The sequence below is a fragment of the Pusillimonas sp. genome, assembly GCF_035515275.1.
In the GTDB taxonomy this organism is placed as follows: Bacteria; Pseudomonadota; Gammaproteobacteria; order Burkholderiales; family Burkholderiaceae_B; genus Pusillimonas.
The window spans coordinates 1-41,304 of the sequence record NZ_DATJBQ010000104.1 but is presented as its reverse complement, the minus strand read 5'-3'; the positions used below and the strand labels follow the sequence as shown (position 1 = coordinate 41,304).

41 protein-coding genes are annotated in these 41,304 nt (G+C 59.6%); 20 read left to right on the top strand and 21 right to left on the bottom strand.

The window, feature by feature from the left end; translation table 11 throughout:
- Positions 1-707, bottom strand: a 707-nt coding sequence (gene phnC, locus VL003_RS07920) for a phosphonate ABC transporter ATP-binding protein (RefSeq protein ID WP_325441291.1), incomplete at its 3' end; no start/stop codon positions are given.
- Between the two features lie 154 nt (positions 708-861).
- Here phnC and VL003_RS07915 point away from each other — a divergent pair.
- Positions 862-1,755, top strand: coding sequence for a LysR substrate-binding domain-containing protein (locus VL003_RS07915; RefSeq protein ID WP_325441289.1), 894 nt, complete (start codon positions 862-864; stop codon positions 1,753-1,755).
- Between the two features lie 27 nt (positions 1,756-1,782).
- On the opposite strand, the gene VL003_RS07910 is transcribed toward VL003_RS07915, so the two are convergent.
- The 6 genes from VL003_RS07910 to VL003_RS07885 form a co-directional block, all read right to left on the bottom strand.
- Positions 1,783-2,850, bottom strand: a complete 1,068-nt coding sequence (locus VL003_RS07910; protein ID WP_325441287.1) for a maleylacetate reductase — start codon at positions 2,848-2,850, stop codon at positions 1,783-1,785.
- Between the two features lie 14 nt (positions 2,851-2,864).
- Positions 2,865-3,719: an intradiol ring-cleavage dioxygenase gene (locus tag VL003_RS07905; protein WP_325441285.1), complete on the bottom strand. Its 855-nt coding sequence runs from the start codon at positions 3,717-3,719 to the stop codon at positions 2,865-2,867.
- Positions 3,720-3,733: 14 nt separating this feature from the next.
- Complete coding sequence (locus VL003_RS07900) at positions 3,734-5,410, bottom strand: FAD-dependent oxidoreductase (RefSeq protein ID WP_325441283.1); 1,677 nt, start codon at positions 5,408-5,410, stop codon at positions 3,734-3,736.
- 103 nt (positions 5,411-5,513) lie between these two features.
- Positions 5,514-6,002 (bottom strand): MarR family winged helix-turn-helix transcriptional regulator, encoded by a 489-nt coding sequence (locus tag VL003_RS07895; protein ID WP_325441281.1) that lies wholly within the window; start codon positions 6,000-6,002, stop codon positions 5,514-5,516.
- A gap of 169 nt (positions 6,003-6,171) precedes the next feature.
- Positions 6,172-7,338, bottom strand: coding sequence for an ABC transporter substrate-binding protein (locus tag VL003_RS07890; protein WP_325441279.1), 1,167 nt, complete (start codon positions 7,336-7,338; stop codon positions 6,172-6,174).
- Positions 7,339-7,641: 303 nt separating this feature from the next.
- Positions 7,642-7,983 carry a hypothetical protein gene (locus VL003_RS07885; RefSeq protein WP_325441277.1) on the bottom strand — a complete coding sequence of 114 codons (342 nt, stop codon included), beginning with the start codon at positions 7,981-7,983 and terminating at the stop codon, positions 7,642-7,644.
- A gap of 367 nt (positions 7,984-8,350) precedes the next feature.
- On the opposite strand from VL003_RS07885, the gene ggt reads away from it, so the two are divergent.
- The 4 genes from ggt to VL003_RS07865 are packed head-to-tail and all read left to right on the top strand — an operon-like array spanning position 8,351 to position 12,269.
- The gene (gene ggt, locus VL003_RS07880; RefSeq protein WP_325441295.1) at positions 8,351-10,072 is read left to right on the top strand and encodes a gamma-glutamyltransferase; all 1,722 of its coding nucleotides are present in this window, start codon (positions 8,351-8,353) and stop codon (positions 10,070-10,072) included.
- A gap of 8 nt (positions 10,073-10,080) precedes the next feature.
- Positions 10,081-10,821 carry an amino acid ABC transporter permease gene (locus tag VL003_RS07875; RefSeq protein WP_325441275.1) on the top strand — a complete coding sequence of 247 codons (741 nt, stop codon included), beginning with the start codon at positions 10,081-10,083 and terminating at the stop codon, positions 10,819-10,821.
- An 8-nt stretch (positions 10,822-10,829) separates the two neighbouring features.
- Positions 10,830-11,519 carry an amino acid ABC transporter permease gene (locus tag VL003_RS07870; RefSeq protein ID WP_325441273.1) on the top strand — a complete coding sequence of 230 codons (690 nt, stop codon included), beginning with the start codon at positions 10,830-10,832 and terminating at the stop codon, positions 11,517-11,519.
- Between the two features lie 12 nt (positions 11,520-11,531).
- Positions 11,532-12,269, top strand: a complete 738-nt coding sequence (locus VL003_RS07865; protein ID WP_325441271.1) for an amino acid ABC transporter ATP-binding protein — start codon at positions 11,532-11,534, stop codon at positions 12,267-12,269.
- Positions 12,270-12,282: 13 nt separating this feature from the next.
- Here VL003_RS07865 and VL003_RS07860 read toward each other — a convergent pair whose 3' ends face one another.
- Both VL003_RS07860 and VL003_RS07855 read right to left on the bottom strand, forming a co-directional pair.
- On the bottom strand, positions 12,283-13,281 hold the full coding sequence (locus VL003_RS07860) for an SDR family oxidoreductase (RefSeq protein ID WP_325441293.1): 999 nt from the start codon (positions 13,279-13,281) through the stop codon (positions 12,283-12,285).
- Positions 13,282-13,434: 153 nt separating this feature from the next.
- Positions 13,435-14,601, bottom strand: a complete 1,167-nt coding sequence (locus tag VL003_RS07855; protein WP_325441269.1) for an FUSC family protein — start codon at positions 14,599-14,601, stop codon at positions 13,435-13,437.
- 172 nt (positions 14,602-14,773) lie between these two features.
- Between VL003_RS07855 and VL003_RS07850 the strand changes: the two genes are divergently transcribed.
- Positions 14,774-15,928: an ABC transporter substrate-binding protein gene (locus tag VL003_RS07850; protein ID WP_325441267.1), complete on the top strand. Its 1,155-nt coding sequence runs from the start codon at positions 14,774-14,776 to the stop codon at positions 15,926-15,928.
- On the opposite strand, the gene VL003_RS07845 is transcribed toward VL003_RS07850, so the two are convergent.
- Complete coding sequence (locus VL003_RS07845) at positions 15,925-16,872, bottom strand: LysR family transcriptional regulator (protein ID WP_325441265.1); 948 nt, start codon at positions 16,870-16,872, stop codon at positions 15,925-15,927. The two genes, VL003_RS07850 and VL003_RS07845, sit on opposite strands and share 4 nt — an antisense overlap.
- Before the next feature lie 30 nt (positions 16,873-16,902).
- Here VL003_RS07845 and VL003_RS07840 point away from each other — a divergent pair, with 30 nt between their 5' ends.
- Genes VL003_RS07840 through VL003_RS07830 form a run of 3 tightly spaced genes read left to right on the top strand, consistent with a single transcriptional unit; the run spans position 16,903 to position 20,313 of the window.
- The gene (locus VL003_RS07840; protein ID WP_325441263.1) at positions 16,903-17,751 is read left to right on the top strand and encodes an alpha/beta fold hydrolase; all 849 of its coding nucleotides are present in this window, start codon (positions 16,903-16,905) and stop codon (positions 17,749-17,751) included.
- Positions 17,744-19,390, top strand: coding sequence for an FAD-dependent monooxygenase (locus tag VL003_RS07835; RefSeq protein ID WP_325441261.1), 1,647 nt, complete (start codon positions 17,744-17,746; stop codon positions 19,388-19,390). The genes VL003_RS07840 and VL003_RS07835 overlap by 8 nt, the downstream gene beginning before the upstream one ends.
- Positions 19,391-19,437: 47 nt before the next feature.
- A complete protein-coding gene (locus tag VL003_RS07830) occupies positions 19,438-20,313 on the top strand; it encodes an EamA family transporter (protein WP_325441259.1) in 876 nt (291 codons plus the stop codon).
- 77 nt (positions 20,314-20,390) lie between these two features.
- Here VL003_RS07830 and VL003_RS07825 read toward each other — a convergent pair whose 3' ends face one another.
- Both VL003_RS07825 and VL003_RS07820 read right to left on the bottom strand, forming a co-directional pair.
- Positions 20,391-20,744, bottom strand: coding sequence for a DUF1428 domain-containing protein (locus tag VL003_RS07825; protein WP_325441257.1), 354 nt, complete (start codon positions 20,742-20,744; stop codon positions 20,391-20,393).
- A 198-nt stretch (positions 20,745-20,942) separates the two neighbouring features.
- Positions 20,943-22,010, bottom strand: coding sequence for a ligand-gated ion channel (locus VL003_RS07820; protein ID WP_325441255.1), 1,068 nt, complete (start codon positions 22,008-22,010; stop codon positions 20,943-20,945).
- Between the two features lie 292 nt (positions 22,011-22,302).
- Between VL003_RS07820 and VL003_RS07815 the strand changes: the two genes are divergently transcribed.
- The 4 genes from VL003_RS07815 to VL003_RS07800 all read left to right on the top strand — a co-directional run bounded on the left by VL003_RS07815 (position 22,303) and on the right by VL003_RS07800 (position 26,694).
- On the top strand, positions 22,303-23,346 hold the full coding sequence (locus VL003_RS07815; RefSeq protein ID WP_325441253.1) for a 3-hydroxyacyl-CoA dehydrogenase NAD-binding domain-containing protein: 1,044 nt from the start codon (positions 22,303-22,305) through the stop codon (positions 23,344-23,346).
- Complete coding sequence (locus VL003_RS07810; protein WP_325441251.1) at positions 23,339-24,154, top strand: crotonase/enoyl-CoA hydratase family protein; 816 nt, start codon at positions 23,339-23,341, stop codon at positions 24,152-24,154. Before VL003_RS07815 ends, VL003_RS07810 begins: the two co-directional genes overlap by 8 nt.
- Positions 24,155-24,213: 59 nt before the next feature.
- Positions 24,214-25,380 (top strand): acyl-CoA dehydrogenase family protein, encoded by a 1,167-nt coding sequence (locus VL003_RS07805; protein ID WP_325441249.1) that lies wholly within the window; start codon positions 24,214-24,216, stop codon positions 25,378-25,380.
- A gap of 183 nt (positions 25,381-25,563) precedes the next feature.
- Positions 25,564-26,694 carry an ABC transporter substrate-binding protein gene (locus VL003_RS07800; RefSeq protein ID WP_325441247.1) on the top strand — a complete coding sequence of 377 codons (1,131 nt, stop codon included), beginning with the start codon at positions 25,564-25,566 and terminating at the stop codon, positions 26,692-26,694.
- 136 nt (positions 26,695-26,830) lie between these two features.
- Here VL003_RS07800 and ppk2 read toward each other — a convergent pair whose 3' ends face one another.
- The gene (gene ppk2 / locus VL003_RS07795) at positions 26,831-27,766 is read right to left on the bottom strand and encodes a polyphosphate kinase 2 (protein WP_325441246.1); all 936 of its coding nucleotides are present in this window, start codon (positions 27,764-27,766) and stop codon (positions 26,831-26,833) included.
- Between the two features lie 253 nt (positions 27,767-28,019).
- Between ppk2 and VL003_RS07790 the strand changes: the two genes are divergently transcribed.
- From VL003_RS07790 to ssuE, 7 genes are read left to right on the top strand one after another with little or no spacing between them, the layout of a single operon-like run.
- Positions 28,020-29,354 (top strand): LLM class flavin-dependent oxidoreductase, encoded by a 1,335-nt coding sequence (locus VL003_RS07790; RefSeq protein WP_325441245.1) that lies wholly within the window; start codon positions 28,020-28,022, stop codon positions 29,352-29,354.
- 37 nt (positions 29,355-29,391) lie between these two features.
- The gene (locus tag VL003_RS07785) at positions 29,392-30,435 is read left to right on the top strand and encodes an ABC transporter substrate-binding protein (RefSeq protein ID WP_325441244.1); all 1,044 of its coding nucleotides are present in this window, start codon (positions 29,392-29,394) and stop codon (positions 30,433-30,435) included.
- Positions 30,432-31,235, top strand: coding sequence for an ABC transporter ATP-binding protein (locus tag VL003_RS07780; RefSeq protein ID WP_325441243.1), 804 nt, complete (start codon positions 30,432-30,434; stop codon positions 31,233-31,235). Before VL003_RS07785 ends, VL003_RS07780 begins: the two co-directional genes overlap by 4 nt.
- Positions 31,232-32,023, top strand: coding sequence for an ABC transporter permease (locus tag VL003_RS07775; RefSeq protein WP_325441242.1), 792 nt, complete (start codon positions 31,232-31,234; stop codon positions 32,021-32,023). Before VL003_RS07780 ends, VL003_RS07775 begins: the two co-directional genes overlap by 4 nt.
- Positions 31,998-32,795: an ABC transporter permease gene (locus VL003_RS07770; protein ID WP_325441240.1), complete on the top strand. Its 798-nt coding sequence runs from the start codon at positions 31,998-32,000 to the stop codon at positions 32,793-32,795. Before VL003_RS07775 ends, VL003_RS07770 begins: the two co-directional genes overlap by 26 nt.
- Positions 32,796-32,828: 33 nt before the next feature.
- Positions 32,829-33,740 carry a sulfurtransferase gene (locus VL003_RS07765; protein WP_325441238.1) on the top strand — a complete coding sequence of 304 codons (912 nt, stop codon included), beginning with the start codon at positions 32,829-32,831 and terminating at the stop codon, positions 33,738-33,740.
- Between the two features lie 27 nt (positions 33,741-33,767).
- Positions 33,768-34,328, top strand: coding sequence for an NADPH-dependent FMN reductase (gene ssuE / locus VL003_RS07760; RefSeq protein WP_325441236.1), 561 nt, complete (start codon positions 33,768-33,770; stop codon positions 34,326-34,328).
- Positions 34,329-34,379: 51 nt separating this feature from the next.
- On the opposite strand, the gene VL003_RS07755 is transcribed toward ssuE, so the two are convergent.
- The 8 genes from VL003_RS07755 to VL003_RS07720 all read right to left on the bottom strand — a co-directional run.
- Entirely contained in the window at positions 34,380-35,855 is a 1,476-nt protein-coding gene (locus tag VL003_RS07755) for a SulP family inorganic anion transporter (RefSeq protein WP_325441234.1), read from the bottom strand.
- Between the two features lie 153 nt (positions 35,856-36,008).
- Entirely contained in the window at positions 36,009-37,343 is a 1,335-nt protein-coding gene (locus tag VL003_RS07750; protein ID WP_325441232.1) for an MATE family efflux transporter, read from the bottom strand.
- A 43-nt stretch (positions 37,344-37,386) separates the two neighbouring features.
- Positions 37,387-37,818: an acyl-CoA thioesterase gene (locus VL003_RS07745; RefSeq protein ID WP_325441230.1), complete on the bottom strand. Its 432-nt coding sequence runs from the start codon at positions 37,816-37,818 to the stop codon at positions 37,387-37,389.
- A 67-nt stretch (positions 37,819-37,885) separates the two neighbouring features.
- Positions 37,886-38,044, bottom strand: a complete 159-nt coding sequence (locus VL003_RS07740; protein WP_325441228.1) for a hypothetical protein — start codon at positions 38,042-38,044, stop codon at positions 37,886-37,888.
- Positions 38,045-38,074: 30 nt separating this feature from the next.
- On the bottom strand, positions 38,075-38,869 hold the full coding sequence (locus VL003_RS07735; protein WP_325441226.1) for an ABC transporter permease: 795 nt from the start codon (positions 38,867-38,869) through the stop codon (positions 38,075-38,077).
- Complete coding sequence (locus tag VL003_RS07730; RefSeq protein WP_325441224.1) at positions 38,866-39,522, bottom strand: ABC transporter ATP-binding protein; 657 nt, start codon at positions 39,520-39,522, stop codon at positions 38,866-38,868. The genes VL003_RS07735 and VL003_RS07730 overlap by 4 nt, the downstream gene beginning before the upstream one ends.
- A 63-nt stretch (positions 39,523-39,585) precedes the next feature.
- Positions 39,586-40,803 carry an MFS transporter gene (locus tag VL003_RS07725; protein ID WP_325441222.1) on the bottom strand — a complete coding sequence of 406 codons (1,218 nt, stop codon included), beginning with the start codon at positions 40,801-40,803 and terminating at the stop codon, positions 39,586-39,588.
- 148 nt (positions 40,804-40,951) lie between these two features.
- Positions 40,952-41,304: substrate-binding domain-containing protein (locus VL003_RS07720; RefSeq protein ID WP_325441220.1), on the bottom strand; the 353-nt coding region annotated here is incomplete at its 5' end.

Below are 41,304 nucleotides of genomic sequence, written 5' to 3'. Positions count from 1 at the left end.
CCATCGAACTCCACCCGGCCGTGGCTCGGGCCCACGATGCGGTCGGCGAAGCGCTTGGCGAAGTCGATCTGATGCAGGCTGACCACAGCAGTAAGGCGATCAGATTTGCAGATGCCGTGAAGCAGATTCAGCACGCCCTCGGCGGTAACCGGGTCCAGGCTGGCCACGGGTTCGTCGGCCAGCAACAGCCGTGGCTCTTGAATCAAGGCGCGCGCAATGCCTACGCGCTGCTGCTGCCCGCCCGACAGGGCATCGGCGCGCGTCAGCGCCTTGTCGATCAGCCCGACACGGTCCAGGGCGCCCAGGGCCGCCATTTTGTCGTCCCTGGACCAGGGCAGCAGTGCACGCAGGCCGTTGCGGGTGGCCAGCCTGCCCATCAACACATTGGCCAGCACTGTCTGGCGCCCAATAAGATGATGCTGCTGAAACACCATGCCGGTTCTGCGGCGATGCTCGCGCATGGTTCGCGAGTGGTTCAGCGGACGCCCCACATCATTCAGCAAGACGTCGCCCTGGGTGGGTCGAACAAGGCCGTTAAGGCTGCGCAGCAAGGTGGATTTGCCCGCGCCCGACGCACCCAGCAGAACCAGGAACTCGCCGGGGCGCACGGTCAATGAGGTAGGCTGCAGCGCCTGATATCCGTTCGAATACGTGACAGCCAGGTTCTCTGTCTGCACGAGCCATGATGGCGTAATGACGTAGCCCATTGGATTCACTCCTATACGTCGTGTTGGTCACTTGATCGAAAAAGGCCGTTAACGCCTGGCCCTGCGATCACCATGAACGACAGTATGATTAAATGGTGTGTCAGTCGTATGTAGGTTTCCCTCTAATAAATTGCCCATTCCATAGACGCCACCTATGTCAGGAGTTTCTCTTCTGGCCGCGCTCAAGGCATTTGATGCTGCGGCGCGTGCTGGTTCGATCACCACCGCCGCCGCTCAACTGGGGCTACGCCAGCCCACGGTGTCGGCCCATATCTTGAAGCTGGAGTCTGATTACGGCGTCGAACTTTTCTTCCGACAGGGCAGACGCCTGACGCTGACGGCGTTCGGCGAGGTGCTGCTTGAGCACACGCGGCGACTGTTCAGCGCCGAACACGATGCGCGTTCCCTGCTGATCGCCGCACGAACCCACTACACCGGCGCGCTGAATCTGCACGCCATTGGCCCTCACAACATCACACCGATCATCAAGGCTTATCGTTCGCATTACCCGGGCGTACAGATTTCGGTCACCGTGGGCGATTCGCAAACCATTACCGAGCGCATCCTGAATTACGAGGGAGACATCGGGCTGGTACTCAATGAAATTACTGACCCGCAGATTCATTGCCTGCTTTATCGGGAGCAGAATCTGGTTGTCTTCGCTGCGGCGTCTCATCCACTGGCGCAAGGGCGGGCGCTTGGTATCGGCGATCTGGCCGACGAAGAGTTTGTGATGCGGGAGCAGGGGTCAGGAACGCGCAAGGCCTTCGAAGAAGCACTGAAGGCTCATGGCGTCAGTATTAGAACGAGTGTGGAAATGCGTAGCCGCGAGGCGGTACGCGAGGCGGTCGCCCAAGGGTTGGGCCTGGGCGTGGTGGCCGATACCGCCTATTTGCCCGGACCGGGGCTGGTAAAACTGCAGGTAAATGGTTTTACGGCCAAAACCGTGACCCGGCTGATCTGCCGGGCCGAACGCCGGAATTCACCGCTTATTGCCAAGTTCCTGCAAACCGCACAGCAACTGAGCCTGGAACCGCCCCGCAACTGAGCCTGGGGTGATTCCCGGTCGTTTGCACTAAACGGCCGGCGGCGCTTCGCCGGCCCAGGCGCGGCGGATCAAGGCCCGAATGTCGTCTTCAACCAGTGGGCGCGGGTTCCAATAGGGGTTTTTCAGGGCCAGTTCCACGGCCTTTTCAATACCCGATTCGGGCATGCCAATGTCTTTTAGCGCACGCGGTGCCTTGATGCGCTCGGCCAGTTGCCACAGGCCGTCGGCGACATTGCCTGCACCCAGGGCACGTGCTGCGCGCCCCATGGCCTCTTGCGCATGCGGGGCGTTGTAGGCGGCGGTGTGCGGCAGCATAATGGCGTGAGTTTCGGCATGGGGCAGGTCAAAGGTGCCGCCCAATACATGGCACAACTTGTGGTGCAGCGCCATGCCGGCCGAGCCCAGGCAAATGCCGCAAAGCCAGGCGCCGTACTGTGCTTGCAGGCGGGCCTCGCGGTTTTGGGGGTCGGCCACAACGCCGGGCAAGGCCTGCGCCAATGCGCGAATGCCTTCTTCAGCCATCAGCGACACGATGGGGTTGCGATCTTGGGCGTACAGGGCTTCTACCGCGTGCGCCATCGCGTTCAGGCCGCTGGTGGCCGACAGCGCGGCGGGCAGCGAAAGGGTCAGCGACACGTCGTAGATAACGGCTTTGGGCAGTACCACGGCGTCGCGCAGGGTGGTCTTGACGCCGTTTTCAGTCTGCCCAAGTATGGGTGTCATTTCGGAGCCGGCGTAGGTGGTGGGCACGGCAATTTGCGGCAGGCCTGTGCGCAAGGCAATGGCCTTGCCCAGGCCGATGGTCGAGCCGCCGCCCAGGCCGATGACACAGTCGGCCTTTAGCGCCTGAACCTGCTGCATTGCGCGCAGGGTGACATCGACCGGCGTGTGCATGGCGGCCTCGCTGAATATGCCTGCGCATTGGTCGCCCAGCACATCGGCCACTTGCTGCGCCCATTCTGCCTGCGCCGGCGTGCTTAACACCAGGGCGCGGCCGGCCCCCAGGCGTTTGATTTCGTCGGGCAGGGCAGCCAGTTTGCCGTTGCCGAACACCACCCGTGTGGGCAGTGCCTCGTAGATGAATTCGTGGTTCATGAGTGCCCCGTCGCCTACAGCTGTTTAAGGCGGAAGTCGTAATTCAGGTAGGCATAGGGTTCGGTCATTTCGCGACCGTCCGGTGCCCTGCCGGGTTCGTGCATTTCGAATTCGCGGATCAGCGAGTTCTTGACGCCAAACACCACATCGCTGTCCAGGTACTGGTCGCCGTCGGCGAATACGTGGGTGACCAGCTTCTGGAAGCCGGGCGCTTCGATCATGAAGTGCACGTGCGCCGGGCGATAGGGATGGCGGCCTTGTGCTTCAAGCATCTGGCCCACCGGGCCGTCGTCAGGAATGGGATAGGCCACGGCGCGGACGGTCCAGCAACTGAACTGGCCCTGGTCATTGGTGTGCAGCACCCCGCGCAGTGCCAGGGAATCCAGGCGCTGCACGTCGTAAAAGCCTTCGGTGTCAGACTGCCACAGGTTGACCTTGGCATTGGCAAGGGGCCGGCCGTTCTGGTCGGACACGCTGCCTGTGATCAGCATGGGCGTGCCGGGCACCCCCTCGGTAATGTCGGCGCCCAGTTCGTATTGCTTGGCGCCCTCGACGTAGAAGGGGCCGAACACGGTGGTTTCGGTTACCCCTTCGGGCATGCGATGGTTGATGGCGTCGACCAGCATGGAAACGCCCAGGGCGTCAGACAACAGAATGAACTCCTGGCGCTTGTCGTCGCACATGTGGCCGGTGCGGGTGAGGAAGTCGATGGCGAATTCCCATTCTTCCTGGGTGGGCTCGATCTCGCGGACAAAGGCATGCAGGTGGCGGACCAGCGCCTCGCTGACCTGCCTGATGCGGGGTGTTTTACTGCCCTCAAAGCGTGAGATTACTACGTCGGTAAGTGTGTCTTCGTTCAGATCGCGCATGGGTTTCTCCTTAGTTATTTTTGTGTGTTCAAAGCGGGGGAGCCGGCAGAGAAGCCCAGTAAAATATCGAATACCTGGCTTGCATTGTCGCCGTTGCTGCCGCGCCAGCCAACGATCTGGTCGGGCCGAATCAAGGCATGGTCGGCTTCGTACAAATCGCGTGCTTGCGGCACCTGAAGCACGGTAAGGTCAAGGCCCCTGGCCTTTGCCGCGTCTTCAAATGCAGCCGCGTCATTATGGGCGCCCATGCACATCAAAGTCCAATTAAATCCAAATACATCGTATAAGGAACGGGCTTCGTCCAGCCACATATGAGGGGGGCGACCGCCCGGGCAAGCGGTGGCGGTGTACTCGTTGGCGCTGTCGGGCGGGGGCGTGGTTCCATCCGAAACAATCACCGGCGAGCCATCGTAACGGCCGCCAAAGGTGATGCCTGGAATATTGAACTCGGCACGACCGTGGGCGGCCATGTGCTGGCCCGCCACCTCGCGTGCGGCTTCGCCGGCGGGGCTGTCTTCTTCGATCTCGGGGGCGGGTTTGAACAGGCCCAGTGAGTCGGCAAACTTGCGGGCGTAACCCGTATTGCGCACGGCCAGCGGCCTGCGCTCGGCCTGATACGAATCCAGCAGGGCAGGGTGGGCCTGGCCTTTCAGTACGGCCGCCAGCTTCCAGCCCAGGTTCACGGCGTCTTCGACAGCCGTGTTGTAGCCCAGCCCGCCGGTGGGGGTGAACAGATGCGCAGCGTCGCCGCCCAAGAACACCCGGCCCTTTTGCATGCCGTCGGAAACCAGCGAGTGGCCTGCCGTCCAGGTGCCGTGCGACAGGATCTCGACCGGAATATCTTTGCCTACGCCGGCCTGGAACATGCGGCGGGCGTCGTCTTCGGTCAGCATGTTCTCGTCTTCGTCGTCTTTAAGCTGGGTATGAAAGGCAAACTCGCCCTTGCCGTCGACCGTGGCCATGAAGGCGCGGCGTTCGGGGTTGACGCAAACGTTCATCCAGGCGCGTGCGTGGGGCACAACGTTATAGAACTCGGGCGCGCGGGCGTACACGGCGTACATGCGTCCGCCCATGAAGTCGCGTTTTATGCCGGTTTCACCGGTGTAGCGAAAGCCAAGCTGTTCGCGGGTCTGGCTGCGCGGGCCGTCGGCGCCGACCATATAGGCGGCTTCGATTCGATGTTTGCGGCCGTCTTCTATCGACTCCACGTCAATAACGACCTTGTCGCCCTTGTCTTCAAAGGCGGTCATGCGCCAGCCGTAATTGATGCTGATGCCCGGCAGTTTCTGGGCCTGATTGCGCATCACCTGCTCAACATATTTTTGCGAAACGCGATGGGGCAGCTCTGCCGCGCTCCACGAGCCCGATAGCGAATGGATGCGTTTCTTGGCTTCGGCTGCAGAAGGCAGGCTGAAACGCGCCAGTTCGTGATCGGCAAAGCGGGTGAAGTAGGCGATATCGGTGGGGAAATCGTTGGGCAGGCCCAGATTACGGATTTCTTCCGAGAAGCCCAGGCGGCGGTAGTGCTCCATGCTGCGAGCCTGGGTGGCATTGGCCTGGGGGTTGAAGGCGGTGCTGGGCTTGTCGTCGACAAGCACTGCGCTGATGCCGCGGCGGCCCAGTTCGTTGGCCAACATCAGGCCGCAGGGCCCGCCTCCGACGATTGCAACTGAAACCTGAGTTGGAAGCATGAAAACATCTCCGTTGAATTGATTCTACGGATAATAGTAAGGACGACTGACTATATTGTCAAGAAGCCTCGATGTTGCGTTGACTTGAAGGGTCAAATGTTGGTTACGGCGAGTCGCCGTTCGTGGAATTGGCGTACGCCGCCAAGGCCTGCTTAAGTGCCGAGAATGCGGGTTCTTGAAGCTCGTCGGCCATGTGGCGCTCGGCATTCTGCAATGCCGTGCCGAATGCATTCAGCCAGGCCAGCCCCGCCGGCGAAAAGTAAACAATCTTGGCACGACCGTCGGCCGGGTCGGGCCGGCGCTCGACAATGCCCCCGGCCTCAAGCTGGTTGATCAGTTCGCTGACCGATTGTTTGGTAATGCCGGCCCGGCGCGCGAGCTCGGTGGCCCGGGTGCCTTCAAGATCAAGGTTTCGGGTAATAGTAATGTGGCTTAACGAAAAACCGTGATAGCCGGCCGCATCCATCTGTTGAAGAATGCGGCTTTCAAACCGTTTGATCGCATCATTAAGCAGACGCCCCACGTTATGGCGGCGCCAGTCCAGGTCGGATGCCGGAGGCGTTTGGTTCCTTGATGTTGCGACTTTCTTCATGATCAACCTACGTATTCAAGCGTTGCAGCCGATTATGCAATATCTTTTTATCCGGGGTGCGAAAGTGAGCGGGCGTTCAGGCTGCGCAAACGAAAGCGCCCGGATCTGGCCGGGCGCCCTTGCAAGCAGATGGCGGTGGGGCGCCGAAGGCCTGGCCCCCCACAACTGATTACAGACCGGGGTCTACAACGTCCTTGAAGGTTTCGAACTCGACGTTGTAAATTTCGCCGTCAACCATTTGTGAGCGGCGGATATAAACGTTTTGAACGATGTCGCGGGTTTCGGGGTGGATAGAGATGGGGCCGCGCGGGCTGGTCCAGCTCATGCCTTTCATCGCGTCAACCAATTGATCGCCGGTGGCGTTGGGGCCGGCTTTTTCGAGTGCGGCGTAGATGGCATGCATGCCGTCGTAGCCGCCCATGCTCATGAAGTTGGGGCGCATGTTGTTGGAGATCTTGCGAAAGGCCTCGACGTATTTTTTGTTCTCGGGAGAGTCGTGTGCCGCCGAGTAGTGTTGCGAAGTGACGATGTCGAGCGCCTCGGGGCCCATGCTGGGCAGAAGGTCGTCGTCAAGCACGTCGCCGGTGCCGATAAGCTGGATGCCGTCTTGACGCAGACCACGTTCGGCGAACTGCTTCATGAACGCCGTACCGGCACCCGACGGAACGAAAATGAACACGGCGTCGGGCTTGCTGTCTTTGACGCGTTGCAAGAAAGGGGCGAAGTCGGGGTTTTGCAGGGGGACGCGTAGTGAGTCAATGATCTTGCCGCCTTTGGCGGTAAATTCCTTGACAAATACTTTTTCGGAGTCGTGGCCCGGGCCGTAGTCGGAAATAACGGTAATGACCGATTTGATTTTGGATTCGGGGCGGGCGGCCCAATGAGCCAGCGGCGCGACGATTTGGGGCACGGTTTGCGAGGTGCGCACAATATACGGCGACTTGCCGACGATGGACGACGTGGCGGCGGCCATGACGACCATGGGCGTTTTTGATTGCGTGGCGACAGGCGCCGCTGCAAATGCCAGCGGAGTAAGGCCGAACCCGGCCAGCACATTGACCTTTTCTTGTACGACCAGCTCTTGAGCCAGACGGCGGGTAACTTCGGGGGCCAGGCCGGTGTCGTCTTTAAGAATGATCTGGATCTTGCGGCCGGCCACGGTGTCGCCGTGTTCTTGCATGTACAGACGGGCGGCGGTGTCGATTTGCTTGCCGGTAGAGGCGAACGGCCCGGTCATGGGCAGGATCAGCCCAATTTTAAAAGGCTCGGCAGCCTGTGCCGATGCGGCAAAGGCCAAAATGCCGGTTGCCGCCACGGTTTTCAAAAGGCGTTTCATATGTCTTCTCCAAAGTTTGTATAGGTATAGCTTTGAGTCAACCCTTTATTGATTTTCTTGCATAGCCTACACGGTAGACGAAGAAAAGTCTGCTTGGGTCTTGTTACTTATTTTGTCACATTCAGTGTACTTTGTCTCTGGTAAAAATTCGCCTTTTTCTTTCAACGGCAAGAAATATCAAAGGAAAAGAAAACCCGCTCAAAACCATGAGCGGGTCGCGATACGAATGTTCAGCACTCGGAACGTGGCATCGGCCGGGCCGGCGAAAGAGTGGGCCGGGCCGGCCTGGGCCACACTGATTGGCTAACGATGACGCCTGTGATGGTGGCGGTGCTTGTGGCTTTTGTAGTGGCGCTTGTGCACGTGGCGATGTGGCGCGCGGCTGTAATGGCGCCCTCGGTCCCAGTCGCGGCGATGGTAGCGTGGTTCTTCTGTCAGGATATTGCCCAGCAGGCCGCCCGCCGCAGCGCCGCCAATGGTGTAAAGCGGGTCGCCTTGCGAAATGACCGCGCCGGCGGCAGCGCCCAGGCCCGCGCCGATCAGCGTGTTGTCGGTTTTTCGGTCGCGGGCGGTGGCGGTGCCGGCCATGGCAAAGGCCAGGATTCCAATGGCGGTCAGGCGCGCAAATGTTAAGGGCGTTTTCATATTAATGCTCCAATCCCATTAGTTGATGATTAAAGCGTAGCCATGGCTGCGCGCACAAACAAGGTGCAAAACCGGTTTTGCAGCGTACTGAAACCAATTAGGGTTAATCAGGGGGGTTTGGTAACCACTTTGTGTCGCCAACAGCACGCAAAAGTGAAACTTCATACAGTTTGTGAACAGGTTTGAGCACGGCGCACGCGGATTGGAAAGGCAGCATGGGATGATGGGATCGCCGGATCGTGGCAAACTTTGGGCTGCGTGGCTTCGGTGAACCCGCCGAAGTATCAAAGGAGGCCTTTTGACCACGACGAAAACGAGACTACGATTTTTACCGGTATTTGTTGCGGCCTGCTTGTGCGTGGTCGGCCTGCCAGCCTACAGCGCGGCTGGGCCGGCGGCCGACACGGGCCCGGGCCTGCAGCCAGAAGACTTCAACCCGGAAGCGGGCAGCGGCTTTGCCGCCAAACAGTTGGTGCGCGCCCGACAATATATGGTGTCCACGGCAAACCCCGTGGCCACCGAAGCGGGTTACCGCGTATTGAGCCAAGGCGGCAGTGCCATGGATGCGGTCATTGCCGCGCAACTGGTGCTGGGCCTGACCGAGCCCCAGTCGTCGGGCGTGGGCGGCGGCGCATTCGCCTTGCACTACGACAATCAAACAAAAAGCCTTACCACCTTCGACGGGCGAGAAACCGCGCCGGCTGCAGCCAGGTCAGACCGCTTCATGCATCATGGCCGCCCGCTGTCGTATGGCGCGTCGGTCAACAGCGGCCTGTCAGTGGGTGTGCCGGGTGTGCCGCGCATGCTTGAACTGGCCCACCGGAAACACGGCAAACTGCCCTGGAAAAAACTGTTTGAACCCGCCATAGAGGCCGCCGAGCAGGGGTTCAAGGTATCGCCGCGCATGCATGCCCTGGTTTCCAGAAGCCCTGCCTTGGCCAACCAGAAAGCCGCGGCTGCTTATTTTTTCGACCGGCAGGGAAAACCTTGGCCGGTGGGCCATGTGCTTAAGAATCCCGAGTTTGCCCTGGTGTTGCGCGAGCTTGCAGAGCATGGTGCCGACGCTTTCTACGAAGGCGACATTGCCCGCGACATCGTCGCTGCCGTGCAGTCACATTCCAGCCCTGGCGACCTGACCCTGAGCGATATGGCGGGATATACGGCCAAGTTGCGCGACCCCTTATGCGGGCAATATCGAGCTTATGTGGTGTGCGGCATGGCTCCGCCTAGTTCGGGGGGCGTGAGCGTGTTGCAGATACTGGGCATACTGCAGTCCTTTCCGATGCATGGCTTTGCACCCAACAGCCTTGAAGCGGTGCACTATTTTTCGGAGGCCGGCCGATTGGCATATGCCGACCGCGACCATTATGTGGCCGACCCCGATTTCAATTATGTGCCTGCTCAGGCACTGATCGACCCGGTGTACCTGAAAGCCAGGGCCTCACTTGTTTCGCCGGACAGAAGCATGAAAAAAGCGCCGCCGGGCGACCCGGTTTCGCGGCTGCGACGCGCAGGGCAAAGCGCGGCCCTGGAATTGCCCTCGACCACCCACATTGTTGCGGTCGATGCCGACGGCAACGTGGTGTCCATGACCAGCAGCATCGAGTCTGCTTTTGGCAGCAAAATCTTCGTGCGGGGGTTCTTGCTGAATAATCAGCTGACCGACTTCTCGTATCGCCCCATCGACGAGAACAACCAATTGGTGGCAAACCGGGTGGAAGGGGGCAAGCGGGCGCGCAGCACCATGGCGCCCACCCTTGTTTTTCGCAACGGCAAGCCGTATATGGCCATTGGGTCCCCCGGCGGAAGCGCCATCGTCAATTACGTGGCCAAGACGCTGGTGGGCGTCATTGACTGGAACCTGGACATCCAGCAAGCCATTGCGTTGCCTAACTTCGGAAGCCGGAACCGTGAAACCGAACTTGAGCTGGGCACCGAACTGCAGGGCCTGACCGAACCGCTGCGGCGCATGGGACACGATGTCGAGCTGCGCGAGTTCCCCAGCGGCCTGCAAGGCATTGTGATCGACAAGCACGGGCTTAGTGGCGGGGCTGACCCAAGGCGCGAGGGCGCCGCCAAAGGAGACTAAAAAAAGCAATGAATTACAACTGGAACTGGTCCATATTCTGGGAGCCTTCGCCCGACGGATCGGGCACGTATCTGTATACCTTGATACGGGGCGTTTACTGGACGCTGGGTGCTTCGGCGGCTGCGTGGATGATTGCGCTGATATTCGGCGTGGTGGTGGGCGTACTGCGTACCAGCGGCATAGCTTGGGTGACGCGGTTGTGCTCGGCATACGTTGAGCTGTTTCGCAATATTCCATTGCTGGTACAGATCTTCCTTTGGTACTTTGTGGTGCCCGAGCTGGTGCCCCAGGGCCTGGGCGACATGATCAAGCAGGCCGACCCTGTCTGGAGCACCTTCTGGACAGCCGTGGTGGCGCTGGGCCTGTTTACTTCGGCGCGAATCGCCGAGCAGATTCGCGCCGGTATTGAGTCGTTGCCAAAAGGCCAAAGCATGGCGGCAACCGCCCTGGGGCTGACGCGCGTGCAGGTTTACCGTTTTGTACTGTTGCCCATTACGGCGCGCGTCATCATGCCGCCGCTGGCCTCCGAGGCGCTTAACCTGATCAAGAACTCGTCGGTTGCGTTTACCATCGGCCTGCTTGAATTGACCGGGGCCGCCCGTGCCATGCAAGAGTTCACCTTCCAGATATTCGAGTCGTTTGCCGCGGCCACAGTGCTGTATCTGGTTATTAACATTTTGGTGGTTGCGGGCATGCGCCATATAGAGCGTCGCATGCAGGTGCCCGGATACCTGGGCGCGGCAAGGTAGGGCCGGGCATGGACGGATTCGATTTCGACACCATTGTGCGCACGGCGCCTTATGTCCTTCAAGTGGGTTTGGTGTTTACGCTGAAGCTCACTGTTCTGTCCACGGCCGGCGCCATCGTGCTGGGTACCTTGCTGGCCATGATGCGCCTGTCTTCGAACCGGCTTGTGTCGGGCGTGGCGGGTTCGTACGTAAATCTGATGCGGGCGCTGCCGCTGATCCTTATTATTTTTTGGTTTTATTTTCTGGTGCCCTATATTGTGGGCTGGGTGACCCAGGCGGGCCGGCCGATTGCGGTGGGGGGCTTTACCTCGGCGCTCATCACTTTTATTTTGTTCGAGGCGGCCTACTTTTGCGAGATCATGCGTGCGGGCATTCAGTCGATACCGCGCGGGCAGGCCGACGCCGGCTATGCGCTGGGGCTTAACTACTGGCAGGTCATGGGTAAAGTGGTGTTGCCCCAGGCGTTTCGCAATATGACGCCGCTGCTGCTTACCCAGATGATCGTGGTGTTTCAAGACACGTCCCTGGTCTATGTGCTTTCACTTACCGACTTTCTGGGCGCGGCCAACAACGTGGCGCAGCGCGATGGGCGTCTGGTTGAAATGTTCATTTTCGTGGCGGTGGTTTATTTCGTCATTTCGTACACCGCGTCGCGCCTGGTCAAGGTCATCGAGCGCCGCACGGCCATCGCTCGTTAAGGAGTTTTTTCAGTGATCGAATTCAAAAATGTCAGCAAATGGTATGGGTCGTTTCAGGTCCTGAAAAACTGCACCACCACGGTCAACAAGGGCCAGGTTGTTGTGGTGTGCGGCCCTTCGGGCTCGGGCAAATCCACCTTGATCAAAACGGCCAATGCGCTTGAGCCGTTCCAAGAGGGCGAAATCTGGATCAATGGGGTGTCGGTGGGGGCGCGCGACACCAACCTGCCCAAGCTGCGTGCGCAGATCGGCATGGTGTTTCAACACTTCGAGCTGTTTCCCCATTTGTCTGTCATGCGCAACCTGACGCTGGCGCAAGTCAAGGTGTTGGGCCGTAAAGAGGCCGAAGCCAAACAACGTGCGCGTGAGCTGCTTGAAAGGGTGGGTCTAAGCGCGCATATCGAAAAGTTTCCGGGGCAGTTGTCGGGCGGGCAGCAACAGCGGGTGGCGATAGCCCGGGCGCTGGCCATGGATCCGGTGGCAATGCTGTTCGACGAGCCCACGTCGGCGCTCGACCCGGAAATGGTCAACGAGGTGCTGGATGTCATGGTTGATCTGGCCAAAGAGGGCATGACCATGATGGTGGTGACCCACGAAATGGGGTTTGCGCGCAAGGTGGCTGATCGGGTTGTGTTTATGGATGAAGGCGCGATTGTCGAAGACTGCTCCAAGGACGAGTTCTTTGGAAACCCAGAGGGGCGAACCGAGCGAGCCAAGCAGTTTTTGTCAAAGATTCTGTCGCATTCCTGATGGCTCGCAGGTTTCAACCCGGTGTACCCGTAACGGGCAGCACAATGCCGGTTATATAGCTGGAGCACACTGGCGAGGCCAGAAATACATAGGCAGGCGAGAGCTCTTCGGGTTGGGCAGGGCGGCCTAGTTTGGAGCTCTCGCCGAACTTTTCCAGCTCTTCAGGCTGACGGTCGGCGGGGTTCAGTGGTGTCCAAACGGGGCCGGGGGCTACGGCGTTAACACGGATTCCCTTGTCGGCCAGGTTCGAGGCCAACGACATGGTGAAGGCGTGTATGGCGCCTTTGCTGGCCGAGTAGTCAATCAATCGGCCCTGTCCACGCAGGCCGGTTACCGAGCCGGTGTTAATGATGCTGGAGCCCGGTTTGAAGTGGGGCAGCGCGGCCCGGGCCATATAAAAGTAGCCGTAAATGTTGGTGCGCATAGTTTCGTCGAAACGCTCGTCGGTAATGTCCCGAAGCGAGTCGGCGTGCTCCTGGAAGGCGGCGTTGTTGACCAGAATGTCGAGCCCGCCGAACGCTTCTACGGTTTCACGCACGGCGTCGCGACAAAAGGTCGGGTTTTTTACATCGCCAGGAATGGCGATGGCACGACGGCCTTCGGCTTCGACATGACGGCAGGTTTCTTTGGCGTCCTTGTGTTCATTCAAATAAATAATGGCCACGTTGGCGCCTTCGCGTGCAAATAGCACGGCCACGGCCCGGCCTATGCCCGAGTCACCGCCGGTAATCAGCGCCGACATGCCGCGCAGTTTTTCGCTGCCGCGGTAGTCGGGGGCCATGAACTGCGGCTTGGGATCAAGGTCGCTTTCGTCGCCGGGCTTTTCAAGCTTTTGGCCGGGCATGGGCGGCTCGGGGTAGTCGTGTGTGCCGGTCTGCGACGCGCTTTTAGGCTGCGAATGCTCCGAGGCCGGTTTTTGGTTGTCCAGCCGGTCTTGTTCGTCTTGCATGCGGCGCTGATTCCGGGCGGTCTGTTCAGGTTCAGGGCGGGCTGTCGGTGTGTCGTTCAACATCTTCGACTCAAACCGGGCACGGTCTTTGTGTTTATCTTTCGACATCGTCAACTCCTGGAATCGTTTGGCTACGTGGCCCTTCTTGACAGGCAAGCCGTGTGCCCTCAGGCGCTATCCCGAGCCGCGTTCGATGGCAAAGATTTGACGCCAGGCTTAACGGCGAGCTTCAAGTTTGGCGCGTCGGCGCGCCAGGTAGGCGCGGTCGTCGGCCGTCGAGAAAATAACTGCGAAGACGATGCCGATGGCCGCGCCGACGATGGTGTCCAGCACGCGCTCTACAGGCATGTTGGAGTCGGCCACGGGGGCGGCCAGGTGGGTCATGAGCAGGGCCATGGGAGTGATGGTGATCTGCCCCAGCGCGTAGTTGTAGCTGATGATGATCTCGGTGACGAACTGGAAGAGCACAATGGCTGTCAGCACCCACCAGAACGAAGGCGACTGCGCCAGAATTGCCCAGGCTATGCAGGCGCCGACCACGGTGCCCGCCATGCGTTGCAGGGCTCGATTCATGGTGATGTGTAAATGACCGCCCAGCATCACCGCTGTGGCACCAATGGCTGCCCAGGCCGGGTAGTTCCAGCCGGCCGCGTGGGCAACAAAAGCGGCGGCGGCAGCGGCGGCGGTAATGCGTGCAGCGGCAATCAGCTGGTGTCTGAATGGGGGCGAACGCAGCTTGGGCGCTGCCTCGGTACTGACGGGCTGGCTGCGCAGATGGTCTGTGGCCAGGCACACGATCACGGCCAGGCCGGCCCCCCAGGCGGTGGCCAGAGTGCGCTGGGCAATTTGCAGCCACGTGTCGACCTGGCCGCTTAACACGGCGCCCACGGCAAACACAAACAGGGTGGCGCCCGGCCCGCCCAGGCGCCAATGAGAAACGGCGATGGTGGCCAGCCCGGCACATACTGCCAACAGGCCGATCATCACCGGCATTGGCGCGCCGGCATACTGCACGACAGACGGAAAGAACACGGCCGCGACAAACAGGACGGCACTGATAGAGACAATGCTGCGCCTGCGCCGCATGGACGCAAAGCGGCCGAAAAGCGCCGCCAGGGCGCCCAGAGCGGGAAAGCCCACCAAATGAGGCCAGGACGAAAAATGCACGGTGGTTACCGCAATGAGCACGGCCAGCGCAGCCTGAAAACCGGCGACGGCGGCGTTCTGGATGGACGGCGGCGGAGCCAGCAGCAGGCTTTCGTGAAACTGTGTGGGGCGTAATAAGTCGCGAGCCGAGCGGCTGCGTGTGGGGCGCGGGCGGCGGTGTGCGGCACGCGGCGTGGGTTCTTCAGAAGAGGGAGGCTGGTGATCTGATTCGCTCATGAACAGGGGGAGACGTGCCTGGATGAACTCATGATACACGCCCGGTGTTCAGACGGGGTATGAACGAAAGTTATAGCTCTGTGACTATTTGGTGTCTTGTGGTCGGTGATTCCCTACCTATACTGAATCGATGTGGTACCGAATAATTCTTATCTTATTATAGGAAGGCGACATGAAAAAACTGGCTAAGACCGTAGGTGTGCTGTTGGCCGCGTCGTTACTGGCCCCGCTGGGTGCCGTGCATGCGGCCGACGAAATTTCAGTGGGGGTGGTGGTCAGCACCACCGGGTCAGGCGCGGTGCTGGGAATTCCCTACCGAAATGTATTCGATATTCTGCCTAAAGAAATCGCCGGACAGCCGGCCAAGTACATTGTGCTGGATGACACGTCGGACGTAACCACCGGCGTGCGCAACGCCAAGAAGCTGGGTGATGAGATGGGTGTCGACATATTGGTCGGTTCCAATTCGGTCCCGGTGACCCGCGCCTTGATGCAAGTGGCCGACGAGGCCAAGGTGCCCCTGATTTCTTTGGCCCCCATTGAGCTTGATCCGTCGCAGAACCCCTGGACTTATGGCGTACCCCAGCCCATACCGCTAATGATCAGTGCCGTGCTGCAGCACATGAAGCAGCACGGGGTAAAAAAGGTGGGTTATATCGGCTTTGCCGATGCCTGGGGCGAGGCGGTGCATCGCAGCCTGCAAGATCAAACGATTATCGACGGCTTGCAAATAACCACCGACGAGCGATACCAGCGCAACGATGTCAGCATTACCACCCAGGCGCTTAAGGTCATTGGCACCAAACCCGATGCCGTCATGGTGGGGGGCTCGGGGGCGCCGGGGGCCTTGCCTCATATTGCCCTGCGCGAGCGCGGCTTTAAGGGCACGGTCTACAACACCCACGGTTCGGTCAGTGGCGACTTCATTCGAATCGGGGGTGCAAGCGCCGAAGGCGCCGTGGCGCCGGTCGGCCCCTTCTTGTTTGCCGGCCAATTGCCTGACGACAGTGTGGTTAAGCCGGTGGCTGCCAAATACCTTGCTATGTATGACCAAGCCTATGGCAAAGAGGCGCGCAGCCCCTTTGCAGGGTATGCCTTTGACGCCTACCTGTTGATACAGGCGGCGGTACCCAGTGCGATCAAGTCAGCCAAGCCCGGTACCAGCGAGTTTCGTAGCGCCCTGCGCGGCGCGCTTGAAAACAATGTAAAAGAAGTGGTGGGTACGCAGGGCGTCTATACCATGAGCCCCCGCGACCACAACGGTCTTGATGAGCGTGCGCGTGTGCTGGTGCGCGTCAACGAGGGCAAGTGGGTGCTTGCAGACTAAGCCGGGGGCGATGTGTCAGAGACGCCCAGCCTGTGCGCGGCTTCCTGTTTGATAAGGTTGGCCACGAATCCGGCGGCGGGTGTCAGGGTACGCCAACGGCGGGACAATAAAAACAGGTCCCGTCTCCAGCAGAGCCAGGGCAGGGCGAGCCGACTAATCGTTCCTGCCTGCTCTTCTTCAGCAAACACCTCCAGGGGTAAAAAACCAATGAAGTTCTGTTGGGTGATCAGTGCCTTCGAGAACGCGATGGAAGTTGTTTCTATCTGGGGTTCAGGCGGCGGCAGGCCGCGTTCCAGAAATAGGCGGTCGAGCGTATTGCGCAACACGCCTCGTGGCGGCACCAGCACCCACGAAGCGTCCAGAAGATGCTTGTCCTGGATGGGCCCGTTTTTTACCAGCGGATGGTGGGCGCCCACGCAGGCAACAAAAAAATTGCCGCCTAAGGGTTCGCACAGCAATTCGCTGCTCGGTGCGTCTGCGTTCGAGGGCGAGCTGATGATGAAATCAAGCTCACCCAGCAACAGGCGCGGCAGTAGTTCGTGGTATAGCCCTTCGCTTACCCGCAGGTGCAGTTTGGGTCGCGACTTCAGGGCTTCGCGGGTAATGTCGGGAATAAATCGATGGTTCAGTGTAGGGGCCACGCCGATCGACACCGTGCCCATGCGGGCGCCGCTCATTTCTTGCAGGACGCTGCGGGCGGCCTCAAGTTCGCTCAAGATCAGGCTCGAGCGCCGCATCAGTTCCAGTCCCATTTCGGTGGGTGTGACACCCCTTGCCGTACGGTCCAGAAGCCTGGCGCCGGCCACCGATTCCAGCCTGCGTATTGCCTTGCTTAATGCGGGCTGCGTCACGCCCAGTTGCAGCGATGCCTGGGCGATGCTGCCCTGTCGGCAGATTTCGACGAAGTACTCAAGGTCGGCCGGATGGAGGTTCCGTATGTGCATGGCGACATCTTATTGCAACAGGAGCATGCAATGTTAGTAGAACGTTCAAAAGACAAGTGCCCGATGATTTCCGGGCGCACCGACGGCGAGCCACGCATTGCCTTTGCATCTTGCGGCACAGGCGACGAAACCATTTTCTTTCTGCACGGCATTGGTGGCAACAAAGACAACTGGACGCAGCAACTTGGCTATTTTGCAGAAAAGGGATTTCGAGCCGTGGCCTGGGACGTACGCGGTTACGGCGACTCTGACGACTACGACGGCAGCTTCAAGTTCGACGAAATCAGTGCCGATCTGGTGCGCCTCATGAGCCATCTGGGCGTATCAAAAGCGCATTTTGTGGGCCTTTCCATGGGCGGGCGCATTCTTATGGATTTTGCGTACCGCCACCCCAGCCACGTACGAAGCCTGGTTATTTGCGCAGCTTTTCCCAGCTTTGGCAAGGCGTTAAGCGCCGAACAGCGTGAAGACTACTTGCGGCTCAGAAAGCGCCCCTTGCTTGAGGGGCGGACGTTCGCCGAGTTGGCTCCCGAGCTTATTGCCTCGCTGGCCGGGCCCGATGCACAGGAATCGGTCCGTCAGGCGCTGGGCGACAGTATCCGCCGCTTGCGAAAAGACTCATACCTTAAGGCGCTCGAGGCGGCCGCATACTTTGACCGCAGCACCGAGGTGCAAGCCATCCGGGCGCCCACCCTGCTGCTGTACGGCGAGGGCGACAGGTTGACGCCGCCGGACATGGGGCGGCAGGTGGCCGCATTAATGCCGCACGCGCAGATGCACATCATCAAGCGCTGCGGCCACTTGATGAACCTGGAGGCGCCCGACGCGTTCAACCAGGTTGTGCATCAGTTCATCAGCAAGGAGCAGCATCATGAATGAAGTGTCGGTATTGGTGGTGGGGGGCGCCTCGGTCGGTTTGTCAATGGCTGCCGAGCTGGGCTGGCGCGGGGTTCGCACGTTGCTGGTCGAGCAGCGAACCGAAGTCAATCCGCACCCTCGCGCCAATGCGGTGGGTAATCGCACCATGGAGTATTTTCGTCGATGGGGTGTAGATAAAGCCGTAACCGGCAAAGGTATTCCGGCGGATTACCCGGCCGATTACCACTGGGTCAGCAGCATGCACGGGCATCATCTGCACCGGCTTTCGTTACTGTCGTATGCCGAGCTCGAAAAGGCGCGCAACAGCGGCGTGGCCGACCCCATGGCCGAAATGTACTGGTCTCCGTACCTTAAAACCATTGTGGGCCAACAGCATGTCGAGCGGGCGCTAAAGGATTACGTGCAAACGCTGGATACGGTCGATGCGCGATTCGGCTGGAGCCTGTGTGATTTTGAGCAGGATTCCGACGGCGTGCTGGCCGTGATCGAGTGCTTGGAAGACGGCCGGGTCGAACGCGTGCGCTGCGACTACATGGTGGGCTGCGATGGCGGGCGCTCGCTGGTGCGCAGCCAATTGGGCGTCGAGATGTCGGGTCGAAGCGGCATGGCGCGGTTCGTTTCGATTTATTTTCGGTGTCCCGACCTGATGCAGGTTCACCCGTTCGGACACGGCAATATTTACTTCCCGCTGCGCAAAGAGTACAGCGGCTTTTTGCTGAACTGGGACGGCGGAACCTTATGGACCTACCACCTTATTCTGCCTGAAGGGGTCGACTGGAAAACGGTGGATGCACAAGCGGCCGTGTGGGCACTGCTGGGCAAACAGGTACCGGTGGAAATCATCGAGACGCAACCGTGGACGGCCCATGCCCTGGTGGCTGACCAGTACCGCGTGGGCCGTGTTTTCTTGGCCGGCGATGCGGCGCACAAATTTACCCCGACAGGCGGTCTGGGCATGAACACCGGCGTGGGCGACGCGGTTGAGCTGGGCTGGAAACTTGAAGCCGTACTAAAAGGGTGGGCGCCGCCCGAGCTGCTTTCAACCTATCACACCGAAAGGCATCCGATAGGCGTTCGAAACACTCTGGAGGCGGCCGACAACTTCGATAAGCTGTATTCGGTCATGCAATACGGCGAAGAGCTGGACCGCGACGACGCACAGGGCGAGCAACTACGCGAAACCCTGAGGCAAGAGCTTCAGCGTCAGGAAAAGATTCTGGCCTCTTCGGGTGTGCTGTTGGGTTATCGGTATTCCGACACCCCCATATGTATTCCCGATGGAACCGAAGAGCCTCTGGACGACCCACGGCGCTACACGCCAACCGCCCGACCGGGGCATCGTGCCCCGCATGTTTGGCTAACGCCCGATTGCTCCATATTAGATGTACTGGGCTCGGGTTTTACCTTGCTGGATTTTACCGGCACCGATGCCGGCTCGGTCTGGGCCAAAAGTGCAGCAACAATCAGCGTGCCGCTTAAAGTGGTTGCTGTTCGGCATGAGGGGGCACACGCGCTGTACGGTGCCGACTTGGTGCTGGTGCGCCCCGACATGATGGTGGCGTGGCGCGGGGGGCGCGAGCAAGACCCTGTTTCCATTCTGGAAAGGGCCAGCGGTCGGACCATGGCCGGCGCGGCCTAAGGCATTCCAGACGAAGCGAGGTATCATCTCGTTTTCAAGGTAGATACATGTCTTCGTCGCGGCCGTCTTCAGTTTGGTGGGATGTACTTATTACTGCAGTGGGCCCCATTCTTTGGGGCTCGACTTATATCGTCACCACCGAAATCCTTCCCCCCGACCGTCCGTTCATTGCCGCCGTGCTGCGCATCTTGCCCGCCGGCCTCATACTCATTCTGTACACCCGCTGCGTTCCCCCGCGAAAAGAGTGGGGGCGTACGCTGATCCTGGCGGCGTTGAACCTGGGGTTCTTTCAGGCCATGCTGTTTGTTGCAGCTTACCGGCTTCCGGGCGGGCTTGCGTCGGTGGTAGGGGCGATTCAGCCTTTGCTGATTATGGGCATTGTCTGGGCGGTAGACCGAATTCAGCCGGTCCGGCTGGCAGTTTGGGCCGCGATAATGGGGGTGGCGGGCATGGCGGCGCTGCTGCTTTCGCCCAGCTCAGCATGGGACCCAATTGGCGTGGCCGCCGCAATGGCCGGCGCTTTGGGCATGGCAGTCGGCACCTACCTGACCCGGCGCTGGGGTACCAGCCTGCCCATTCTGGGTTTTACCGGCTGGCAGTTGTTTCTGGCGGGTCTCATGATCGTGCCTGCCGCCCTGGTGTTCGACCCGCCGCTCGAATCCGTTACCTTGCTGCAGGCATCTGGTTACGCCTATCTTTGCCTGGGCGGCGCCTTGCTGGCGTATTTTTTATGGTTCAGGGGGCTTGCGCGGTTGTCTCCTGTGGCGGTGTCGTCCTTGAATCTGCTTAGCCCGGTAACGGCTGTAATCCTTGGGTGGGTGCTGCTGGGTCAGAGCATCACGGGGCTGCCGATGGTGGGAATGGTGGCCGTGCTGGCCAGTATCCTGTTGGTGCAGTGGGCAAGCAACCGGCGTCTGCCCTGATCGGCTCGCGGCCTGCCTCTGCGCCCTTGTGCAATGCAGGCGCGCACGGGTTGGCGGGCGCCGGTGCGCCCTGTTTATTACTGGTCCAGAATGGGTACGAACCCGCCGAAGATCATGCGTTTGCCGTCAAAGCACATGCTCTCGCCCAATTCTTTCATGCGCGGGTCGTTCATCATTTTGTCCTGCACCTGGGTGCGCACCTCTTTCGAGGGGTATTCAAACCAGCTGAACACCACTTTTTCGTCGTCTTTGGCTTGCACTGCACGCCGAAAATCGGTCTGCTTGCCATCGGGTACGTCGTCTTCCCAACACTCGACGAAACGGGTAATGCCAAACTCCTTGAACAGGGGCGCGGCCTTGGCCGCCATGTCGCGATACGCCTCTTTGTTGGCGGCCGGTACAGCCACCACGAATCCTTCAACGTAATTCATGCTTGGTCTCCCAGTATGTGGAAATCGTCACTTGACGGTCAATGTTGATGTCAACATTTTTAAACCACCCATGTCAAAGAGAATTTCATTTGATAACTTCCCCAGGTGCGCGACGCCTGCCGGTGCTTGCACGCCCGCAGTGCGCAGGTACGCAGGGGCAACGTTCAGGGCAAGGGTTGGTGTGACCAGCGCGGTGTACTAATCAAGCACCGTAAAGTAGCCGACCAGCATCACGGCAATATATAAAACGGGGTACACGTAAAGCATCTGCCGGTTAAACGCCAACGCACCGTGCGGTTTCTGCATGCTGATCAGACCTGCGATAAAGCATGAGGTAATCAGCGAAAAACTCAGCATGATGATGGTGCCGTTGAACAGCAGATCTGACAGGGTCAGGTAATGCACCACGGGCAACTCGCGGTCAAGCACAAACTTCAAGGCGATGGTTGTCAGCATTAAAGTAATGGTGCCGCCAATTCTTGGCGACGAGTACGGCGGCAACTGAACAAAGTTCAGCCACAACAGGCCCCACGAAACCAGCCCTATTACGGTCAGGGGCAACAGAATCTTGTGCACGCCGTCAATAAAATCGTGTTCCACCACGATTTGCAGGTTGATTTGCGGAAACTGCTGCTCGGGCTGGTCGGGGCGAACCACGGTCGAGGTACGCCACTTGATGCTGGTCGGCGTCCAGTTGCCATGCAGTACATCGTCTACCGCCGCCATACTTTCACTGGGGCTAAGGTGTGTCAGCCTGAACTGCATCTGGCTTTCGTCCATGGCGACGCTTGAAATGCTTAACCCCAAGGTCAAGCGCCCAAACGGAAAGTGAATGAGCTCGCCCGTAAAGCGGGGCGTACCCGTGAACTTCTGACGCAGCACCACGGTTCCATCCGGGTAGATGGCCAGCGAATGCACCGCATTCGAAGTAATGCCTTTCTCGCCGCTTATATCCAAAATGGGGTGCCAGATTGAATCCACGAACCGTTCGGCCCGTTTACCCATCCACACTTGCGGGCGTCGGTTCTCGTCGGGCGGGGTAAAGGCAAGGCGCGGGTCTATCCAGCGCATGACAAGGTTGGCGGTAATGTCATAAGTACCGGTACCCAACTGAATGTCGTTGATATCTTCCAGGTACAGATAGGTGTGGACAATCGTTGGCTCGTTCCCGTGCGGAGGATCAATATCAGCCCGTGCCGTCCCCAACAGGCATGCAAATAGCAGCAGGCCTAAAAAGCATTTCCACAGTTGTGCGAACCCTGTCATGGTTGGACCATCCACTGTTTTCGATGCCGCATTGTATTCGAGGGCTACCGGTGGCGTGGTTCTACCCTGTGGCTCGCATTTTGAGCTTTAGCCGCCGGCGTTGTCCTACCCGTCTGCAAGGGCGCTTACTTTCCCCGTTTTCCTGATCTCGTAGCTATGCAGAAAACGAATAATGCCTATAGGCAAACGGTGCTATGCGAATAGCGCGGGGGTTCGTACACTGAATTCCTTTCTCAATATGGCGGTAGGGCTTCTTGTGGCCGCCGCCGAACCCAATACGGTTGCTTAGCTTATGACGCGTACAGACGCTACCGGATATCTTCCGCCTGATCAGGTCAGGTGCATTGCCGTGCTTGGAATGGGTTCGGTCGGCGCCAGTTGGGCGGCCCTGTTCCTGGCCCATGGGCTGCAGGTATTGGCATACGACCCGGCTCCGCAGGCCCAGGCCCGGGCCCGTGAGTTCATCTTGAACGCCTGGCCCGCGCTACGCAGCCTGGGCCTGGCAAAGCACGAACAGCCCAATCTTGATCAACTGCGGTTTGTGGCCACAGCGGCCGACGCGGCACGTGGGGCACAGGTCATTCAAGAAAACCTGCCCGAGAAACTCGATATCAAAGATGCGGTGCTTATCGAAGTCGACGCGGCGGCCTCAAGCGAAAAAATCATACTGTCGAGCACCGGCGGCATTCCGCCCACACGCATGCAGGCCAAGCTGAGGCATCCTGAGCGGTTGGTGGTGTTGCACCCATTCAACCCCGCGCACCTGATACCGCTGGTCGAGGTTGTAGGCGGCGAGCATACCTTGCCGCAAGTAACGCAATGGGCCATGGGCTTTGCCACCAGCCTGGGCAAGCACCCAATACTGCTGCATACCGAAGCCAGCGGTCATATGACCAATCGCCTGCAGTTTGCGCTGGTGCGCGAAGCCGTAAACTGCCTGCTTGAAGGCGTGGCCGACGCAAAGGACATCGACGCGGCAGTGCGTTACGGCCTGGCGCCGCGCTGGGCGCTGATGGGCGGCCTGATGACCCTGAACCTGGCCGGTGGGCCGGGTGGCATGCGAGGCATCCTTGAGCACGCCGGGCCGGCCATTCAGCAATGGTGGAAGCCGGGCCCTGAGCCTAAGTTTACCGCCGAGGTGGTTGACCGGCTGGTCGAGGCTGCCAGGCAGGTTTCGGCCGACCGTCCCATCGATGAATGGGTACAGTGGCGAGACCAGTCGCTGGTCGAAGTGCTGGCCCTGCAGAATTCGGTCAATGCCACGGTGCCCGGCAGGGCATCCGCCACCCCGACCGGCAATATCAATACCCTTATCAAGGAAGCAAACCATGACTGACAACGCGAGCCCGGCTGCCCCATGGCCGGTTAGCCTGCCTGCGTGCCTGGACGTTTCGCGCAGGGGCAATATCGCAGTGCTTACGTTGAATCGCGCCGCCAAACGCAACGCGCTCAGCGACGAGCTGGTGCTGGGCATGCAGGTGTTCTTTTCCAGTATTCCGTCCGACGTGCAAGGCGTCGTCATGCAAGGCGCCGGCGACGACTTCTGCGCCGGCCTGGACTTGAACGAACTGAAAGAGACCACCACGGCCGAAAGCTTCGAGACGTCGGTCATCGGGCAGCGGCTGAACGACAGCATTCAATTTTGCAAAGTACCGGTTATTGCGGTGCTGCACGGTGCGGTGATTGGCGGCGGGCTCGAGCTGGCCGCGGCGGCTCATATACGAGTGGCTGAAAGCACTGCCTATTACGCCTTGCCCGAAGGCACGCGCGGCATCTTCCTTGGCTCGGGTGGGTCGGTTCGCCTGCCTCGCTTGATCGGCGCGGCCACCGTCATGGACATGATGCTTTCGGGCCGCGTCTACGAGGCACAAGAAGCACACACGTTGTTGCGCCTTAGCCAGTATTTGGTCGAGCCGGGCCAGGGGCTTGAAAAGGCGGTGGAACTGGCCGCCAAAATTGCGCGCAACGCGCCTTTGGCCAACTTTGCCATCATTCAATCCATCCCGCGCATCATCGAGCAGGACCCCCAGGCGGGCCTATTTACCGAGATGCTGATGGTCGGGGTGGCGCAGGGCGACGAAGAGGCCAAGGCCCGCTTGCGCGATTTTCTTGAACGCAAGGCCGGCAAGGTGGTGCGCGGCTAAGCCGCAGCCGTGCAATAGGTAAAGAACGGGCGCTCACGCCCGTCGCAGGAGACGGTTAAATGACTGCAGCAGTATTCGATGTAAATGAAATGCGCGCCGAGGCCGATGAGTTTCGGCATTATGTTGCGCGTTGGGTCGACGAGCGCCTTGTGCCCGAAGCGGCGCGGCTCGATGAAGAAAGTGATTTCGGCCACGAACTGTTTCGCGAACTGGGGCAGTTGGGCTACTACGGTGCCATGTACCCCGAAAGCGCCGGCGGTAGCGGTCTGAAGTACCCCTACACCTGCTTTACGGTGCTGTGCGAAGAACTCGCGCGTGGCTCGGTATCGTTTGCTGCATCGGTGTGCATGCAAGGTTCTACCGCCACGCACACCATCTTTCAATGGGGCGGGCCGGCGCTGCACAAGCAGTATCTCGAGCCTGCACTGCGCGGTGAAAAAATCGGTGCGTTCGCCATTACCGAACCTGGCTCGGGCTCGGATGCCGCCTCGCTGCGCACACGCGCCACTCGCTGCGAAGGCGGGTTCCGCCTAAATGGATCCAAGATCTTTACCACCAATGGTACGGTGGCCGACTTTATTACCGTTGTCGCCACCACCGATCCGTCCAAGGGTCTGAAAGGCCTGGACCTGTTTCTGGTTCCCACTGATTCACCGGGGTTTTCGGTGGGCCGCAAGCTGGACAAGTTTTCGGTGCGGGCCTCGGATACCGCCGAGCTGGTGTTCGCCGACGTGTTCGTGCCCGATGACCACTACCTCAACGACGGCCAGGCTTCGGGGTTCTTGAATGCGTATAAGTCGCTCACTGTCGACCGCATCTTTACCGCCGCCTTGGGCCTGGGCAACGGCCGTGCGGCTTACGAGGCAGCTCTGGCCTACGCCAAAGAGCGCTCGCAGTTCGGCCAGCCCATCGGAAAATTCCAGGCCGTGCAGTTCAAGCTGGTAGACATGTTGGCCCTGCTTGAGCAGTCGCGCCTGTACACCTACCACGCGGCCGAGCTGGCCGACCGGGGCGACCCCATTACCACCGAGGCGGCCTTGGCCAAGATCGTGGCCGGAGACGGCGGGAACCAGGTATGCCAGATGGCCATGTCCCTATTCGGCGGTTACGGGCTTATGAATGAATTCCCCGTACAGCGCTTCTTGCGCGACGCTTATTTTCCCTTGGTGGGCGGCGGCACCAGCGACATCATGCGCTTGATCGTCGCGCGGCAACTAGGATTCTGAGGGAAAGTACGAATTTCGTTGATCGAATAAATAGTGCATTTTATTGCATAAGTTATGTTGCTTAGCCGATATTTGGGCATAATTATGCCTCTTTGGCATCCCGGCCATAGCACGGCCAAAAATGGAACAGTACGTGGCGGTAACGCGCTTTATGAAACAAGTTGAACAATCGGAGACATCCACATGAAAAAAAGTCTTTTGGCCCTGGTTCTGGCCGCAGCAGTACCCTTCGCGGCCGGCGCCGAAATTACGGTAGGCATCATTACCGGGGCCACCGGGCCGGGCGCGTCGCTGGGCATCCCTTATAAAAATACCTTTTCGGTCGTGCCCCAAACCCTGGGCGGCGAACCGGTGCGTTACGTCATCGTCGACGACGCCACCGACATCACCACCTCGGTCAGGCTGGCACGCAAGCTCATTCAAGAAGACAAGGTCGACCTGATCATCGGCTCAAGCAGTGTGCCCACCGCCATTGCCGTGGCCGAAGTGGCCTCCGAGCTTAAAACGCCCCAAATCTCGCTTTCGCCCACACCCATCAAGGCTGAAGACAACGCCTGGTCATTCTCGGTGCCGCAGCCCATCAATATCATGATGGGCTCGCAGGTCGAGCACATGAAGAAAAACGGCATCAAAACGGTGGGCTACCTGGGCTTTGCCGACTCTTGGGGCGAACTGGTGCTTTCGGGCCTGAAAGCCACCATTCCAGACGCCGGTATCAAGCTGGTGGCCGAAGAGCGCTACGGCCGTATCGACACCAGCGTGTCGGGCCAGGTGCTTAAGCTTATCGCCGCCAAGCCCGACGCCGTTGTGCTGGGTGGCTCGGGCACGCCCGGCGCGCTGCCGCAGGTGGCCCTGCGCGAGCGCGGCTACAAGGGCCCTATCTACCATAACCACGGTGTCATCAATAAAGACTTCCTGCGTGTAGGCGGCAAAGCGCTTGAAGACGCTTACGCACCCACCGGCCCGGTCATGGTGGCCGAGCAGTTGCCCGACAGCAACCCCATCAAGAAGGTTGCGCTTGAGTTCACCAAGGCCTACGAAGGCCAGTTCGGCGAAGGTTCCCGCAACGCGTTTGCCGCTTATTCGTGGGACGCCTACCTGCTGGCCGACAACGCCGTTGCTACGGCTCTTAAAAACGCCAAGCCCGGCACCAACGAGTTCCGCACCGCCATTCGCGAGGCGCTTGAAAACAGCGAAGAGGTGGTGGGCACTCACGGCGTCTACAACATGTCGCCCACCAATCACACCGGCGTCGATCAACGCGCCAGCGCGCTGGTGCAGGTCAAGAACGGCGACTGGAAGCTGGTGGAATAACGCCGGCTGCATCGCAGCGAACAGGGTTGCCGGCGCCGTTGCAACGGCGGCGCAGCGCCCAACTGCTTGGTAAGGACGGCCCGCTGTAGTTACAGCGGGCCGTTTTGCTTGGCGTGCAAGACTCGCGTGCTGTTACTTAATACATGGCCGGCACATACATGTCTCTAGGCACAGGGTGGCGGAAGTAGTCGGGGTTGTACACACGCTCGGGCAGCTTGATTTCAGGGTGCTCGAGCTCGCCGTATGGAATCTGTCCCAATAGGTGACGAATGCAGTTCAGGCGGGCGCGCTTTTTGTCCACGCCGTCAACAATCCACCAGCGTGCCTCGGGAATATGCGTGCGCTCGAGCATGATCTCTTTGGCCTTGGTGTACGATTCCCAGCGGCGGCGCGACTCAAGATCCATGGGGCTGAGCTTCCATTGCTTGAGCGGGTCGTGTATGCGCATCATGAAGCGGGTGTGTTGCTCGTCATCGGTAATCGAAAACCAGTACTTCACCAAAATAATGCCCGAGCGCACCAGCATTTTTTCAAACTCGGGCACCGAGCGAAAGAACTCTTCGTACTCGTCGTCGGTGCAAAAGCCCATGACCTTTTCAACGCCCGCCCGGTTGTACCAGCTGCGGTCGAACAGCACCATTTCCCCGCCTGCGGGCAGGTGAGACACATAGCGCTGAAAATACCATTGCGTGCGTTCGCGCTCATTGGGAGCCGGCAACGCCGCCACCCGGCAGATGCGGGGGTTCAGGCGCTGAGTAATGCGCTTGATGGCGCCGCCCTTGCCGGCCGCATCGCGCCCCTCGAACAGCACCACGATTTTCAGTTTGTTTTCCTGCACCCAGTCCTGGAGCTTGACCAGTTCACGCTGCAGGCGAAACAGCTCGGTGAAATAAAACCGGCGATCCAGGCGCCCGTCCGGCGTGGGCCCTTGCGCGGGGGCTTCCAGCAACAGTTCGTCGATGCGTTCATCGTCCAGCTCCATTTCGAGTTCTTCGTCGAAACTGTCTATAAGCTCGGCTTCAACGCGTTGCGCCGGTGTGGGGTTGGGGTTGGACGAGTGAGGGTCGGTCATGGTGATAAGAAAGGGGCAAACAGGGCGGAAGTTCAAAAACGGTTAGTTTGTACTATAGATCTGGCGATTTCATGACAGTGCGTTCAAAGCCCCTGGCTTGCGTCCGAAGGCGGAAGGTCCTTCGTGCTTATACGCACTAAGCATAAATTTATTCCTACTTATTATTGGATGGAATAAAACAGCTAAGGGATACTACTAAGACAGGGCGCAAAAACGCGCGTGCATTGTCTCAGAATCAAGGTCTCCGCTGTTCATGTCTCAACCATCCCCCCGTCAAATCAAACTTGCCGCCTACGTCATGGCAGGACCCGTTTCCGGTCATCATGGCGGCTGGCGTTACCCGTCCGCCCGGCACGACATCCTTTCTCTGGATTTTTATCGAAACATCGGCCGTTCGCTCGAAGACGGCAAGTTCGACATGCTGTTCATGCCCGACATCCAGGCCTTACCGCGCCGGCACGGCGACAGCCTGGAAAGCCAGTTGCGCTACGGCGCCCTGGGAGCCCTGCGGCTTGACCCAATGGTCGTGCTGTCGATGGTGGCTGCAAGCACCACGCACCTGGGCCTGGCCAGCACTATCTCCACCTCGTATTTCGAGCCGTTTCATGTGGCCCGCGAGTTGGCCACGCTGGATCACCTGAGTGGTGGCCGGGTCGCGTGGAATATTGTGACCTCGTTTCAAAAGGCCGAGGCCAATAACTACGGCCGCAGCGATCAGCTTTCGCGCGAAGAACGTTACGACCGCGCAGATGAATTTCTGGACGTTACCTGCAAGTTGTGGGACAGCTGGAAGGACAACGCCCTGGTGCAGGATCGCGCCGAGCCCAAGTTCGCCGAGCCCAGCGCGGTAAGCGCTATCTCGCATCACGGAAAATGGTTCAACGTTGAAGGTCCGCTGAACGTGAGCCGCTCCCCGCAGGGACGCCCCGTGTTTATTCAGGCCGGCGCCTCGAACCGGGGGCGCGACTTCGCCGCCAAATGGGCCGAGGTTATTTTTGTGACCCACTCTTCGCTTGAGTCGGCACAAGAGTTTTACCGCGACATCAAAGAACGTGCCGTCAAGTTCGGCCGCGACCCGGATCAAGTTTCCGTCCTGCTGGGCATGGTTCCCGTCGTGGGCGAAACTGCTTCGATAGCAAGCGAAAAGCAGGCGCTGCTCGACTCCCTGGCCGACCCCGAGGCAGGTCTTTCGACGCTGTCGTATCAGCTGGACATCGACCTTTCAGCCTATCCGTCTGATTCGGTCCTGCCGACAGTTGATGTGGGTGGCGTGCAGGGTCATTACAAGGAAGTTGCCGAGCTGACCCAGAAACAGGGTCTGTCGCTTAAGGAAATCGGCAAGCGCTATGCGGTCGGCCCCTTAAGCAATTTCAACGGCACGGGCACCGCAGTTGCCGAAGAGATGCAACGCTGGTTCGAGGCGCGTGCTTGCGACGGTTTCATGGTGCAGGTGCCCTATCTGCCGGGCGGAATCGAAGACTTCGTGCACTTGGTGGTACCCGAGCTGCAAACGCGCGGCCTGTACCGTAGCGAGTACACCGGCACCACGCTGCGCGATCACCTGGGTCTGGCACGCCCGGCAAACTGATGTGCCCCCTTATTGGCCTGAAGCAACGGAACACCCCATGAAATCACTTTTCGTATTCTCGCGCCGCAGCTTGCTGAAAGGCGCCCTGAGCGCCGGCGCCTTGTTGGCTGTGCCTTCCTTCGTCCATGCGGCCGACGTGCCGGTCATCCGGTACGCCTCGGCAGGCGTCGTGGGGCCCGGAGAGCTTGAAACCGTCATTTTTAGCGATTGGTTCAAGCAGAACGTGCTGACGCGTCATGGTAAGGACTATGTCATTGAAACCACGACTGCGCGCGGCACGCCCGGCGTGGCTACTTTGCTGGCTGCGGGTCAGGCCGACCTGGGTACGCTGGCCTTTACCAGTTTTGCCACCGTGCTGGCACAGCAGGCAGTGCCCGGCGGTGTTACCGCCATTGCCGAGATTCATAAAGACGGCGTAAAAGGTTATGCCTCGAACCCATTCGTCGTGCTGGAAGACAGCCCCATCAAGACAATCGCCGACCTTAAAGGCAAGAGAGTTGCGGTCAATGCCTTCAACGGCAGCGTGGATATTATCTTGCGCATTGCGCTCGAGCAGCAGGGGCTTGATCCGCGCAAAGACGTGCGCGTGGTCGAGATGCCCTTCGGCAATATCGGCACCGCCTTACGACAAAAACGCATTGAGGCGGGTGTGCTGGCCATGCCGTTTCAGGTCGACGAAATGAAGAAAGGGGGCATGCGCGTGGTGTTCGATGCGGTGGGCGTCGTCCCGCCATACCCGATCCTGTTCCAGGCAGCAAGGACGGAGTTCCTGCAAGAGCACCCGGATGCCGTGCGCGCCTGGCTGGCCGATTATGTAGATGCGGTCAAATGGATCTACGCCCCGGAGAACCGCGAGAAGCTCATTGAGGTGACCGCCGACCTGGCCAAGACACCGGCTGAATCCCTGAACGAGTATTTTCTGACCGAAAAGGATTTCTATCGCGACGCCGATTCGTGCATTTCGGCTTCGGGCCTGCAGGCCCCGGTTGACGCCATGGCCAAGCTGGGTCTGTTGCCTGAAGCGGTGGATGTTGCGCCGTTCGTCGACTCGTCCTACCTGCCCGGACCCTGCTCGAAATGACGGTTGGTGTAAAACCCGCTGTTGTCGTCCAGGGCTTGCATAAGGAGTTTACGCAAAAGGGCGACAACGTCGTTGCGTTGACGGACGTGAACCTTTCCATTCCCGATGGCGAGTTTGCCTCTATCGTGGGACCGTCGGGCTGTGGCAAAAGTACCTTGCTGTACATTCTTGGCGGGTTTGTGAAGCCCTCGTCGGGCAAGGCATACAGCGAAGGCAAGCTCATTACCGGCCCCGGCGTTGATCGCGGCATTGTGTTCCAGGAGTACGCGCTTTTTCCGTGGCTTACCGTGTACGACAACATCGCCTACGGTTTGCGCCGCAAGGGGGTGGGCGAGGCCCGGATTCGCCAAACGGTCGAGCGCTATATAAGCCTGATTCATCTGGACGGTTTCGAGCAGCGGTATCCGCGCGAACTGTCGGGCGGCATGCGCCAGCGCGTCGCACTGGCCCGCACCTTCGCTTATGAACCCGACATACTGCTGCTGGACGAGCCGTTCGGCGCACTCGACGCCCAGACTCGCGAGTTCATGCAGGACGAGCTGTTGCGGCTTTGGGAGTCATCGGGCAAAACGGTCATTATGGTCACGCACGATATCGGCGAGGCGGTGTACCTTTCTAACAAGATCTATGTCATGTCGCGCCGGCCGGGAACCATGGTGCGCGAGTTCAACGTCGACATGGACCGCAAGCAGGGCCGCGAGGCAGTGACCTTGTCTGACGCCTACGCTCATCTGCGCAACGAAGTGTGGCTGGCGGTTCGCGAACAGGTGTTGCGCTCGGGGAAAGAGCAGTCGGCATGAGCAGCACCTCTTTATGTATGGAACGTTGTGGTCGTTGGGCAGTGGGCGCCGCCTCGGTGCTCACCGTATTCGGCATTTGGTATGGCGCCACCACTTTGCAATGGCTGTCGCCCGGTTTTGTACCCGAGCTGCCGGCGGTGTTCAGCGCTTTGGTTCATCTGGCCAACTCGGGGGAGCTCGCCCAAAACATGGGCGCCACGATTGCCACGAGCTTGCTGGGTTACGGGGTGGGCCTGGCGCTTGGGGTGACCCTGGGTCTGTTCATGGCCGTCTCGCCCCAGGCCAACGGGTTTTTTTCGCCGCTGGTGCGCAGCACCTATTCGCTGCCAAAAACCACCTTGATCCCGCTGCTGGTGCTGTGGTTCGGCGTCGGAGGAATGACCAACATCATCGTGATTGCCATTACCGCCATGCTTCCGCTGGTGGTGTATACCCATCGCGGCACCGCCGAAACACCGAAGGTGCTCGTGTGGAGCGCCCTGTCCCTGGGTACCCGGCGGCGCGACATTATGTGGCGCGTTCTATTGCCTGCGGCCATGCCGTCAATACTGACCGGCGCCCGCGTGGCCTGGGGGTTTACGCTGCTGGTCGCCATTTCGTGCGAGATGATTGTTTCCAACCTTGGCATTGGCCGGCTGATCTTTCAGTATGGTGACCAAGGCAGTTACGACTACATGTTCGCGGCGCTGTTTGCCACGATAGTGGTCGCCTATTTTTTTGATGCCGCCTTGCGCCGCTTCTCGCGCTTTGCCTTGAGGTGGCATGAAACGGCACACAGCCATGCTTGATACGTACCTTAAACCCGGTGCCGGGCGTTTGCGCACCCTGGTCCTTGCCATTTACCCGCTGGTGCTGGTCGCCATTGTCTGGCAAGTGGTAAGCAGCCTGGGCCTGGTTCGCCCCCTGTTTCTGCCGATGCTTAGTGTGGTGCTGACCGAGCTGTGGCAGCTGATTCAGTCAGGCGAGCTTTTTGCATTGCTATGGACCAGTATGTTCAGGGCCATTTCCGGTGTGGCGCTTGCTGCGGTTGCGGGCATTGCCATCGGGTTCTTATGTTCAGAGTACCGGCTGTTGCGCTGGGTGTGCGAGCCGTTCGTGGCGTTCGGGTTTCCATTGCCCAAAATTGCTCTGATTCCAGTGTTTACGGTGTGGTTCGGCATTGGTGATGTTTCCAAGATAGTCCTGGTTTTTGCCACCTGTGTTTTCCCCTTTATTGTCGCGGCCCAGGCCGGCGCCGACCGCATCCCGACAAAACTGCGCTGGGCGGCGCAGTCGATGGGTACGCGCAATTCAGACATGTTCCGACATGTGATTTTGCCGGCCACCTTGCCGTCGCTGTTCACTGGCTTGCGCATTGCCTTGCCCATCGGGCTGATTACGGTTTTTACCGCCGAGATGGTTACCGGCGGCGGCCTGGGTGAGGCCATTGTCCTGGCTCAACGCTACTTTCAGTCGGCCCAGGTCTACGCCCTTGTATTGGTCACCATGCTGGTCGGCTATTTGATGGACGTCGGCATTGTGCGGGCACAGCGGCGGCTCTTGAGCTGGGCCGAAGCCTGACGCGCCGACTTGATTTCTACTGCGAGTACACGCATGACAGTTAACGAAAAGATATTGAACGTTCAAACCCCCGACGAAGGCAGAGTGCCGGGCTTTCTGGTTGAAACCGAGTGGCTGGCCCGTCACCTGGACGACCCGGGATTGCTGGTATTTGACTGCACCGCCAATATGGTGGTGGACCCGATTGTGCAGCAACGCGTGCATGCCGAGCGTGCTGCGTTCGAAGCGGGGCATATCAAGGGGGCGCAGTTTATTGATATAGACCTGGATCTATCCGATAAATGGCATCGCTACCACCTGATGCTGCCCAATGCCGCCGACTTCAAACGCAGCATAGAGCGTCTGGGCGTCAGCAATGACAGCACCGTGGTCATCTACAGTACAGGCAATATCTGGTGGGCTACGCGAGTATGGTGGATGCTGCGTGTCTATGGTTTTGACCATGCGCATATTCTGAACGGCAGCTATAAAAAATGGGTGGCCGAAGGGCGTCCCGTTGAGACCGGGCCGTCGCAGCCCCGCGCGCAAGGCAACTTTGTTCCCACGCCCCCTGCGCCGTTGGTTGCGTCGCTTGAAGACGTCAAGGCTGCGTTGAACGACGACCAAACCTGCCTCATCAATGCATTGCGACCCGCCCAGTTCAGCGGTGAGGAAATGCCGCGCAAGGGCCGACCTGGCCGCATACCCCGCAGCATCAGCCTGCCTGCCGCCAATGTGCTGACCGCAGACGGGCGGTTCCTTGAGGGCGAAGCTTTGCACGAGGTGCTCCACAACGCGGGTGTCAAGGGCGGCGAACGCGTCATTACCTATTGTGGCGGCGGCGTCTCGGCCAGCGCCGTGGCCTTTGTGCTGATGATGTCGGGCCACCCCGATGTACGGATCTATGATGCCTCATTGGCAGAGTGGGGCAGCGACCTTAGCCTGCCCATGGAGCGGGATCTATGAGCCTGATTGTTTCGTTGGAGTTTTAAGGTGAGTATTCTTTTGCTTGCAGGCAGCCCGTCGGTGCCCTCGCGTTCGACGCGATTGCTGCAATATGTGGGCGACAAGCTGATGGTGCACGGGCACAGCGTCAGCACCCTGTACGTTCGTGACCTTCCCGCTCAGGCTTTGTTGCACGCCGATTTTTCAAACGCCGGATTACAGGAAGCCCTGAGCAGGGTGGCCCAGGCCCAGGCTGTGGTGGTGGCAACGCCTGTGTATAAGGCGGCCTATAGCGGCATACTGAAGGCGTTTCTCGATCTGTTGCCCCAGGACGGCCTGAAGCACAAGCTGGTCTTGCCCCTGGCTACCGGAGGCAGCCAATCGCACATGCTGGCCCTCGATTACGCATTGCGCCCGGTCTTGTCGTCGCTTTCGCCGCGGCATGTGTTGTCCAGCATCTACGCCACAGACGCCCAGCTTGTATGGTCTGAAACCGAAGGGCTGGTGGTGGACCCCGCGATTACCGTCCGCCTTGTTGAAGGCCTTGAAGCCCTGACCGAGTACTTGCGTGCCCGTCACTGCTCAAGGGGCGACGTGCCGGTGTTGTAGTCAGCGCATTTTGTTTGGGCGGGGGGAGTGCGCGGCAGCTTTGTAAGCCGACTATCTGGCACCTGTCTGAGCCGAGGTCGTCTTGTCGTGCAAGGCAAACTTGTCGACCATGGTGGCGCTGGCTTCGTTCAAGCCAGTCACCTTCACCTCGACCGACTCCCGCTGAAACTTCTCAATGACCCGATCCAGCGCGTCAATGGCGGTGATGTCCCAAAAGTGGGCTTGGCTGACGTCGATGCGTACCTGTTCTATGGATTCTTTGTAATCGAATGAGTCGGTAAAGCGCTCGGCTGAGGCAAAAAATACCTGGCCGGTAACTGTGTATGCGCGCGCACGCCCCTCGTCTTCGGGCTGCGAGCGTACCTGCAGGATTCTGCCCACTTTGTAGGCAAAGAACAGACCCGACAGCAGCACGCCCACCAGAACCCCCTTGGCCAGGTCGTGGGTGCCTACCGTAACGGCAACCGTGGCCAGCATCACAATGCTGGAGCTTTTCGGGTGGGTGCGCAGGTCGCGAATGGAAGACCATTTGAAGGTGCCGATGGACACCATGATCATGACCGCCACCAGGGCCGCCATGGGTATGCGGGCCACCCAGTCGCCCAAGAACACAACCAGAACCAGCAGCATCGCGCCCGCCGTCAGGGTCGACAGACGGCCCCTTCCGCCCGAGCGTACGTTGATGACCGACTGGCCGATCATGGCGCAACCGGCCATACCACCCAGAAAACCGGTGGTGATGTTGGCCAGGCCTTGTCCGACGCACTCGCGGTTCTTATTGCTGTTGGTGTTGGTCATGTCGTCGACGATCGACGCCGTCATCATAGATTCAAGCAGGCCCACCACCGCCAGGGTGGCCGACACGGGAAAGATGATTTTCAGGGTTTCCAGGTTAAGCGGCACATCGGGCAGCAAGAATACCGGCAGGCTGTCGGGCAATTGGCCCATGTCGCCTACGGTGCGAATATCCAGGCCCATTGCGATGGAAACCAGGGTTAGAACGACAATGGCCACCAGCGGCGACGGCACTGCCCGGGTCAGGCGTGGCAAGAGGTAGATAATGGCCAGGCCCGCCGCCGTTACGGCGTACACATGCCAGGTAACGTTGATCAGTTCGGGCAGTTGAGCCATAAAAATCAGTATGGCCAGTGCATTCACGAACCCCGTGATCACCGAGCGCGAAACAAAGCGCATCAATACGTCCAGCTTCAGCCATCCGGCCACAATCTGCAAAATTCCGGTCAATACTGTGGCGGCCAGCAAGTACTGCAAGCCGTGCTCTTTGACCAGCATCACCATGACCAGTGCCATTGCCCCGGTTGCGGCCGAAATCATGCCCGGGCGCCCGCCTGCAAAGGCAATAACCACCGCCATACTGAACGAGGCGTATAGACCTACTTTGGGGTCGACCCCGGCAATAATGGAAAACGCGATGGCTTCGGGGATCAGTGCAAGCGCGACAACCAGGCCGGCCAATACATCGTTTCGAACATTAAACAGCCAGACCTGGCGAAAGGAATTCATCATTGATTAAACAGGGAAAAGGCAGGTTCCCAGGGCGGCACCGTAAAACCGGTGCCCCTCGGGTTGTTGATGCAAGCCATGCTTTTGCTTGCACTGGAATTGGGCGCAACCCGTCGGGTGGAAGCCCGAGGACAGGAACAGAGTTTAGCTTATTGATTATTTCGTCATGCCGAGCGGCCGAAAAATGGCCGGCCGCAGCGCCAAGGCCAGGCCTGCTCCCCTAAGCCCGTTGAAGATCAGAAAAGAGACCCACAAGCCGTGATTTGCCCATAGGGGTAGCAAGATCAACGATAGGATCAGGAAGCTGGCCGAACACGCCACCATAATCAGCATCAGCGGCCGTGTGCGGGTGGCACCCATGAACACGCCGTCGTACAAATAGGCAGGCATGGATACAAGCGGCGCCAGCGCAGCCCAGATCAGGTATTGGTCGGCCAGTTCCGCGATGGTGGGCTGGTCGGTAAGCAGCCGAATCAAGGCGTCGCCCGCCAGGGCGTAAACCAGCATGTACAGTACCGAGCCCACCAGCCCCCACACCATGCAAACCCGAATCACCCGCGCCAGGCGCTTCGCGTTGCGCTGACCCACGGCCGAGCCGCTCAGGGTTTCCGCTGCATGCGCGAACCCGTCCAGCCCATAGGCGGTAAAGCTAAGAAAGTTCAGCAAAATGGCGTTGGCGGCCAGCATGGCGTCGCCCTGCTGCGCACCCAGGTGGGTAAACCAGGCCATGGATGCCAGAAGGCAGGCAGTACGAACGAATAGATGGCCGTTTATTTGAATTAGCCGGCGCAGCGCCGTGGGTTCGATCACTTCGCGCCAGCGGATGGTTCTGATCTGCGCCCGGTAGCTGCGCCATATCAGCCAGGCCCCCACAGCCGCGCCGCTGATGTCGGCCACGGCAGTTGCCCGGCCGATGCCCGCCACACCCCAGTCCAGCCCGTAGACAAATGCGAACACGGCGACCAAATTCACCACGTTGATCAGTAATTGAATGGCCAGCGCAACGCGCACCCGCTGACAGCCCAGCAGCCAACCCAGAATGACGTAATTGGTCAGCGTAAATGGTGCCGACCACACCCGACCGTTTGCGTACAAACGGGCCTGCTCCGCGGCGTCGGCCGAGGCGCCCAACAAGGCGATGCCGGCGTCAATCAGGGGGCGCTGCAACAGCAGTATGGCCAGGCCTATGGTGGCGGCAAGAAGTACGCCACGCCCCACAGTAAGCACGATGGATTCCGCCTTGCCCGCGCCAAAGTACTGCGCCACCAAGCCGGTGGTGCCCATGCGCAGAAAGCCAAACACCCAGAAAAGCAGATTGAAGAAAATGCTGCCCAGGGCAACGCCGGCAAGGTGTTGCGCGCCAGGCAGATGGCCCGCAACCGCCGTATCGACGGCGGACATCAGGGGCAGGGTAAGATTGGCCAAAATAATAGGAATGGCCAAATACAGCACGTAGCGATAACTAAGGTGATGGGGTGGGGCGGCAGGCATACCGTAGCATACGAAAAACGGCGCTTACTTGCTTTGCGTGTGCTTATTCGACAGTTGCCTCATCCAGATAGGGCAGGATCAGCTCCCGGAAGTCTTGCGGGATTTCAGTGGGGCGGGTCTGCTCCAGCGAGGCAAATACGACAATAAGCCTGCCCTCGACGCGTACCGCATTGTCGGCGTCGCACAGGCGCACCAGCATGTGCATCGAGCTGCGGCCCATTTTTGTAACGGTCAGTTTGCTGACCAATTGGTCGCCCAGCTTGCTGGGAATGCGGAAATCAACCTGAAGATTAGCCATGGGTATGCCCATGCCGTGATTCATGTGCAGGTTGTAAAAACCTATCTTCAGCCCATGGTTGAACCAGTGCTCGACGGTGTCGTGCAGCATTTCGGTATAGCGGGGGTAAAACACAATGCCCGCGGGGTCGCAGTGTTTGAAGCCGATTTCTATCGGCATTTCGTGAGTCGAAGACATATTTTTCCTGGCTAACTTGCTTGCCGGCTAACGGTGGTTTCCGTTAGCCGCTCTAGTGTTCATGGGTTTAAGTGTTTTGTGGTGCCGAAGCTTGCAAGGCGGCAAGCTGGTCGTGAAGCTGTATGCCTTGCTCGTCGGCCAGTGCCGCTATTCTAAGCGCTGCCAGTTGTTGGGCGTGCTTTTGTGCCTCGTCGCTGGTGCACTTTACGCGAGAGAACGCCGGCAAGGTCAGTTTTTCTCGTCGCCTGCCGGCTGTTTAGGGGGGCGACAGGCGGTCGAGCCGCAAACGATGCCGGTTGTCGGTGGCGCGCCACAGCGCCAATGAGGTGGCGGCCAGGGCGCCAAGCCCCGCGCCGCCGGCCAACAGGAACATGACCAGTATCTGATACTTGGCGGCCTCGAATGGCGCCATGCCGGCCAGAATTTGCCCGGTCATCATGCCGGGAAGCGTAATAATGCCGGCCGCCGACATTTGATTGACGATAGGAATCAGCCCGCTACGTAATGCATTGCGCTGCAGGGGCTTAAGGGCGTCGCCGCGCGTGGCACCCAAGGCAAGCTGAGCTTCGATGGCGGGCCGTTCGCGCAACAAACCGGTATTGAAGACGTTTAAACTGATACTGACGCCGTTCATGACGCTGCCCAAGATAATGCCCATGAACGGTATGAACACTTCGGGCATATGCCAGGGCGCTGAACGTAGCGTGCTTATCGCAAAAAGCATGACCAGAACCGCCGCTGCCGTGGTGGCGTATGCGCCGATTCCCACGCCCCAGGCTGCCGCAAAACGCTGCTTCTGGCGGGACCAGACCTCATAGCTGGCCAGCGCGATCATTAGCGCAGCGAGCCCCAGCATCAGGGGTATGGATGCCGAGGCAAAAACGCTTTTCAATACCAGACCCACCAGCAATAACTGTACGGTGGCGCGCACGGCGGCGATGATCAATGCCCGACCAAGCTTCAGGTTGAGTAGTAACGAGAGCGTGGCATTAAGCAGCACCAGTAACGAGGCGATGGCCAGGTCGTAGTACGTAAGTAGCGGGGCGCTCATGATGCTTCCTGTGAAACGCTGGGTTCAAGGAACGCACCAGCATTGCCTGACAGTGCTTCCCGGCTTATTTCCGTAATGTTGCCGTCGTCAAGATGAACATGCCTTGTTCCCATGCGACGTGCCTGGTCGACATCGTGCGTAACCAGCACGATGGCCGTGCCGGCATCCATGCGCGCGCGCAGCAAGGTCTCGACCATGGCCACGCTGTGCGGATCCAGCGCCGAGGTGGGTTCGTCGAGCAGCAGGACACGGTTGGCGGGCCCCAGGGCGCGCAGCAAAGCCAGGCGCTGGCGTTCGCCCGTAGATAGGCGCGTCGTGGGCCAATCAACTACCTTTTTATCGATGCCAATCTGCGGCAGCAGCGCCTGAAGATCGATGTCTTGATAAAAATGCCTGCCGACCGTGTCGGCCCACCACCCCGACTCTGCAGGCACGTAGGTTACTTGGCGGCGCCACTGGGGCGCCGGCATGCTGGAGCACGCAACGCCTTCAAGAAAGCAATCGCCTTTGTGGGGGTCAAGGTCGGCGATCATACGCAATAGCAGGCTCTTGCCGGCGCCCGACCGCCCGCTTACAGAAATGCATTCGCCCCGGTTAACCACCAGGTCAATCGGGCCGATATGCAGCCGACGCAATTTTTTTATTTCCAGCATGTGATCAAGGTTGAAGGAATGTTTTGAGCGATTTTATTGCAGTCGGCACCCCTGAACGCGGGGCTATTTCAGTTTGCCGCGCAGCTGCAACACCAGCATTACCCCAACCCCAACGACCATTGCAGAAAGCAGCAGCACACCGCCCTCGACAAAACCGGACGTCAGCGCCAGGCCCCACAGTATTCCCCCCGTCCATAGCCCCCCGTCGACGGCCAGGTTCCACATGACCGAGGCGCCGCCTACGTCCATCAGGCGCATTGCCGTGTGAAGGGTAACGGTTTGAATAATGCCCACTCCCAGACCCATCAGGGCCCCCAAGGTAATCAGCATAGCGTAGCCGCCGGCCCAGATTCCCAGAGCTGCACCTGCAGCGAGCAGGGCGGCGCCCGCAATAATGGTAATGCCCGTGCCCGCTTTGGCCTCCAGCTCGCCCCCCAGCCAGCGCCCCAGCGCATTGCCGGCTTGTACCGAGAAGATGACGATTGCCGCATTGGCATAGGTCGAGGCCATTACCGGCAAGCTGGACAGCCCATGGGAAAGCACGACAATACCCAAGAGCAGAAACAACAACACCAGCCAAGGCGTATTTTTTGCAAACCTGAGCAGTGGCTGCTTCGTGCCTGTGTCGTCACTTGAGGCCTGGCGTGGCTCGCGGGCAAGAGCCCTTGTACGGCCTGCGCCGGCCCGGCCCACGGCGGCAGGGATCCACAGCGACAAGCCTGAGGCGATGATGCCGGCGACAAAGGCGCCTATGCCGAACGCCGACGGTGAGGACGCAAGCGCAAGGTGCACGCCCGCGGGCGCGCCCAACGCCGCAGACGCCATGGTGATCAGCCCATATACGCCCAGTGCCCTGCCCAAGCGTTTGGCCGGCACCAGCAAGGCGACGCCTTGCGCCCCTGCAACGATCAAGACGCCGAAACCCGCGCCCCCCGCGACCGCACCGATCAGCAACGTAAGTGTGTTGGTCGATGTGCCGGTTATCAAGGCACCCGCAGCCATCAGCGCGGCCGACCCTGCAAGCACCCGCCGCAGCGAGAGGCGCCGAACCAGCGCGGGCGTGAGCGCCTGCACGCCCATGACGAAAGCCATCATGGTGCCCAGAAACAGGCTGCCTAATTGAGGGGTGTCTGCCCGGGTAACGGGAATGAGCGAGTACAGGGCAAAGAAAATAGCCACGCCCAAAGATACCGCTGCAGTTAACGCGGCCAGCGGCCCCAGTGTCGAAGAGTCAGGCAGGAGTGTGTGAGCAGCAAGCTCGGAGGGTTCGTGCAATGCCATTCCCCATATGTCGTTGGGTCAAACGTACCATAGGTGGTGGTTTGCCGTTTTTTTCGGGAGAAGGCGTGCTTTGCGTGCTGTTGATGGCGTGCATGGGGGACGGGGGCGCCGGCCCCCAGCAGGCGTCCGGCATTTGTGCAGGTTCGAGCTATTTCTTGGCGCTGCGGTCAAGCACTGCGTCAACGTTTGTACTGTCAATCAGCACATGCTTGATGGCCACGTTGCCTTCCGGTTTTTTGCCGTTCAAATAATCAATCATGGTGTCGACGGCTAAACGGCCCCAGGTTACGGGGTTCAGCTCCACGGTAAGACCAAGGTCACCCGACTTGACGGCACGCAACGCGGGCGGGATGCCGTTCATGCCGGTTACAACGACCTGGCCTTTTTTCCCCAGGCTGGCCACGGCCTGCATTGCACCCAACGCCAGTTCGTCATTGGCGGCATAAATGGCTTTAAGGTTGGGGTGGGCAATTAGCGCATCTTCCGACAGTTTCAACCCCG

Bases quoted from the DNA above. Each gene is read 5' to 3' on its own strand.
- VL003_RS07915 (WP_325441289.1), top strand. From the start codon at position 862: ATGTCAGGAGTTTCTCTTCTGGCCGCGCTCAAGGCATTTGATGCTGCG.
- VL003_RS07905 (WP_325441285.1), bottom strand. From the start codon at position 3,719: ATGCGCGATCTGAACGAAGACACACTTACCGACGTAGTAATCTCACGC.
- VL003_RS07845 (WP_325441265.1), bottom strand. From the start codon at position 16,872: ATGCACATACGGAACCTCCATCCGGCCGACCTTGAGTACTTCGTCGAA.
- VL003_RS07825 (WP_325441257.1), bottom strand. From the start codon at position 20,744: ATGAATTACGTTGAAGGATTCGTGGTGGCTGTACCGGCCGCCAACAAA.
- VL003_RS07755 (WP_325441234.1), bottom strand. From the start codon at position 35,855: ATGATGAATTCCTTTCGCCAGGTCTGGCTGTTTAATGTTCGAAACGAT.
- VL003_RS07860 (WP_325441293.1), bottom strand. From the start codon at position 13,281: ATGTTGAACGACACACCGACAGCCCGCCCTGAACCTGAACAGACCGCC.
- VL003_RS07785 (WP_325441244.1), top strand. From the start codon at position 29,392: ATGAAATCACTTTTCGTATTCTCGCGCCGCAGCTTGCTGAAAGGCGCC.
- VL003_RS07855 (WP_325441269.1), bottom strand. From the start codon at position 14,601: ATGAGCGAATCAGATCACCAGCCTCCCTCTTCTGAAGAACCCACGCCG.
- VL003_RS07900 (WP_325441283.1), bottom strand. From the start codon at position 5,410: ATGCTTCCAACTCAGGTTTCAGTTGCAATCGTCGGAGGCGGGCCCTGC.
- VL003_RS07890 (WP_325441279.1), bottom strand. From the start codon at position 7,338: ATGAAACGCCTTTTGAAAACCGTGGCGGCAACCGGCATTTTGGCCTTT.
- VL003_RS07730 (WP_325441224.1), bottom strand. From the start codon at position 39,522: ATGCTGGAAATAAAAAAATTGCGTCGGCTGCATATCGGCCCGATTGAC.
- VL003_RS07750 (WP_325441232.1), bottom strand. From the start codon at position 37,343: ATGCCTGCCGCCCCACCCCATCACCTTAGTTATCGCTACGTGCTGTAT.
- VL003_RS07780 (WP_325441243.1), top strand. From the start codon at position 30,432: ATGACGGTTGGTGTAAAACCCGCTGTTGTCGTCCAGGGCTTGCATAAG.
- VL003_RS07815 (WP_325441253.1), top strand. From the start codon at position 22,303: ATGACGCGTACAGACGCTACCGGATATCTTCCGCCTGATCAGGTCAGG.
- VL003_RS07875 (WP_325441275.1), top strand. From the start codon at position 10,081: ATGAATTACAACTGGAACTGGTCCATATTCTGGGAGCCTTCGCCCGAC.
- VL003_RS07725 (WP_325441222.1), bottom strand. From the start codon at position 40,803: ATGGCATTGCACGAACCCTCCGAGCTTGCTGCTCACACACTCCTGCCT.
- VL003_RS07800 (WP_325441247.1), top strand. From the start codon at position 25,564: ATGAAAAAAAGTCTTTTGGCCCTGGTTCTGGCCGCAGCAGTACCCTTC.
- VL003_RS07805 (WP_325441249.1), top strand. From the start codon at position 24,214: ATGACTGCAGCAGTATTCGATGTAAATGAAATGCGCGCCGAGGCCGAT.
- VL003_RS07840 (WP_325441263.1), top strand. From the start codon at position 16,903: ATGTTAGTAGAACGTTCAAAAGACAAGTGCCCGATGATTTCCGGGCGC.
- VL003_RS07765 (WP_325441238.1), top strand. From the start codon at position 32,829: ATGACAGTTAACGAAAAGATATTGAACGTTCAAACCCCCGACGAAGGC.
- VL003_RS07810 (WP_325441251.1), top strand. From the start codon at position 23,339: ATGACTGACAACGCGAGCCCGGCTGCCCCATGGCCGGTTAGCCTGCCT.
- VL003_RS07790 (WP_325441245.1), top strand. From the start codon at position 28,020: ATGTCTCAACCATCCCCCCGTCAAATCAAACTTGCCGCCTACGTCATG.
- VL003_RS07735 (WP_325441226.1), bottom strand. From the start codon at position 38,869: ATGAGCGCCCCGCTACTTACGTACTACGACCTGGCCATCGCCTCGTTA.
- VL003_RS07830 (WP_325441259.1), top strand. From the start codon at position 19,438: ATGTCTTCGTCGCGGCCGTCTTCAGTTTGGTGGGATGTACTTATTACT.
- ppk2 (WP_325441246.1), bottom strand. From the start codon at position 27,766: ATGACCGACCCTCACTCGTCCAACCCCAACCCCACACCGGCGCAACGC.
- VL003_RS07850 (WP_325441267.1), top strand. From the start codon at position 14,774: ATGAAAAAACTGGCTAAGACCGTAGGTGTGCTGTTGGCCGCGTCGTTA.
- VL003_RS07775 (WP_325441242.1), top strand. From the start codon at position 31,232: ATGAGCAGCACCTCTTTATGTATGGAACGTTGTGGTCGTTGGGCAGTG.
- VL003_RS07895 (WP_325441281.1), bottom strand. From the start codon at position 6,002: ATGAAGAAAGTCGCAACATCAAGGAACCAAACGCCTCCGGCATCCGAC.
- VL003_RS07885 (WP_325441277.1), bottom strand. From the start codon at position 7,983: ATGAAAACGCCCTTAACATTTGCGCGCCTGACCGCCATTGGAATCCTG.
- VL003_RS07870 (WP_325441273.1), top strand. From the start codon at position 10,830: ATGGACGGATTCGATTTCGACACCATTGTGCGCACGGCGCCTTATGTC.
- VL003_RS07835 (WP_325441261.1), top strand. From the start codon at position 17,744: ATGAATGAAGTGTCGGTATTGGTGGTGGGGGGCGCCTCGGTCGGTTTG.
- VL003_RS07745 (WP_325441230.1), bottom strand. From the start codon at position 37,818: ATGTCTTCGACTCACGAAATGCCGATAGAAATCGGCTTCAAACACTGC.
- VL003_RS07910 (WP_325441287.1), bottom strand. From the start codon at position 2,850: ATGAACCACGAATTCATCTACGAGGCACTGCCCACACGGGTGGTGTTC.
- VL003_RS07770 (WP_325441240.1), top strand. From the start codon at position 31,998: ATGAAACGGCACACAGCCATGCTTGATACGTACCTTAAACCCGGTGCC.
- VL003_RS07820 (WP_325441255.1), bottom strand. From the start codon at position 22,010: ATGACAGGGTTCGCACAACTGTGGAAATGCTTTTTAGGCCTGCTGCTA.